Origin of the sequence: Chryseobacterium vietnamense (genome assembly GCF_031454475.1) — a bacterium.
Taxonomy (GTDB): Bacteria; Bacteroidota; Bacteroidia; order Flavobacteriales; family Weeksellaceae; genus Chryseobacterium; species Chryseobacterium vietnamense.
This window is the reverse complement of sequence record NZ_JAVDQX010000001.1, coordinates 461,372-519,042: the sequence shown is the minus strand read 5'-3', so window position 1 is coordinate 519,042 and position 57,671 is coordinate 461,372. Positions and strand designations below refer to the sequence as shown.

Below are 57,671 nucleotides of genomic sequence, written 5' to 3'. Positions count from 1 at the left end.
ATTTCAAAAAACGAAAGGGATATGAGAAATTACTTAATAGAAGATTTACCACAATATTTCGAAGACTATAAAAAGTCTATCAAAAATCCTAAAAAATTCTGGGATAAGGTAGCGGATCAAAACTTCGTGTGGTATCAAAGATGGAGCAAGGTTGTTAAGTACGATATGAATGAAGCTAAAATCACCTGGTTTAAAAATGCAAAACTCAACATTACCAAAAACTGTATCGACAGGCATCTTACCATAAGAGGAGAAAAAACGGCTATTATCTGGGAACCTAACGACCCTAAGGAAGAAGCACAGCATATTTCTTACAACGAATTATACACCCGGGTGAATAAAACTGCCAATGTTTTACGCGATATGGGTATTGAAAAAGGAGACAGAGTCTGCATTTATCTTCCCATGATTCCTGAACTGGCTATAACGATGCTTGCCTGTGCAAAACTGGGGGCCGTTCATTCCGTTATTTTTGCAGGATTCTCAGCTTCAGCAGTCGCTTCAAGAGTCAATGACTGTGAAGCAAAAATGGTGATCACCTCAGACGGAAGTTACAGAGGAAATAAAGTTCTGGATCTGAAAAGCATTGTGGATGATGCGTTGGAAAAAACACCAACGGTTGAAAACGTTCTTGTAGTCAAGAGAACCCACAACGAAATTACAATGAAAGAAGGAAGAGATCACTGGATGGCCGATCTGTATGAGAAAGCTTCTCCTGATTTCGTTACGGTAATTATGGATTCCGAAGATCCGCTTTTCATTTTATACACTTCAGGATCTACAGGAAAACCTAAAGGAATGCTGCATACCTGCGCCGGATATATGGTGTACACCGCGTATACCTTCAAAAATGTATTCAATTATAAGGAAAATGATATTTATTGGTGTACGGCAGATATCGGATGGATTACCGGACATTCTTATATCCTTTACGGGCCTCTATTAAATGGAGCTACCACTGTAATTTTTGAAGGAGTTCCTACTTATCCTGAACCGGACCGCTTCTGGGAAGTGATTGAAAAACATAAGATCACTCAGTTTTACACCGCTCCGACAGCGATCCGTTCTTTAGCGAAAGAAAGTGCGGAATGGGTTGATAAACATGATCTGAGCTCTCTGAAAGTTATCGGATCTGTGGGAGAACCTATCAATGATGAAGCATGGCACTGGTTCAACGATCATGTCGGAAAGAAAAAATGTCCGATTGTAGATACCTGGTGGCAAACGGAAACAGGAGGAATTATGATTTCGCCCCTTCCTTTTGTAACGCCTACAAAACCAACTTATGCTACTCTCCCACTGCCAGGTGTACAGCCTGTTCTGATGGATGATAAACGAAATGAAATTACAGGGAATCAGGTCACCGGAAATCTTTGTATCCGTTTTCCATGGCCGGGAATTGCGAGAACCATCTGGGGAGACCACCAAAGGTATAAAGAAACTTATTTCACAGCTTTCCCTGGAAAATATTTTACAGGAGACGGAGCTTTGAGGGATGAAGTGGGCTATTACAGAATTACCGGGCGTGTAGATGATGTAATTATCGTTTCAGGGCACAACCTTGGGACAGCACCTATTGAAGACAGTATCAACCAGCATCCGGCTGTTGCAGAATCCGCCATTGTAGGTTACCCTCATGACATCAAAGGAAATGCGCTGTATGGCTATGTAATGCTTAAAGAAACCGGAGAAGGACGTGATAAGGAAAATCTGAAAAAAGAGATTAATCAGTTGATTTCAGATCAGATCGGGCCCATTGCCAAGCTGGATAAAATACAGTTCGTTTCCGGACTTCCAAAGACACGTTCAGGAAAGATTATGCGTAGAATCCTGAGAAAAATTGCAGAAGGTGACTTCAGTAATTTCGGAGATATCAGCACACTTTTAAATCCTGAAATTGTAGAGGAGATCAAAAACGAAAGAATTTAAATTTCATCAATTTTTTAACCAATAGAAGCCCCGGAAGTTATTTTCAGGGCTTTTTTTATTAAAAAACCACAAAATAACAAGGAAATTCCTATGAGACAATTACGGATATTATCCAATTGTTAAAATTAAACACCTGTTCAATAATTATTCTTAAACATTACCATTATCTATTGAAAACTGAATGTTAATTAACAAATTATATTGTCTTAAACACAATGATAATCGGAAAATTATTACTAACTTTAGTCATAACTTTAAACCAATTAACTATGTCACATATATTAGCTGGACTATTTGATTATCACAGCGACTACAAAAAACTGGAAAGTGATCTGGAAAATTCAGGATTTGAAAACTCAGATTACATTGTATACCTCAATGATGGTTCTGGTAATTCTCAATACCTGGCAAGCGTTACTGTAAATGATCTTAACCAGATTGATCTTGCACGGAGCGCATTTATTCAGAATGCTGCATTGAAATCATATCTGTTCGAAAATATGAATATCAATGAAACCAATTATGATACGATCAAAAGGTATATTGATGCAAGAAACAGGGCAGAAATTCACAGCAGCCCTGATATCAAAATCAAAACGTCAAGTGACGGTATGAATTCTGAAGTAAAATTCTAATCGATATAAAATCTAATAGCCGAAGATCCGCAGTGTATACTGCGGATCTTTTATGTTTGAAAAAACTAAAAAATTTCGTATTTTCGTCTAATTATAGGCATGTGCACAAATGAGCTACGATTTAGAACAAGAGAATAAAGAGATCCTTGCCAGATATAAGGACCTGATTTCTAACACATACAGAACATTGGATGAGGAAAACAATAAGCTCATCCGAAAGGCATTCGATATTGCGCTGGATGCCCACAAGGATCAAAGGAGAAAATCCGGAGAACCGTACATCTACCACCCTATTGCTGTTGCTAAAATTGTAGCAACAGAGATTGGTTTGGGAGCTACTTCTATTGCCTGTGCACTTTTGCACGATGTAATTGAAGATTCGGACTATACTTACGAAGACCTTAAAAAAATCTTTGGTGAAAAGATTGCCAATATCGTGAATGGACTGACCAAAATTTCCATCATGAACCATCAGAATATTTCTGTGCAGTCTGAAAACTACAGAAAACTGTTATTGACATTATCCGAGGATTTCAGGGTTATTCTGATTAAAATTGCAGACCGTCTTCATAATATGAGGACTCTGGAAAGCATGGCTCCGGATAAGCAGAAAAAAATTGCTTCAGAGACGGTTTATATCTATGCTCCAATGGCTCACCGTCTTGGGTTGTACAATATTAAATCCGAACTTGAAGATCTTTCTTTAAAATATAACAGCCCCGAAGTATATAACGAGATTACGGAGAAATTGGAACTGGCCAAGGAAAGCCGTGAAAGATATATCGAAGAGTTTAAGAAAGAAGTGTCTGAGAGACTTCATGAAGAAGGTTTAAACTTTAAAATCAAAGGCCGTGCAAAAGCCATCTCTTCCATTTACAGAAAGATGCTGAAGCAGGGAGTTTCTTTTGAAGAGGTTTTTGATAATTACGCCATCAGGATTATTTACAAATCGGATGCGAAGAATGAAAAATTCCTGGCCTGGAAAATCTACTCCATCGTTACGGATGTATACCACAGTAACCCTTCCAGAATGCGTGACTGGATTACCCAACCCCGTTCTACAGGATATGAAAGTTTGCATTTAACCGTTTTAGGACCGGACAGAAAATGGATTGAAGTACAGATCCGTTCGGAAAGAATGGATGAAATTGCAGAAAAAGGAGTTGCTGCTCACTATAAGTATAAGGAAGGTTACAAACAAAGCTCTGATGACAGAAATTTTGAAAAATGGGTAACCGAAATCCGCGAAGTACTGGAACAACAGCAGAACCTTTCCACTTCGGAACTTTTAGATAATATTAAGCTTAATTTATATTCCAAAGAAGTATTTGTATTTACTCCGAAAGGCGAAATTAAAATCCTTCCCACTAATGCTACCGCCCTGGATTTTGCTTTCTCTGTTCACTCTGATCTGGGAATGAAATGTTTAGGCGCTAAAATCAATGGAAAACTGGTTCCTATTTCCTATATCCTTCAAAACGGGGATCAGGTAGACATTCTTTCTTCACAGAATCAGAAGCCAAAATCTGACTGGCTGGAATTCGTTGTGACTTCGAAAGCCAAATCCAAGATTAAAAGTTATCTGAACTCTCAGAAAAACCAATTGGTAGAAGAAGGAAAAGAAATTCTGCAGAGAAAACTTCGTCATGCAAAGATCAATTTTAATGATGAAGAAATTAATAAACTTCAGAAGTTCTTTAATTTAAAATCATCGCAGGAGCTCTTCCTTAAATTCCAGAGTAATGAACTGGATGTAAGCAGCCTGAGAAAATATATAGAAAGTAAAAACGTATTCAATAACCTACTTTCAAGATTCAGAAAATCGCCTAATAAAAATCAGCATTTTGAGGATCCAAAAGAGGAAAACCTTGACATGATTGTCTTTGGGAAGGACGAAGAGAAGCTTAACTACACCTATGCAAAATGCTGTACAGTAATTCCGGGGGACAAAATCTTCGGATTCATTACCATTTCAGACGGAATCAAGGTACATAGCGACAACTGCCCCAATGCCATCAATCTGAGAGCACAGTATGATTACCGTGTCATCCCTGCCAAGTGGGTGAATGCAGAAAGTTTCAAAAACAGAGTAAAAATTGAAATTGAAGGGCTTGACAGGATGGGTATGATTAACGATATCACCACTGTCATCAGTGGAAGTATGGGAATGGATATGAAAAGTATGTCTATTGAATCCAACAATGGTGTTTTCACAGGAAATATCAACCTCGAGGTCAAAAATAAAGGTCAGTTGGAAGAGACCTTTAAAAAACTTAAAAATATTAATGGTGTTTCAAGAGTGAGACGGGTACAATCGTAAACATGAATTTATCTCTTTATTTTAAAAAATTTTTCAACAACAGTCAGTCCTCAGGAATTATTCTTATTTTCTGTGTACTCATTTCATTGCTTATTGCCAACTCATCTGCTGCAGAGAACTTTCAGCATTTTTTAGACCAGGAAGTGGGAACTCATCTTTTTGGGTTGGAATATCCTGTCAGCATCTGGATCAATGACGGACTGATGGCTATATTTTTCCTTCTGGTAGGCCTTGAAATAAAACGTGAACTTGTAGAAGGTGAGCTTTCATCCTTTAAAAATGCCTCGCTTCCTATTTTTGCAGCAGTAGGCGGAATGCTTGTTCCTGCTGTAATCTACAGCATTTTCAATACGGGAACGGATTACAGCAATGGCTGGGGAATTCCTATGGCAACAGATATTGCATTTTCTCTGGCTATCATTTCGATGTTAGGTAAAAAGATTCCTAATTCTATCAAGATATTTTTGGCTGCATTAGCTATTGTAGATGATCTGGGAGCAATTTTAGTAATTGCCATTTTCTATACCGAACAAATCCACTGGAGCTATCTGCTGTTATCTTTTGGGGTAACTGCCCTGCTTTTTGTTTTAAACTTCTTAAAAGTTACCAAAACGGTATTTTATATCATTCCGGGATTGTTTTTATGGTATTTCCTTCATCATTCCGGAATTCATGCTACGATAGCAGGTGTTTTACTTGCCTTTTCAATACCTACCAATGCTTCGAATGTAGAAATTTCACCGCTGGAAAAACTGGAGCATCAGCTTCATATTCCGGTAAGTTTTCTGATCATGCCGATATTCGCTTTAACGAATACCAACATCACTTTTTCCAGTGAAATGGTGGCAGGAGTTACAAGTACATTAGGACTGGGAATTATCTGTGGATTGGTATTAGGTAAACTGATCGGGATCAACTTATTTTCATTGATTGCTATCAAATTAAAACTCAGTTCCCTACCTCAAAACAGCAACTGGCTTCAGATGATTGGTGTAGGATTGCTGGCCGGAATCGGGTTTACCATGTCTATTTTTATTGCATTGCTTTCTTTTAAGGGAGAAATTCATATACAGGATGAAGCGAAGTTTGCGATCCTGATTGCGTCCTTCATCGCTGCAATTGCAGGATTTACCATACTTAGTGTAAGCTCAAAAGAAAACCCTGAACTGGAAGAGAATTAATCTGCCTTCCGGTTCTCCAATTTTCTCTTGTGTTCCTCATCACTATCAAAGTCCGGTTCAGTGATCTGAGCATGATATTCTGAAGCTTCTTTCTTTATCTCATCAGACAGCAGCTTTTCTATTCTGACTTTTCGGATCGCCATATTCAGTTCATTTCCGAATAAAAGAAGATATACGTTTACATTCACCCAAACCATCAGTAGAATCATACTGCCAATGGAACCGTAAAGCACATTGTACCGTGCGATATCTTTTACATAAATAGCAAAAATATAAGTTGTCACCACAAAGAGTACTGTGGTCAGAATAGCCCCCGGAACCGCTTGGCGGAATCTTGTAATCTTCACCGTTCCCAACCAGTAAAATAGGGTCAGAAGTATAAAATAAAAAAGCGGAAAAGAAACAAACCCGATAATTTTTGAAAGGTTATCTACCAGCCAGGTTACATCATAAGCCGGAGTAAAAAGCTTCATTACAACCTCTGCATAATACACGCCGAACAGTGTTAAAAAAACGATGGTAATAAAGCCTATCGTGATAAAAAATGAGAGAATAAACTCTTTTACATCGCTTAATTTTTCATCTGTATTTTCATTAAACCCGTTAATCAGGGAAAATGTACCGTTCGTAGCAAAAACAAGAGCCAGAAGAATGGTCAGGTTACTGATTCCTTTCATGTTCGGAATAATATTGCTTACGATATATCCTTTTACATCTCCTTCCATGTTTGAAGGGAAAACATTATGCATCAGTACATCAAAAATATAAAACTGAAGCTCATCATATAGTGGCATATGTGGCAACACAGAAAGCAAAAACAGAATAAACGGAAACAGACTTATCGTAAAGCTCCAGGAAATAGCCGCCGCTTTTCTTCCTATTTTTCCTTTAAAAATCCCGGAGATATAGATCTGAAACATCTGCCAAAGCGATATTCCCAAAACAGGAATATGGATGCTGTCAAAAAAGTCTTGAATCTTTAAAATAAATTTAGGAACCTTTACACTCATCGATCTGTTTGTCTTTATACAAAGGTAGGGGAATTAAATTAAATAGGGAAAAGATAGGTGGCAGATGTTAGGTAGAAGGTGGCAGGTTTTATGGATTAGGAGGGAATTTGGGAGTTTGAGAGTGAGAGGGCTTTAGAGTTTAAGGTTTAAGGTAACCCGCAACTACTATAACTTGCAACCCGAAACCCGAAACCCAAAACAAACAACCTTGAATCCCGAAATTGCACCCAAAAAACCAGCAACAAATTAGCCGCGAAACCCTATCTTTGCACTCTGAAACTTCTTACAATGCGAATCAGCTTACTTTGTATCGGTAAAACGGATGATAAGGAAATTACTTCTTTAATCAATTATTATCTCAACCGTTTACCCAAACACTGGAATTTTGAAATCACAGAAATTCCGGATGTAAAAAATGCCAAAAACCTATCCTCTGATCTTCTTAAAAAGGAAGAAGCCAAATTGTTTTTAAACCATATTGATAAAAACGATCTTGTAATCATTCTCGATGAAAAAGGGAAACAGTTTACCAGCCGGGAATTTTCTCAAAAGATTGATACCTGGATGAATTCTTCTGTAAAGAAAGTACATATTCTGATTGGAGGAGCTTATGGCTTTGCGGAAGAAATATACAGCAGAGCTAATGAAAAAATGTCTTTATCCAAAATGACTTTTACCCATCAGATGATCCGTCTGTTTATTGTGGAACAGCTTTACCGCGCTGATCAGATTCTGCAGGGAAAACCTTATCATAACGATTAAAACAAAAAGGTATTATCTCAAAAGTCAAATAATTGGCTTTTGTCATTCTGACGAATGAAGAATCTCATTGATAAACAGAAGTATGAGATTCTTCATTATATTTCTGAACTGTGTTCGCAGACTTTCAGTCTGTATTCAGAATGACATTTTGAAACAACCTCTTTTTTATTTCAGACTGATCTGCCTCTTCGCTTCACCCACTACAAAAGCAACGGAATTGGCAATATTAAAGCTCCTGATCAGTTTCGACATGGGAATGGTCAGATGATTTTCAAAACGGTCTAAAACCTCTTTACTTAACCCTACACTCTCCTTTCCGAAAACCAACCAGTCTCCGTCCTGAAAATCAGTTTCAAGATATGATTTTTCGGCATGTGAACTCATTAAAAAAACACGGGACTTATCAGGGATCTGCTGTATCCACTCTTCAATATCTGCATATTCAGAAACATCGAGATGTACCCAGTAATCCAGTCCGGAACGTTTCAGATTTTTATCATTAATTACAAATCCAAGCGGATGGATCAGGTGTAATCTGCTTTCGGTTCCTACACATAATCTGCCTATATTTCCTGTGTTATTGGGTATTTCAGGCTCTACAAGAACAATATTCAACATCTTTCTATCTCTTTATTCTTTTTTAGTATGGATGTATTCAAATGATTTGGATAAAATATTTCTTCATTTATTTTTTTGCACATTTAGTATAAGAATCCGTCAGGACTGCTTTTTCATAGCCTAAAGCAACTGCTTTATCCAGATTTTCACAAGCTTCTTTAATTTTGGAGGTGTCCATAAGAATCATAGCTTTGCTCACATAAGACTGGGCAAATTTCGGGTCTATAGAAATTGCTTTGTTGGCGTCTACCAGTGCTTCCTTATATTTTTTCATTTTAAAATAGACATCTGCTCTGCCATTATAAAGCAGTGATTCCGGTTTTTCAGCGAGAAGTTTATTATAATCTTTTAAAGCTCCGTCCAGGTCACCATTATTTTTTTTCAGATTGGCTAATCCTGTCTTTGCAAAAAGATTATCAGGAGCAAAAGTCAGAATCTGGTTAAGGTCCTTAATGGCAAGCTCTTTTTTTCCCTGACTGTCGTAAATTTTGGATCGTGTAAGATAGAGATCCGGAGTTTCGGCATTCACCTGAAGTCCTTTTTCTATATATTCCAAAGCTTTTACCTTATTTCCTTTCTGACTGTAAAGGGATGAAAGGTTGACGTATACAGAAACCGACAAGGGGTTTGCTTTCAGAGCGGAATCGTAGGATTTAAAAGCCTGAGTAGTTTTTCCAAGCCTTCTCTGAGATGTTCCGAGATAATCGTAATATTCCGACTGAAATTTTTGGATCTGTTCTTTTTCTGCCAGTTTTAAATATTGCTCTTCTGCACATTTATAATCAGCTTTGCTAAAACATTCTTCAGCCAGTTTTTTATCCTGGGCATAGAAATTAAGGGAAAAACAGAGGGAAGTTACTACCAGTAAAGTTTTTTTCATGAATTTATAGTTTGTTTGTTGATCACTTTTTTGGCGAGTGCACCAAATATCACTCCCAATAAAGATCCAACAAACGCCCCCACCAAAATATCTATCGGGAAATGCACTCCTAAATATATTCGGCTGTAGGAAACCACTATAGCCCACACAAATATAGCATATGGAAACCATTTAAGCTTATTTTTTAATAAAATACTTAAAAAGGATGCCAAAAAGAATGTATTGGAAGCATGCGCAGAATAAAAACCAAACTGTCCGCCGCATTTCACAATTCTCATGTGATGCTCCAGAGTAGGATCATGACAAGGTCTTAACCTCGCCACACCATATTTGAAGACACTGGCCAACTGATCAGAAACCGTTGCTCCAATAGCCAGAAATATAAGGATAAAAACTAATGATCTTAGTTTATGGTTTTTGTATAAAAAATAAAGAAATATAATATAAAGAGGCACCCAGATCCAGGTACTGGAAATCAGCATCCAAAACTGGTCAAAAGATGAATTCCCCAAATTATTAAGGTAAAGAAATACCTTTTTATCTTCCTGAATGATTTCCTCCATGGTTATCTGCTTACAGGTCCTTCGTAAGTCTCATCATCTGCAGGCTTCGGTTTTTGAGGCTCATTAGAAGCCACTGAAGAAGGTTCCGTCAGAATATCTTTCTGGATATCATTCATCGGGTTGAAATCCTTTGCAGCATCTTTTACCTTCTCAATCTCACGTTTGATTTCAGAAACAGGATTGTCTGTTTCTTTCATGATTTCAGTTTTAATGTCTTCCACTGCTCCACGCATTTTTCTAACGCCTGCACCTAAGTCACGCGCAATCTGGGGCAGCTTATCCGGACCGAATAATACAACGATTGCAATGGCAATGAGTGCCATTTCTCCAATGCTTAATTCCATGGTGTAAAATTACAAAAGATTATTGCATTTATAGACTGTAAACTAAAAATTTAAACAAATTTTAAGATTTTATAATGAAGTTCAAGATTCAAGGTTTAAAGTTTAAAGTTGGCGGCTGCATCTTACGAGTGACGGGTTGCAGGGTTATTTTGTTGCCGCTGCTCATTTTTTAGTTTCGGGGTTTAGTTTTTTTGTTACTGGTTCTTTTTGTTGCTGTTTAACCACAACTTTAAACCTTAAACATTGAACTTTAAACCCTCAAACCCTCCCATTCTCAAACTTAAAATCCTTGCTACCGGACATCTGCGACCTCACACCTCACCTATTAATTAACAAATATTTAATTCAAAATAATGAGAATTACGCAACAATTATGTATATTTATAATACACAACCAAACAAATATCAATTATGAAAAAACTAGTGACTACTTTCAAAGTTTTTGCCGTGTTGTCGGTATTGGCACTGCACAGCTGCCAGAATGAAAACAACGAAATGAACCAGCAGGAAACAATTCAGGCTAAGGTAACTGTAGATGATCTGAAAAAAGAGATCACTCCTTCTTCTTCTCAATCTGTTCCTGAAGCAGTACAAATTCAACTGAATGAATCGGGTAAAAATCTTGAAACTTATCTGAAAAATGATTTACAGATTGTTGGAGTGACTGTATTGGGAAAAATTTCGACCCAACAGGGAGCAGAGCTTTCCAAAAAGCTGATTACAGATAAAAATCAGTTCATTGCTTCCGGAAATATTATGGATCCGTCAACGGTAAAAATCGGAAAAGTTGGAGATTTGTATCATGGCGAGGATCTGACAACTGCACAACAAGGATTAAAAGAAGCCATCACCGAAGAACTAAAACCGGGTACCCAGGTTATGGAAGTAACATGGAATGGCAAAAGCGGAAAATTTACGACATTGTGTTTTTATGGTGATTCAGGAATTATCTGGGACAATATCTTCGGAGGTCTTGTGATGATGGACACCCGTGGACATTCAGAAGCATCTGACGAAGCTTCTAAAGTAGCTTCTAAATGGTATAAACAATGGTGGACAGCTAACTGGCTATGGGGTTCAAAGCGAGGTGAAGCCGGATATCAGATTACGATTTATTATTCCGGGTCTACCGTTTCCAATGCAGATGTAAGCGACTGGGGATATATCAGTTTAGGAAAAGCAAAAAGCGAAAGCAAGATCACAAAAAGAACCGGATCCTACGGTCAGTGTCGTTATGCCCTGGGACTTTGTACCCCTACAGGTTCTTTGAGCTTTAATTCTACTAATTTTTCCGTATCATTCTCCGGATTGGGCAGTAATATTGTAAGTAACGGGACAAAATCACTTTATCCATAATTTTCATAAAAATCAGATTTAATCAAAACGGGAAGCTCGCTGAGCTTCCCGTTTATTGTATTGATAAGTTCTACCAGATTCTGACTTTCGACTTCAATGCATCTATTGCATTCTCTTTAAGTCCAAAGGTATTAATCAGTATTTCATAGAGCTGTACATCGTTTTCTATTGTTATAGATTCTTTTTCACCATCAGCGGAGCGTATATTCAGTATATGATCTGTGTAGGTATAGCGGGCATTCTCATCTACTTTTGAAAGAATCAGTCTGTTCTTAAAATGGGAATCCGGATGGGTAGACAGATACCAGTTGGAAATATCCAGATCAATGGGTTCTACATGCTCAGGAATAAATCGGTACACCGGAAGCCATTGCTCCTTCCACATCCAAAGTGTGTAGGTTTCTTCTTTATGGGAAACTTTAAATATTCCGTTGGGTGTCTGCTGCTGATCTTCTTCGTTTAAAAGTATGGGTGAAGTAAGGGTAGCTGTTCCGAATCCGCAATCTACCACATACTGTTTTCCTTCAAAATCAACAATAAGTAAAAGATGAGTCTGTGCAGCACTACTGTCTTCCTGTCTTCCCCACACTACCCTTCCAAGCTGAAGCTTTACATTGAATCCTACTGTTTTTAAAACTTCACTTAAAAGCAGATTTTGTTCATAGCAATATCCACCTCTGGATTCCATAACCAGTTTTCTGAAAATATCATCTAACTGCAAAGAAGGAACAGTTCCAGTATAAGAATCAATATTCTCAAAGGGAATATATTTGGGATGGAGCTGATGTATTCTTTTCAATGTTTCCATACTCAATTCCGGAGTTCCGGAGAAATGAATCCGTTCAAAATACTTTTCCAGATCTGATGTATTCATAATTTGGTTTTTTCTGTTTCAAAAATGAGTAAAGCGATTTTACTCCTGTAAAATTATTGAAAGATGTAACCTAAAACCGCCTATATCTCATCAATAGAACAAATCTATGGCTTATGAAAATCTTTTTCCGAGGTTAGATCAACTAAATTTTTATTTTTTTTCTGAAAAGCCGAATACGTAATTACCACACTGATCGCCATTAAAATAAAAGCCAAGAAGAAAGGTGCACCGGAAAATTTGAACGGTGCTTCATCATGGGTAAAATAGTAAAACAAATTGGTCATCATAGGAGGACCGATAATGGATGTGGCACTCATTAAACTCGTTAATGCTCCCTGAAGTTCTCCCTGTTCATTGGAAGGTACACTTTTCGTAATGACAGATTGTAAAGCGGGTCCGCAGATTCCTCCTAAACAGTATGGCACCAAAAATACAAACATCATCCAGCCTTCTGAAGCGAAAGCAAACAAGAGCATTCCAACTGCATAGAAAGCCAGTCCGTAATAAATACTTTTTTGCTCACCCAATCTTGGTGTCGTATATCTGATAAGTCCGCCCTGTACAAGACCTACCAGCAAACCTACTACTCCTAATGAGATGCCCACCATTCTTTCTGTCCAGCTGAATTTATACATCGTAAAGAAACTCCAGTTACTCTGTACAGCATGACCTGCAATGTAGATTAATATCAACGAAACAATCAAGCCGGAAATTTCAGGATGCTTACCTAAAAATTTAAATGAACCAATAGGATTGGCACGTTTCCAGTCGAATTCTCTTCTTTTATCTTTATCCAAACTTTCAGGAAGGATAAAGTATCCGTAAAGGAAATTCAGCAAACACAAGCCTGCAGCAGCATAGAAAGGAACTCTCGCTCCATAATGTCCAAGAACTCCGCCCAGAACCGGTCCAATGATAAATCCAAGTCCAAAAGCAGCCCCTATCAAACCAAAATTCTTAGCCCGGTCTTCATCAGTGGAAATATCAGCAATATAAGCACTGGCCGTGGTGACACTTGCTCCTGTAATCCCTGCAATGATCCTTCCCAAAAACAACCACCAGATGGTTGGAGCCAGGGCAAGGAAAATATAATCTACTGCAAATCCGAAAAGGGAAATCAGAATAACGGGTCTTCTTCCGTATTTATCACTAAGATTTCCTACTAAAGGAGAAAATATAAATTGTGTAAATGCATAGGCAAATCCCAGCCAGCCGCCATACTTTGCAGCTTCACTAATATCTGCGTGAATAAGTTCCTCAATTAATTTCGGAACAACGGGAATGATGATCCCCCATCCCGTAATATCGATCAGTAAAGTAATAAATATGAAGCCTATAGCCGCTTTTTTCTTTGAATTTTCCATGATGGTGCAAAATTAATCAAATCTGAAAAATAATGATTCTAAATTATGAATAGTTAATATGAATACTAAAAAAATGTAAAGCCAATAGGATCATAAATAGCTGATCGTGATTTTTTTGACTTTGACCTTAAAAAAAGGCCGTTTCTTTCGAAACGGCCTTTACTAATTTATTGTAGTTTGTATTACTTTGAAGCAAGTTCTTCTTTTGAAGAAGTGGATTTCCCATGTACCTCTTCTTCTTTTCCTGTTTTAAGGAAGTCGTAAGCAATTGCAGACGCAATAAAGATGGATGAGTAAGTACCGAATCCAATACCGATTAACATGGCAAACATGAATCCTCTTAAGTTATCACCTCCGAAGATAAAGATCGCAAGGATCACCAAAATCGTAGTGAATGAGGTGTTAAATGTTCTACCCAATGTACTTGAAATAGAGTCATCAAACAGACCTGCTAATGTTAAAGATTTTTTCTCTCTCAGGTATTCTCTAATTCTGTCGAAGATAATTACGGTATCGTTGATTGAATAACCCAATACTGTAAGGATCGCCGCGATGAAATCCTGATTGATCTCCATGTTGAACGGCATATATTTGTGAAGCAATGAATATGCTCCTAAAATAATTACCGCATCGTGGAATAGAGCAGCAACCGCTCCAAGAGAGAACTGCCATTTTCTAAATCTTACCAGGATATAAATGAAGATCATTGCTAAAGCAGCTAATACAGCATAGATACCGTGAGTCTGGATATCATCAGCAACAGAAGGTCCTACTTTCTCAGAAGAAATAATTCCTGCGTGGTCTTTATCAGCAGATTTGAAATCTTTCAATGTAGTTCCTGCCGGTAAATTTGATTTTAAACCTTCAAATAATTTCTGTTCGATAATCTGGTCAGCCTTTAAAGATTCATCCTCGATAAGATAATCTGTAGAAATCTTTAATTGTTTGTTGTTTCCGAAAGTTTTAGCTTCCACAGAAGAGTTTTTACCATCTTCAGTTTTGAATAGTGCTACTAATTTTTCTTCAACATCTTCAGCTTTTACGTCTTTATCAAATCTTACAACATAGTTTCTACCACCGGTAAAGTCGATACCGTATTTGAAACCGTGCGTTGCGATGGAAATCACACAAATAACTGTAAGAACAGCAGAAACGATGTAAGCATATTTTCTCTTTCCGATGAAATCGATCCAGGTATTTCTGAACAGATTTTTCGTAGCCGGGGTCCAGACAGAAAGTCCTTTTCCTTTATTTAATCTTGAGAAGATCATTACTCTTGAAAGCAATACAGACGTGAATAATGTCATTAAAATACCGATCATCAACGTCAATGCAAAACCTTTAATAGGTCCTGTTCCGAAGAAGAACAATACAACTGCCGTTAGGAAAGTCGTGGTGTGACCATCAATAATCGCATTTAATGCATGTTTGAAACCATCTTTGTAAGCTTCAAGAATACTTTTCCCAGCGAATAATTCTTCTTTAGTTCTTTCATAAATGATAACGTTCGTATCAACCGCTACTGCCATCGTAAGAACGATACCCGCGATACCTGGAAGCGTAAGGGTAAAGTCACCCGAATCCATAATACCGAAAATATAGAATAAGTTGATCACCATTGCAATTACCGCATATACACCAGCCCCACCGTAGTAGAAAATGATATAAACAATGATAATAGCGAATGCAATGATAAACGACATTAAACCAGAATCAATAGCCTCTTGTCCTAAAGATGGACCTACAACGGTAGCCTGAACTACTTTTGCACCTGCAGGCAATTTACCAGCACCTAACACGTCTACCAGTTCTTTAGCTTCTTCCTGAGAGAAGTTACCAGAGATCTGAGTTCTACCGTTAGGGATAGCACCTACAACGTTAGGGGCTGTGTATACTCTGTTATCAAGAGTTACTGCAACCGGTTTTCCAACATTTTTCTCAGTTAATGTTTTCCACTCTTTTGCTCCTTTAGAGTCCATCTGCATATCTACCACTACTCTGCTTAGTTCATCGTAGCTGATATTTGCAGTTTCAACAGCACCGTCTACCGGAGCTTTCTGGTTGATGTTACCTCTGATCGCATACAATACCAAGCTTTCGCTATCTGTAGCTTCAGGTTTGTAACCCCACATGAACTGTGTATATTTAATGTTAGACGGACGTAAAGACTGACCTACTTTGCTGTTTAAGATTTTGTTTACAACTGCAGTATCAGATAGTTTTACGTTAGCAACACCATTTGTTCTTAATTTGTCAAGCTGTAAAAGGCTCATGAAGTTCACATTCTTTGCCACTCCCATAGAATCTCCTTTTGTAGCAACCATAGTTGTCAAAGTCTGGAAATAAGGCGCAATTTCAGGAACCTGCTGTACTTCCCAGAACTGAAGTTTTGCAGAAGTCTGAAGCATTTTCTTCACTTTATCGATGTCCTTCATACCAGGCATTTCCACGGAAATTCTAGCGGTACCAGGTACTCTCTGAACATTTGGCTGGATGGCTCCAAGCTTGTCAATTCTCGTTCTGATTACCTCGAAAGCTGTTCCTACAGATGCATCGATTTTTCTTTTAACAATGCTTTTCACCTGCTCATCAGGAGTGTTGTACTTCACCTCAGTAAGGGTTGTATTTCCGAAAATTTCCGGATCTGCCAACTTAAGGTTTGCCCCTTTAGCTTTGTTAATTACATCGAACTGCTCGAAGAAGTTGTCGATGTAAGGTTTAGTAGAATTCTTCTGTGCTTCATCAGTTTTGTTTAAAGCCTCGATAAGAACAGGATTTGTAGAATAATTGGTTAAATCATTTACAAGATCTCTTTGGTTGATTTCCAAAAGAACGTTGATCCCACCTTTCAAGTCAAGACCAAGTTTCATTTCCTTGTCTTTGGCTTTAGTGTAATAAAGTTTTGTGAATCCTAAATTCAAAGTATCCTTAGAAAGTCTTGCGATTTCTTTTTGATACTTCTCCGGATTGTCTCCTGCAATAGCAGTCGCCTGCTTTTCAATTTTGCTGGTGTACCATGTTGGTAATAGCTCGTTTAAGCAAATCAACCCTAGTACAATAGCGACAATTGTAATAAGTCCTTTTCCTTGCATTTTGTTATAACTACGTTAAATTAAGTCGGCAAATATAATGATTTTCTTGTATTTTATGAATTTTTAACAACAGAAATGGTTTATTTCCAGATATATTGGTGTTGTGATTTCTATTTAAGATTTAACAATTTTTTCATACTATCATAATGAAGTCTTCAAAACTGATTGGTATAAAATTTTCATTTACTTTTCCAACACACTAACTCTCAAAATATTATGAAAAAATTACTTTTTTGCATCAGTATTTTTTCTTCCTTAATTGTTAATTCTCAAAGTATTAATTTGGAAGAATTTGTCACAGGACTTACCAGCCCTGTAGAGATTACGAACGCCAATGACAGCCGTCTTTTTGTTGTTCAACAGGATGGCATCATTAAAATTATTCAACCCAACGGGACAATTAACCCAACTCATTTTCTGAATATCGGATCGAAAATTATTTTTGGCGGCGAAAGAGGTCTTCTTGGCCTTGCATTCCATCCTCAATACTCTGCTAACGGGTATTTTTTTGTGTATTATAATAATCCTGCAGGGAATATTATTGTGGCCAGATACAGCGTAAGTTCAACAAATCTGGATGTAGCTGATCCTGCTTCAGAAAAAATACTGCTGAATATTCCCAAACCATTCGACAATCACAATGGAGGAAGCATTCATTTTGCCCCTGACGGAAAACTCTGGATCATCACCGGAGACGGAGGCAGCGGTGGCGACCCGAATAATAATGCTCAAAACAAAAACTCCTTACTGGGTAAAATGCTGAGAATAGACGTAGACGCTACAGGCCCTTATAATATTCCGCCTGATAATCCTTTTGCAGGAGCCGGAGTGGATGGTGCAGACGAAATATGGGCTTACGGGCTTAGAAATGCCTGGAAATTTTCTTTTGATCTGACGACAGGCAATGCGATGATAGCTGATGTTGGACAGGGAGCAATAGAAGAAATCAATAAAATGCCCATTACGCAGGCTGGTTTAAACTATGGCTGGCGCTGTTATGAAGGTAATAATATATACAATCCGGCAGGATGCGCTGCGCAGTCTACCATGACCTTTCCTGTCGCTGTATACGACCATTCCGGAGGGAAATGTTCCATCACGGGTGGATATGTGTACAGAGGAACTCAGTATCCGTCACTTCAGGGAAAATACTTTTTTGCAGATTATTGTTCTACCCAGATCGGAATTCTGGACAGCAATAATGCCATCACATGGACTACTCCTTATTCAGGAAATAATTTTTCTACTTTCGGAGAAGATTATCAAAAAGGATTATACGTAGCAGCCGTAAACAGTGGAAAAATTTTTAAAATATCCACAGGAACTCTAGGAACCCAGGAAAATACTTTAGGAACAATAAAAATTTATCCAAATCCTGCTTCCAAAGAAGTTTTCATTGATGGGGTTAAAGATAAAAAAACCGCATTGGAAATCATCAGTGCAGAAGGAAGAAAAGTTATGAAAACGGATCAGATCTCTAATGGTAAAGGCATTGATATATCAGGAATTCCTTCGGGAGTGTACTATATCAATCTGAAATCCGGGGAACTGAAATCATATAGTCAGAAATTGATTATCAAATAGTAATAGCTGGTTTTAAACGCATACGAAACGTAAAGGTTTTTAAATTCTGTAAAAAAGGATCGCAAAGGCGCTTCACTAAGCAAAAAACATTGGAAATTTCTTACTATTAAGAAGGATTTAAGCATTAAAGCATAGTTAAGTTAAAATAAAGCATTCTGATTTTTAAGCTTAAAGCGAAGCTCATTTTAATACTCTAAATACCTTAATGCAATCTTAATGTTTCAAAAAAGTTTAAACAAGTTCAAAATAAGTCTACAGGTCAATAAAAAAGCGGTTCAGAACTGAACCGCTTTTATTTATATTGTCATGGAGAAAATCCTTGTTTCAGGTTTATTTCTCATCATTCTAAGGTCAAAAACCATTGCTACATTTCTTGTGAATGCTCTACCAGCTTCTGTGATTTTAACTTCAGTTCCGTTGATTTCAACCAAACCGTCATTTTCCATTTCTTTCAGCATTTCCAGTGCATTATCAAGCTCAGGGAAAGAATTGTTTATATCAAAAGTGGTTTCAAGCTGACACATCAGATTCAGAATATGTCTTCTTACCGTAAGATCCTCATCGCTCAGAACGTGTCCTTTTACTACAGGAATTTTACCTTCTTCAACCATTTTCTGATATTCTTCAACCGTTTTTACATTCTGGGCAAAAGCATACCATGAATCTGATATCGCAGACATACCAAGTCCTACCATCAGCTGGGTATTACTTGAAGTATAGCCCATGAAATTTCTGTGAAGTTTTTTATGAATTAAAGACTGATACAGATCGTCGTGCTCAAGAGAGAAGTGATCCATCCCTACCTCAATATATCCTAAATCCTGAAGAAGTTTTTTACCATCTTCATACAAACGGCGTTTTTCTTCTCCACTCGGAAGATCATTTTCGTCAAATCCTCTCTGTCCTACCCCTTTCACCCATGGAACATGTGCATAAGAATAAAATGCTAGTCTATCCGGCTTCAGCTCCATTGTCTTTCTGATCGTGTGTTCCATTGCTTCCCAATTCTGGTGTGGCAATCCGAAAACCAGATCATGGCTGATTCCTCTATAGCCGATTTCCTTAGCCCATTCTGTAACATTTTTTACATTTTCAAAAGGCTGGATTCTGTTGATCGCTTTCTGTACTTTAGGATCATAATCCTGAACTCCAAAGCTTACTCTTCTGAAACCAAGATCATACAAAGTCTGAAGATGCTCTTTCGTCGTATTATTTGGGTGCCCTTCAAAAGAAAATTCCGGATGTTCTGCAATATCAACCGATGAAAAAATACCCTCCAACAATGTTCTCAAATTCTCAGGAGAGAAAAACGTAGGGGTACCACCACCAAGGTGTAATTCTTTCAGCTTAGGTCTTTCGTTGAAAAGATCAAGATACAGTTTCCATTCTTTTAAAACACTTTCCAGATAAGGAACTTCAACACTGTGCTGTTTCGTAATACGCTTATGGCATGCACAGAATGTACACAATGCCTCACAGAAAGGCAAATGGATATAAATAGAAATCCCCTCCTCTGCATTGCTCTCATGAAAAGATCTTATTACAGTTTCCTTCCAATGTTCCGGTGAAAATGTTGATTCATCCCAATATGGAACGGTAGGATAAGAAGTGTAACGCGGTCCGGGAATATTATACTTATCTATTAAAGAGTTCATTTTGAAAATTAAAATTTTATAAGGGTATGAAATTTAACATAATTAAAATTCCACTCTACAAAATTAACCATTAGTTATGAATTTTAACCTATGAATTATATTAGGTTCTATTTTATAATGAGTCTAAATACTTATGATCAGGCTTTTAATAAATAGTGATAAATTCTATACCTTATATTTAAAATTTTAATTTCATGACTGCAATTTTGTTATTTCCTGCAAGAACCACTCTGTCTGCATCAATCCACTGGCAGACAAAGAAGCCTTTTTCATCAGAGACTTTAGTCCATGTTTTTCCAAAATCTGAGGAATAGCTGATATGTTTGTCTCCTACTGCAATAATTTCTTTTCCTTTTGATCCCGGCTTTATTTTCACACAGGTTGTATATCCTGCGTTCTGACCTGAAGCCTGAATCTGCCAGGTTTTTCCACCATCATTAGTGGTGGCAATATTGTTAACATTGGCATCCTGCTTGGTATAATCTCCCCCAACGGCAATCCCAAACTTATCTTCAAAAAAATCGATAGAATACATTCCCTGTGAAGATTCTCCCTGTACAAATGGTGTATTGAAAATTCCAAACTTTTTATCTTTCAGATTCATTCTTAAGATTCTTGAAGCTTTTCCTCCTGTTGCAATCCACAAATATTTTTTGGATGATGAGATATTGGTATTACTGGCAGCAAAAGCTGCTTCACCCTCATTTAATTTCAAATTATTCTTAAACATACTCCATTTCCCTTCTTTGTACACAGCCAGCTTCAGCATCTGATCTTTATCTGCGTCACTAAAAGTATAAGCCAGCTTATCATTGACAAAATGTAAAGCGTCATAAAAAGCGGTTTTTGCAGTATCTTTAAAAACAACCTCTGATTTCAGCGTTTTCTTATCGATGGCAAAGAAACGTCCCGGACTTTCAATATTGATTGCATAAAAAGTAGTTTTATTCTGCCCTAATGTTCTGAATTGAAGTTTCTCTTCAGATAGCTTGATCTGTTTCTGGTTTTTATAATCTTTAAGATCTACAAACCCGAATTTGGAATCCGTACCACTATACCAAACCTTGTTGTTATACAGTTCAAGAGCTCTGATACTGATCTTATCGTTAAGAATTGTTTCAAGGCTTTCCACCTGCTGGGAAAATGCTGTAAGTCCTATGGACAAAAATAAAATGGAAAAAATCTTTTTCATATGATAGTATTGAGATAAAAAAAACCGCCGAAGCGGTTTAATATGATGATTAATCTTGGTTCTGATATTTTTCAGGATTGTTCAATTTACTGTTTGATTTCCCATAAAGGAAATATACTAAACCACCTAAGAACAACCACACAGCCGAAAGCTCCAATGCATGAGCACTTAAGTTAAATATCAAATAAATATTGATAAATACTCCCAGTGCAACAACAATTTTGTAAGCCGGAACTTTGAAAGGTCTGATCAAATTAGGTTCTTTTTTTCTCATTACCCAAACTGCAATACAAACCAGAGTAAAGGCAAACAGGGTTCCGAAACTTGTCATATCTGCCAATGTTGAAATTGGGGTAAAGGCTGCGATCAATGCTACAACAATTCCTAACAAAAGAATCCCTTTATAAGGTGTTTTTGTTTTTGGATGAAGATCACCGAAGAATTTAGGAATCAATCCGTCTTTTGCCATTCCGATGAAGATTCTGGACTGTCCCATCATCATTACCATTACTACAGAAATTAATCCTACAGTAGCAGCAATGGTTACGATATTACTAGCCCAGTGTTTTCCTGCAATTTCAAAAGCATAAGCAACAGGAGCTTTAATAGCATCAGGGTACTTCCCTTCCGGGTTAAAGTCTGTATAATGCATCATCCCTGTTAATACAAGAGATACACAAATATATAAAGCTGTACAAACCAATAATGAAGCAATAATTGCGAAAGGCACATCTTTCTTAGGATTAATAGCTTCCCCAGCCTGCGTAGAAACAGCATCAAAACCAATATAAGCAAAGAAAATAGCTGCCGCTCCGGAAATAATTCCTTTAATACCATAAGCAGAAACCAGATCACCTTCAGAATTTTTAATCTGAACCTGATCCGGAATAAAAGGCTTCCAGTTTTTAACTCCGTCTACAGCGTTATAAAGATCAGTATTAGAGAAAATAATATATACTCCTGCAATAATTACAAAGATAACAGCAGAAGTTTTCATTAAAACGATCAGGTTATTTGCTCCTGCAGCTTCTTTAGTTCCCTTTACCAATAATGCAGTAATTAAAAGAACAAGAATAAATGCAGGCAGGTTCATGGAAAAACCCTCTCCAGTATAACTTGCCGGATCTGATGTCAGATAGGCAGGCAAATGAATATTAAAAATCTTCAAAAATTTGTTAAAATATCCGGACCAACTCACGGAAACCGCCATACTCGCCATGGCATACTCGAGGATGAGACACCACCCCATGGCCCATGCAAAAATTTCTCCTACCGTTCCATAGGCATAAGCATATGCTGAACCTTCTACAGGAATAATGGAGGCAAACTCTGCATAACATAATGCAGCAAAAACGCAGGCGATCCCTGCAATGATAAAGGAAATTGCAAGTGCTGGCCCTGCATGATAATAGGCTCCTGTTCCGGTAAGAACAAAGATTCCACCACCGATGATAGCACCTACTCCAATTGCTGTTAAACTCCATTTTCCAAGGACTTTTTTCAGCTCACTTTTCTTCATATCTGCCTCATAGGCACTTAGTGGCTTTTTAACCCAAATTTTCGACATGTTTTTTTATTTATTAAGGATTTACGAAAATATAAAAAATTTAGAAACTCTCACGTTAATCGTTAAAATTTCATCATTTATTTTACATTAAAGACTTTAAAAACCTGACCAGCACCTTATTCATAGTATTTCCCCAACATGAAGTTTTCCCGTTCTGATTCTGAACCACAGAACCAGAAGTCAGTCATAATACAAATATGCCGTAGTCTGCATTCTTACAAAAAAAAAGAATGTAGAGATATATCATGATGACTATAGTTTGAAAACGTTGGTAATGTCATTATTATCTTACAACTATTTTACCATCCGAAATAAACAGAAATTCTGAGTAATCATCACTTCCCCATTGAATTTTCACAAGTCAGGAAACTCTACGGGACGTCATTATATTTGATAACCTGTAAGGAACTTCTAAAAAAAAGCAAAATTTCTTTATTTTTGATACCATGAATTTATATGATCTTTTCATAAAGCCTTATGAAGGTTATGATACTTTACAGATTATGCTGGAAACTTCGGGGGCCGTCTTAGGAACTCTGAGTGTGTATTTTTCGATTAAAAAAAATATCTGGGTATACCCCACCGGCATTATTTCTACGCTGATCTATGTTTATATTCTTTTCAATTTCGGTCTGCTTGGAGACTGCCTGATCAACGTTTATTATACCGTAATGAGTATCTATGGATGGATTTTATGGGCCAGAAATTCAAAAGATCATATTCATGTTGATGTCACCTGGGCCCTCACAAAGGAATGGCTCTATGCCAGCTTCCTTTTTATACTGAGTCTGGCACTTGTGACCCTTATTTACTATTACAAACCTTATATTGATAATCAATTTTCGATGGAAGGAACCAGCTTCGGATTGTATCACCTGGACTGGGCAAACTGGATGGATGTTTTCACAACCTCAATATTTTTGGTAGGAATGTGGTTTATGGCCAAACAGCGCATTGAGAGCTGGATTTTCTGGATTATCGGGGATCTTATTTGCATTCCTATGATGATTTTTAAGGGACTTGGAATCACTTCGGTTCAATATTTGGTATTTACTATAATGGCGATCTTAGGATACGTCAGTTGGAAAAAAAGTTTTAAAGAAAAAAAAGTACAATAAAGTCATGAAAAATTTATTTAAAATAGCATTCAGTATTTTTGCTATTACCAGTTTAACTTCTTGTTTAGCATATACCGACGGATACGGAAGCAATGGAAGCTACGGGTATGGAGATCCGTATTATAACAACGGATATTACTATGCTCCATCAGGATATTACGGAAGTGGTGGATATTGGGGTAATGATGGCTATTATTATAGAAACAACGTTAATTATTACTATGATAATGGTATTCCTTATTACTATGATAGCTACAATAACTCCAGAAGAAAAGTATATGTAGAAAGAAGATCTTCCTCTTCTTCGAGACCTGAGAACGGATTCCAGAATACGCGTACAACGAACAGCAACGGTTCATACAATAATAACAGAAACTCCAACAGCAACAGCGGATTCAGAAACCAGAATAATGGTTATCAGAACAATCAGGGAAATCAAAACAACAGTGGTTTCAGAAATTCCAACAGTAACAGTGGATTCAGAAATCAAAACAGCAGCAATCAGAACAACCAGAATAACAGCGGTTTCAGAAATTCTGGAAGCAGCAGGTCAGAATCTTCTGGTGGTGGATTCAGAAATAGCTCAGGCAGCCAAAGCACCAGTTCAAGCAGACAGCAGAGCGGCGGAGGCGGCTTTAGATAAAACGATTATAAATAAGGAAACGAACAGCTAACACTGTTCGTTTTTCATTTAAAATATAGTAATTTTGCTTCTTTATTTAACAAAAAATATGGAATTCTATAAATATCAGGGAACAGGGAATGATTTTGTAATGGTAGACAACCGTGATCTCCAATTTACAAAAGATAAAGATAGTATTGAAAAATTATGTGACAGACGTTTCGGAATAGGTGCTGACGGTCTTATTTTATTGGAAAACGATCCTCAATATGATTTCAAGATGGTGTACTACAATTCAGATGGCGGTGAAAGCACAATGTGTGGAAACGGAGGAAGATGTCTTGTTGCCTTTGCTTTTTTCCTGGACATTTTTGAAGACAAATGCAAATTTATTGCTACAGATGGTGAACATGAAGCTGAAATCCATAACGGAATCATTAAATTAAAAATGATCAACGTGGATACTGTTTCCCATGACGGAAATGATTTTGTTCTGAACACCGGATCTCCCCATTATGTAAAATATGTAGAAAACCTGAAAGATTTTCACGTTTATGATGAAGGATATGGCATCAGAAATTCTGAAAAATATAAAGAAAAAGGAATCAATGTGAACTTTGTAGAAAAAATTTCAGATAATGAAATTTTCGTAAGAACCTATGAACGAGGCGTTGAGGACGAAACTTACAGCTGCGGAACAGGAGTTACAGCTTCTGCTTTAACTTTTCTGCAAAAACATAATCTAACCTCTGTAAAAGTTAAAACTTTAGGCGGAAACCTTAAAGTATATGCTGAAAAAAGCGGTGATGCATTCCAGAATATTTGGCTGGAAGGTCCTGCAAAGCAAGTTTTTAGAGGTAAGACAGATCTTCTTTAAAAACAAAAAACTTTTAATCAACATTGATAAGAATGAAAAAAGCAATTCTCATTGTCATTCTGCTGGTTTTTGTAGTGGCAGGATTTTTTGGTTTGAGATTTTATAATAAATATTTAGGAAACAACGTAGAAAAGGATGGTTACGTTCTGATTCCTCATAGAGCAGGTTTTAAACAGATCCTCGATTCTGTTGCTCCTTATATTAAAGACAGGGAATCTTTTGAAGCTGTAGCTAAGGAAAAAGGCCTTGATACAAATTTTAAAGCAGGGCGTTACCATATCCAGAGTGGAACAGGCAACAAGAACCTAGTCAATATGATCAAAGCAGGTAACCAGACTGCCAATTCCTACCGAATCGGTGATTTTGGAGATATGTACCAGATGATTGGTAAAGTGACTAAAAAAACGGAAATTGATTCATTGCATTTTGTCAATGACCTTGATGCCGTTGCACAAGAAAAAGGTTATAATAATGTTGAAGATTTAAAAAAATATTTTTTCATTGATACGTATAATTTTTTCTGGACAGTGAGTCCTAGAGAATTTTTTACCAAGTTCGAAAATCAATATCATGATTTCTGGACCAGTGAAAGAAAAAACAAAGAACAGCAGTGCGGTCTTACAAGAGATCAGATTTATGCCCTGGCTTCTATTGTTTATAAGGAATCGGGAGGGAAAAAGGACGAAATGAAAACCATTGCAGGATTATATTTAAACCGTTACAGAAAAGGAATGAAACTTCAGTCCGATCCTACGGTAATTTATGCAATCAACAAGCAGACTAATTTTAAAGAACCTATAAAAAGAGTATTATATAAGCATTTGTCTACACCATCACCTTATAATACTTATGCCAATGCAGGTATTCCTCCGGGACCGATCTGTGTAGTGGATAAGAATTCAATAGATGCTGTTTTAAATGCCGAAAACAACAATTATATATTTATGTGTGCTGATCCGGCAAGATTCGGATACCATAAGTTTACTGCAAGTGCTGAAGAACATGCGGTAAATGCCAAGGCTTATCAGGACTGGCTCAACTCAAAAAATATAAAATAGGCTTAGAAAGCACCTAAAAATTTATACAGTTAGAAAAACAATAAACAACCATAATGTTTTGATGATCAACTTGGTATGGAGACTCAAAACATTAAGGGTTATGCTTTACGATCTTATACAAAAAAATAACCTATGAAGAATAAGACAGAAATTGTCAATATTTTCACCAGAAAAGCTTTAGGACTTACACTAGTACTTTCAGCAGCAGCAATGGCTTTTGCACAGGAGAAAGCTGGAGTTTCAGGAATCATTGTCAACAAAAAAAATCAACCGGTTCCTTACGCTTCTGTAACTTTCAGCAATAAGGCCAACAAAACTTTAAGTGATGCTGTACTGACAGATGAAAAAGGGCAATATACCCTTCAGCTTATGCCTGGAGACTATGATATTACAGTAGAAGCCATTGATTACAAAAAAAGTGTAGTCAGCAAAAAGATTGCAACAGCAGGTAATATCGGAGCATTATCTATTGAAGCAGAATCCACCTCTACTGTTGATGGTAAAACAAAGGAAATACAGGGCGTTGTTATTACCGCATCTGCAACCAAAGCATATAAGGTAGAGCTTGATAAGAAAACATATGATCCTTCACAGGATATCGTGAGTAAAGGAGGAAACCTTCAGGATGTTTTAACCAATGTTCCTTCAGTTTCTGTAGATACAGACGGAACGGTATCTATGAGAGGAAATTCCAATGTAAAATTCCTTATCAACGGAAAGCCCTCTTCCCTTCTTGGAATAGATGATGGAGCCAATGCTTTGCAGAGTATTCCAGCGGATCAGATTGAAAGAATTGAGGTAATCACCAACCCTTCTTCTAAATTTGAGGCAAGTGGAACTGCCGGTATTCTGAATATCATTCTTAAAAAGGATAAAAAAATAGGATTCAATGGTAGCGTAACCGGAACTTTAGGCTATCTTCCAAGAACCAATCTTAACGCTAACTTAAACTGGAGAAAAGGTAACTGGACCTGGTTTTTAAATGGCGGCGGTGGTTATCAGAAGAACGAAAGCACCATGAAGAATACGACCACCAGAAAGGATGATATTGGCAGCCTGGCTTCTGATGCATTCCCTTTTACACAGTATTCTCAACAAAATGGTAAAACGACAAGAGAAAGTAACACTTATAATGTGACTGCTGGTTTTACTCATGACTTCAACGATAAGACTTCCATCAATTTCTCAGGAATGATCAGAAGTTTTGATACGGATCAGACAGGTCTTAATTCTTATAATGAAAGACTGTATACGACTCCTACTTCTGGTGTAAGCAATGTTTTAAGGGAAAGAAACAGCTACGGAAATAACACAAACCTGGCAACCCAGTTTGATCTTGGACTTGATCAGAAAATTGGAGATAATGGCCAGTTATTATCCGCATCTGCAAGTTACCAGACGAACAAAACAGACGGAATTAATAAAATTGTTCAAAGAACATTTATTGAAAATATTGTACAGCCAAACGGTAATATCACCAATAATGTAAGTACAGATTCTAAAACGGATACCTTCATTGGAAAAATCGATTATGAACTTCCAATAGGTGAAAAATCTAAATTAGAAGCCGGAGCACGTTATGATTATAACAGAAATACTTATAACTATTTTGTAGATCAAAGTTTGAACGAGCAACCCGCAACTACAAGGTTCGATTTCACAAGTAATACAGTATATTCTGAAAAGATCTTGGGAGTTTATGCACAGTTTAAAAGTAAGATTGGAGAAAAATTTGCGTATCAGTTAGGATTAAGAAGTGAGACTTCAAAAATTGACGTTAATTTTCAAAATTTTGATGTAAACGGAAACCCGGCAAATACTCCGGAAGTTAATAAAAACTATACTAAGTTCTTCCCTTCTGTATTTTTAAGTTATGATCTGGCAAAAAACAATCAGATCCTGTTAAATTATTCAAGAAGAATTAACCGTCCGAGAGCTTTCTCCCTGATCCCTTTTATGTCTTTTGATGATGACAGAAACTACTTCAGAGGAAACCCGAATCTTAATCCAACGTACGAAAACTCTTTTGAACTTGGATATAATCTTTCAAATAAAAAGATCACGTTCAATCCTACTCTGTATTTTAAAAAGTCTGAAGACGAGCAAAACAGATATCAATATGTAGATCAGACCGGAGCTGTAAACACCATTCCTTTTAACGTGGGTACGGAGACCAATTATGGTTTGGATCTGAACGGAACTTACGATCCTTACAGCTGGTGGAAAATAATGCTTTCTGCTGACCTTTACGGATATAAAAATACAGGAAGCTATAACTTATTCCCTGACAATCCAAAAACCTTAAATGATTTTTCAGGTTCAGGGTTCTCATACAGAATACGTTTTAACAATACATTTAAACCGACAAAAAACTTAAGCCTTCAAATTCAAAGTTTCTACAGAGCTGCTGAGAAAACAGCAATGAACAACAGAAAGGCAATGTATGGTATAGATTTTGGCGCGAGCCAGACCATTTGGAAAGGAAACGGAATTATAGGATTCAACATCAGAGACATCTTTAATACCAGAAAAATGAAAAACTTCTCTGATAATGCTCAGTTTACCCGAGAAATGGAAATGCAATGGCAGCCAAGACAATTTGCTTTATCTTTCACGTATAAGTTCAAGCAAGGTGAGAAGATTGATGCCAAACCTAAAATTAAAAAAGATATTAATTCCAATACAAAAGGCGACGAAGAACAAGGCGGCCCGATGTAACATAACAAAAATCCCGAAAGTAACTTTCGGGATTTTTTATTTCTGTTATTTTACAGGTTCTGCTTTTGCGTATTTTTCTTTTTCAGCTTCATAGATTCTTCTTCTCAGATCACTGGTGGAAAACCGATGGTCTCTTTTATTGAAAAATAGCTCAATCCCTTTTTCTTCACAGTATTTTTTACCTGTAAAGTCTTTGTCCATATAATCATCTCCAATGATTCTTACGTCAATCACAAATGATTTAAGAATATCCAAAAGGTCTTCCTCTGTGTAGTAAGGAATAATCTCATCCACAGCATTCACTGCCTTCAGTTGAATATATCGTTCAACAATAGTCTGGCTTGGCTTATTTTTAGTGGGACGGTCGTGGGACGGGTCAATCTGAAGTCCTACGATTAAATAGTCACATACGGTTTTAGCTTCTTCAAGCATTTTGATGTGACCTGCATGTAATAAGTCAAACGACGAAAATGTAATACCTATTCTCTGTGTCTTCATACTAATTTAAAATTAAAGCTTCCATGAATCAATGTTCTTAAAAATCACAACAGATATTCAGGAAGATGTTTTTGTAATTTGTTTTATGATCGTTTAAATGTTCTCTTTATGTAAGCATTTCTGAATGCTAAGTTATGAATTTCTGGTGTTCAGATATTTCTGCCATTCCCAAACCGTTCTTAAAGCCTCTTCCAAAGACGTTTCAGACTTCCAGTTGAGTTCTTTTTCAGCTTTTTCAGGGTTGGCATATGCAATAGTAATATCTCCTTCTCTTCTGTCGCAGATCTGGTAAGGCACTTCTACATTATTCGCTTTCTCAAATGCTTTTACCACTTCCAGTACAGATGAACCTTTTCCTGTTCCCAGATTGTAAGTATCTATGACAGCATCCGATGAAGGATCTTCTATCAGTTTCTTTAATGCTGCAACGTGTGCTTTTGCCAGGTCAACAACATAGATATAATCACGAACGGCCGTTCCGTCCTGTGTAGGATAATCATCGCCCCATATATTCAGTTTCTCACGAACTCCTGAAGCGGTCTGCATTACATAAGGCACTAAATTATTAGGAATCCCGATTGGCAATTCTCCAATCTTTCCGGAAGGGTGTGCCCCGATTGGATTAAAATACCTTAATAGTGATATTTTACTTTGATAGGCTTTTGCAAAATCAATCAGGATCTGTTCTCCCATTTGTTTTGTTTTCCCATAGACACTTTCAGGCGTTTTCAGCGGAGTATTTTCATCTATTGGCATAACATCTGCCTGCCCGTACACGGTACACGATGAGCTGAAAATAAAATTGGAGATCTTTCTCGTTTTAAATTCCTGAAGAATATTAATCAAAGAAAACAGATTATTCTCATAATAATCAACAGGAATGATCTGGCTCTCTCCTACAGCTTTAGAAGCAGCAAAATTGATACAGCCATCAATCTGGTGAGCATCAAAAACCTGAGTAAGAAGTTCTTTTCTTCTTAAATCAAAAGGATAAAAAACAGGTTTCTTACCAGTAATTTCCTCAATATTTTTTAAAATAAACCTTTCCGTATTGGATAAATCATCCACAATAACCACTTCAAAGCCGTTATTAAGAAGTTCTACTACAGTGTGAGAACCAATATATCCAAGGCCTCCGGTAACAAGTATTGTCATTTTTTCTTTATACTTTTACTAATCTTTGTCCTTTCCTATATTTTCTATTTCGTTAACTCCATTATAATTTTTCACTTTAAATACATTAACAATCAGTAAACTCAATATGAGGATAGTTAATAATTTAAAAGTAAAATGTTCTAAAATATTATTTCCATTTAAAAATCCAAGTAGCAAAGGGTAACCTAAAACAAAGATGGATAAAAATAAACTAAGATTTAGAAACAAAACAGCTTTATCATATTTTTCTACAAGATTGACAAAAGCAGATGAGTTAATAACTAACGAAATAGTAATAAGTAATGTTTTAAAAAGATTAAAGTCATTAAATATTTCAAGAACTGAAAATGCTGATATTATAAAAAAAACTAAGCTGATTAAAACTGCTAAGTAGTATACCAGCTTATATTTAAATATCTTTCTTTTCATTAATTATCCCATAAACTCAAGCACTGCATCTGTAATATACTTCAGCTGCTCTTCGTCTAATTCTGTATGCATTGGTAAAGAAATTACCTGATCCAGAAGCTTATCAGTATTCACGAAGTCTGCTGCATTACTTTCCTGAAAGTATGCTTTTTGCTTTCTTAGTGCTACCGGGTAATAGATCATCGCAGGGATTTCTTTCTCCGCTAAAAACTTCTGAAGTTCATTACGTTTTCCGTTCAGAATTCTTAAGGTATACTGGTGGAATACGTGAGTAGAATTCTCAGCTCTTTTCGGAGTCAGAATATTCGGGTTTCCTTCGAAAGCATCATCATAAAAGTCTGCTGCTTTTCTTCTTGCTTCGTTATAAGAATCAAGGTGAGGAAGTTTCTTTCTTAAAACCGCTGCCTGAATACTATCCAAACGTGAGTTTACTCCTACCTCATCGTGGTAATATCTCTCATACATTCCATGGTTTACAATTCCTCTTAAACGGTGAGCCAATTCATCATTGTTGGTGAAAATAGCCCCTCCGTCTCCGTAGCATCCCAGGTTTTTTGACGGGAAGAAAGAAGTGGTTCCCACAGTAGACATTGTTCCTGCCTGTTTTACAGTTCCGTCTGAGAAGGTATATTCTGAACCGATTGCCTGAGCATTGTCTTCAATAACGTATAGATTATGCTCTTCAGCAATTTTTAAAATTTCTTCCATATTGGCACATTGTCCGAAAATATGTACCGGAATAATCGCTTTTGTTTTGGGTGTAATTGCTTTTTTAATCTGTTCTGTAGAGATTGTGAATGTATCATAATCTACATCTACCAATACAGACTTTAATTTAAGCAGGTGAATAACTTCTACTGTTGCAGCAAAAGTAAAATCAGCCGTGATAATTTCGTCTCCTTCTTTCAGGTCCAAAGCCATCAGGGCAATTTGTAATGCATCTGTACCATTGGCACACGGAATCACATGTTTTACTTCTAAATAAGACTCCAATTCATTCTGGAAAGACTTTACTTCAGGACCGTTAATAAATGCCGCAGAATCCATTACATTCAAAACTGCATTGTCTACATCACTCTTTATTTTGTAATACTGACTTTGCAAGTCAACCATCTGAATTTTTTTCATATAATAAATATTTCTGTAAAAATAAGGAATTTAAAATCCTATCAAAAATTTTATTGATTTTGTTTTTATCTTTATACAAATAAATTTCATGAAAAAACTTTTACTCTTTTGTTTCCTAACAGGTTACCTGACCGTTTCCGCACAAACGGAGCTTGTTTTTGTTTACTTCACGGATAAGCCTAATAAAGCTGCTTTTTATGCAAATCCGCTGTCCGAACTCAGTCAGAAATCACTCAACAGGCGTACTGCACTCGGAATCCCGCTTAATGATCAGGATGCTCCTATTGAGCAGTCTTACCTTCAGAATCTTCAAAATTTGGGATTTGTTGTTACGGATTATTCAAAATGGCTTAATGGTGCGGCAGTCAATGCCACTCCTGCGCAAAAAACTTTACTGCAGGCTCAAACTTATGTTTCATCCGTTGAAAGTTTTGCAAGAAACAGCTCTGGTACTACGGTGAAAACAGCACCTGCAAAATGGAAAGATGATGCCAGCATCAATAAAACACTTACCAACTTCAATTATGGTTCTGGGGCAGGACAAATTGATCAGGTTAACATCCGGCCGCTTCATCTGGCAGGCTATACAGGAACGGGAGTTTCCATAGCAGTGATTGATGCAGGATTTCCAACGGTAAATACAGGAACTGCCTTTTCAAGATTGTGGACTAATAATCATATCAAAGCCTCTTATGATTTTGTTACCAAAACCGGAGATATTTATAATACGGCCCTCAGTACTCATGGTTCTGTCGTGTTAGGTGTTATGGGTGGATATCTGCAAGATGTTTTTGTAGGTGCGGCACCTGATGCTGATTTTTATCTTTACCGAAGTGAAAATGCAGCTGTAGAAATCCCCGAAGAAGAACTATACTGGATTGAAGCTGCGGAGGAAGCGGACAGAAAAGGAGTAGAAATCATTACCTCATCATTGGGATACAATATTTTTGACGAAAGCCGTTACAATTATACGTATGCCGATATGGATGGTAATACTTCATTCATTGCCCGCGGAGCTGGCATTGCCGCTGAAAAAGGTATTTTTGTTCTTGCCGCTGCAGGTAATTCCGGACAACAGCCGTGGCACTATCTTTTGACACCATCTGACAATGCAAAAGTGTTCTCTATTGGAAATGTGGATGCTGCCGGAAATGCCTCCCCTTCTTCTTCTTATGGACCCAATGCTCTCAGCGTGGTAAAACCTGACGGAAGTACTCAGGGAACCGGAACTACAACCGTTTATGATAATGCTACTTTAATTGTGAATGGAACTTCCATTGCGACTCCTATTGCTGCCGGAGGTGTAGCGTGTCTTATTCAGGCTTTTCCAACGATGAACAGGGAACAGATGAGAACAAAGCTGAGACAGACTGCTTCACTTTATCCTGCCCATTCGGATCAGATGGGATTTGGGATTCTTAATTTCGGAAGCTTATATAATCTTGTTCTGAATACCTCTGAGACTGTAAAAAAAGAAAAGTTCTCTATATTCCCGAATCCTGTAAAAACCATCCTGAATATAGCATCAGAGTTAGAAGTTCAGTCGTTAGAAATATATGATAATCTGGGAAGACTCATTAGAAAAAGCACCAATCAGAAATCCATAAAAGTAGAGGATTTTGCAAAAGGGACCTATTATCTTAAAATTCAGACGAAGGATAAGGTTTTCTATGAAAAATTCTTAAAGGAATAATTTTTTGTTTCCCGCAGATTATTCGGATTGAGCAGATTTATTTAAAACATAAATATTAGGTGATCTGTGGGAGATCTATTACTATTTTTGGTCGTATTACAACATAAAAATAAGTTTGAGCTAAAGCTCATTGAATGGTTTATAATAAAAAACGGGCTAAAGCCCGTTTCTATTGATATTGGTTATCATTTCGTTATGATCATTCTTATTTTAAAAATTGCTTATGCAGAGTTTCTGCTCGCATTAATATTCCCGAACAGTGAACGTGTTACCAGCTTTTCATAAGCTTCTTTGTTGCCTTCTCCTTTTTGAATCTTCATTAAAGCATATTGCTGAATACTCAACAGCGGAAGTACAATCTTTTCACGGATCTTCACCGATTTTCTGGAAAGCGGATCTTCTTCCTGAAGCATTTTAAATCCTGTCAGTTCCAGCATAATATCTCTTGAAAGCTCATATTCATCGAAAAGAACATTCCAGAATGCACCGAATTTCGGATTGTTTTTGATATAGTAAGTCAATGGGAAATAGGATTTGTTCATACTCATCATGGAGTTCAACACTAAAGTTTTAAAGAAATCCGAACCTTTATACAATTCTCTTACTTCTTCAAACCTGCCCTGCTCTTTCATCTTTTGCATGGCATATCCAAAACCGAAGAATCCTGGTACATTCTGTTTCAATTGCGACCATGATCCTACAAACGGGATTGCTCTCAGATCTTCAAATCTTAGCTCACTTCCGTTTCCTCTTTTTGAAGGACGGCTTCCGATATTCGTTTTTCCGTAATATTCAAGCGTACTCATTTCCTGAAGGTAGGGAACAAACATCGGATGCGCTTTCAGATCTGAATATTTCTTATAGCTGATATCTGCAAGCTCAATAATCAGCGCTCTTTCCTTTTCTGTAAGTTCTTTTTTTGAATTTTTGAATACATCATTTTCAACACCTGCTGTCAGAAGCTGTTCAAAGTTATATTTTGCCTGCTCTTTATTCCCAAAAATACTGGTAATCGTTTGTCCCTGAATGGTTAATTCAATCTTATTATTGGCAATTGTTTTTCCCTGAGAAGCATAGAAATCGTGGGTTTTTCCGCCACCTCTGGCTGGTGGTCCTCCTCTGCCATCAAAGAATACAACTTTAATATTATTCTCTTCCGAAAGTTTTGTCAGTACTTCTTTGGCTTTATAAATTTCCCAGTTGGCTTTTAAATATCCTCCGTCTTTAGTTCCATCCGAGAAGCCAAGCATAATCGTCTGCTGATTTCCTCTTTTTTCCAGGTGCTTTTTATAAACAGGATTATGATACAGCTCATTCATTACATGCTCTGCATTGGCAAGCCCTTCCATGGTTTCAAAAAGTGGAACAATATCCATATTGATGTCTTCATCTTTATAACCACAGATTTTAAAGAACGCATATACGTTCATAACGTCTTTTACAGCATCAGAATTGGAAATAATATAACGGTTCATTCCTCTTAGTCCGTTCAGGTTCTGGATATCCGTAACCTGTGAAACCGTTAACAAAGTATCTTTTACAATATCTTCGAAATCCTCCACATGAACCGTTTCTGAAATCTGAATAAGTTTGTTGAACTTCTGTTCGTAATCAGCCTCTTCATTTCCGTATAGTTTTGCATACACCTCATCAATAACTTTCTGGTGAATTCTGCTGTCCTGACGGATATCCAGTGTCGCAAAGTGAGTGCCGAAGATCATCACACGGTCTCTGAAATTAATCAAAAGATCCAAAAACAAAGAATTATGTTCGTTGATCAGTATTTTTTCTGCTTCATTTGCTTTCTTTAAAATATCTTCTGCTTTAATACTTTTCCCATCAAAAATGGCAGCATACAGTTCTTCACTTAATTGGGTCAACACTTCTGAAACGCCTCTGAAACTCAATCGTCTTCTGATAAATTTCAGATGGCTGTAGTATGATTTCAGAATTGCAGAACGAAGTTCTTCCGCTACTCTTTTCGTTACCTCTGCGGTTACAAAAGGATTTCCGTCTCTGTCTCCACCCGGCCAGAAACCCAGCTGGATAATATCTTCATGAAGGTGGAAATGGCCATTCCCGAAAGTCTTTTTGATCTTGGTAAAAAGTTCACCAATGGTGTCATAATATACATATCTCAGATAGGAAATAATACTCAGCGCTTCATCTATTGGAGTAGGTTTCTCCTTGTTGACGAAAGGAGTTTTCCCCAACTGCTGCAGAAGCATATCAATCTGAGTTACCGAATCACTGGTAATAGCTCCTCTCAAATCCTGAATAATTCTCTGTACCGAACTTGGATAAAACTGAGTAGGGTGTGCTGTAAATACAACCTTAACACTAAAATCTTTTAATTTTTCGCGTACTTTTTCAATTTTATGATCCTGAAAAGAACGTTCGAAAAGATTGGTCACTGTTCCGTTATCACTTTCAGAATGAAGATTGGGAAATGCAGCATCCTCAATACTATCAAACAAAACAACCTGTCTTTCTATATATTGAATGATCTTGAAAAGCAGTTCCAGTTTCTGCTCCTCAGTCTGAAGATCGGTATGGTTTTTAAAAAATTCTTCGACGATATTTTCAGGGGTTTTTCCTGCTTCATAGCCGGTTCTGCTTTCCTCATAAAGAAATGGAAGCAGCATTCCGATATTCGTCATTTTATCATAAGGCAGGCTCATAAATAATGAATTATAGATCTGGAACTTATTTTCCACAATCTGCCTGAATTTTTCTGCGCGTTGGTCGTGTATCATATTAACAAATGTAAGCGATTTTCAAATTAGTTGGATTGACAAATGGCAAAAATAAAGGACAAAAAATATTTTTTTTAAAAAATATTATAAATACTTTTTCCATAGTAAACAAACGATTAACTATGGGATATTTTTACAGGTTTTAAAATTATAGAAATGCGTTTTACTCATTCAGGATTAATATAATTTGATTAACTTTACTGTTAACGCTATCCATAATCCATGAAAAAAATATGTACTTTTTTACTCATAACACTTCTGATCATCTCTTGTGAAAAAGATTGTTATAATGCACCATTACCCGTCATTTTTGAGTTCGTCAATTCCAACAATGAAAATCTTATTACCAACGGGACATTAACTACTTATTCCGTTCAGGATGAAAATAATGTCAGTGTACAATTGTCCAAAACATCGGATAATAGAGTTCTTTTAGAAAATGTAGGAGCTTATAATGGGACAAAAAAGTATAAATTCTTTTCTAATATTAAAGACCTGGACTTTTCCATTCAATCATCAGAATTTAATGGAGGTTGTGATGGCTATCAAATCAATAAGTTAACGTTTACAGGTATAGATATTGATGTACCTGCTGAAAAAGGATATTATAAAATTGTATTGGAATAATTCTCTTTCTTAAATTTGCACCGGAAACCCATTCTTTATGAAAGTAATCATCGCATTTTCCCTGATTCTCTCTAATCTGCTTTACAGCCAGATCAAGGTTCCCGATGATTATAAAAAAATTCCTGATATTCTTGATACCGCAGATTATCTCTACCCTTTCATTGTTCCTGATAAAGAATATGCTTACTGGCGTGTTCTCAGTAATGATATGGATTATGAAAAAGCTGTCATTTATGAAAGCCAGGCTCCTGATTTTATGACCATTAATGAACCTGCTCCCGAAAGAGGTTTTTTCCAGAAATGTATAGGGAATAACTGTTTTTCGTACATTCTGGCGTGTAAAAATGAAAGATCTGTTTATTTTTCCAATGAACAGCAACTGAGAGATTTTATCGGAACGGTTGACAATCTTCCGGAGGCTATTTTATTGGCCAAAACGTATGGTTATTCGGTGGATACGAGTAACCGTTTTACAGGAGCATATAAAATTGAAGACCGCCATATTTCCATGTATCTGATGCAGTCTAAGGGTTGTCCGGCTGTGAAAGAATCTTTTTGGGTTAAAATCAACAGAAAAACCGGAAAGCTGGAGGCAAAAAGTAATGGCGTGTTTGGTAAAGATGAGAACTGTTCTTTTAATTTTTGAAAACACCAGGGCAAAAATGAATTTAAAAATTTGCTGTTTTTAAAACTCGAAAACTTTATCTGCGATAAAATTGATAATCTCATATTTTAAACCATTAAGATTTTTTAAGATGATAAGAGTAGTTAAGGGAAATAGCTGAAGCTATTTTTTAGCGATGTACTTCATTTTTCCATCACAGATGGTCTTAATTATTCTTACTGTCTTCATTAATCTTAATGGTTTAATTTCTTATATATTAATAGCTCCCTGCCCGGATGCTATCAGATAAGCTTCTTTAAGCGTTTCAGAATAGGTTGGATGCGCATAGGAAATACGGAACATATCTTCTGCGGTCACTTCATATTCCTGAGCAATGACACCCTGAGCAATCAAATCTGCGGCTCTGGCACCAATGATATGAACTCCCAGCACTTCTCCATATTTCGGATCTACCAAAACTTTGGCAAAACCATCCATATCCATTGAAGCGCGGGCCCTTGCACTGGCAGAAAACGGGAATTTCCCTACATTGTATGCGATGTTCTTTTGTTTCAGATATTCTTCCGTATACCCTACTGAAGCTACTTCCGGCCAGGTATACACCACGGAAGGAATACGGTTATAATGAATATGATGCTTTTGTCCATTGATTGTTTCGACTACAAAAACACCTTCCTCTTCCGCTTTGTGAGCCAACATTGCGCCACCGATAACATCTCCGATTGCATAGATATTGGATGCTGAAGTCTGGTTGTTTTCATTTACTTTAATAAAGCCTCTTTCATCCAGCTGTATATCTGTATTTTCAAGTCCGAGGCCTTTTACATAAGGACTTCTTCCCACCGCTACCAATACATAATCTGCTTCCAGCCCTCCTTCTGTTCCATTTTTATCCTTAAAAAAAACTTTGCCCTTAGAGTCTGCATTCTCAGTTCTATAAACAGCATGATTAAGACGGATATCAATACCTTCTTTTTTCAGGATTTTCTGAAGGCTTTTTCCCAGCTCATGATCCATTGTGGCAATCAGATGATCAGCATATTCAAGGATAGTCACTTTAGTTCCTATACGGTTGAAAATGGAGGCCATTTCCACCCCTATTACCCCACCGCCGATGATGACCATAGATTCCGGTTTTTCCTCTAAAGACAATGCTTCTGTGGAAGTAATAATTCTTTTTTTATCAATTTCAACTCCGGGAATACTTGACGGTTTTGAACCTGTAGCAATAATATAATATTGAGCTGTGATCTCTTTAATCTCAGATTCATTCACGATTTTTACTGTAGAATTATTGACAAAGCTTGCTGTTCCTTTTAACCTTGTAATTTTATTTTTATTCATTAAAAAATCCAATCCCCCGGTATTTTTTGAAACCACTTCTGCTTTTCTTCCGTACATCTGGGAAAAATCCAGGTCTATAGTACCCAGCCTGATCCCATGTTCACTGAATTGATGCCGTGCTTCTGCGTAATGATGGGTACTGTCTAATAAAGCTTTAGTTGGAATACAGCCCACATTGGTACATGTTCCTCCTAATGTATCGTACTTTTCTATAATTACTGTTTTATAACCTAGCTGAGCGCTTCGTATAGCTGCTACATATCCGCCAGGTCCTGAGCCAATTACGGCAATGTCATAATGATCCATTTGATATATTAATTTTTTATGTTTAAATTTACTTGCAAAATAAAAGCAAATTTAAAACAAACACTTTCAATTTGCAAGTGATATTATTAAATTAACATGAGTAAAAAAAGATCAGGCTGCCCCATCAGCTGTTCACTTGAAATGTGGGGAGACAAATGGTCTCTGCTTATCATAAGAGATCTTATGCTGAAAAAAGAATGTACTTATGGTGAATTCCTCAAGGCAGATGAAAAAATTGCAACCAATATCCTGGCTGCGAGGCTTCAAAACCTTCTGGACCATGGAATCATTGATAAAAAAGACCATCCGGACAGCAAGCTGAAAATTCTTTATTTCCTGACCCGAAAAGGGATTGACCTGATTCCCGTCATTGTTGAAATCAATCTTTGGGGTAATCAGTATCTCACAATTCCTGATGACCGTAAAAAACTGTTGGACGATATTAAAAAAGATAAGGAAGGTTTTATAAAAAGAGCAAAAGCTTATCTTTCTTCTAAAGGATAAGATGCTTTAAAAAGAACAGCTCATGGCGATAGCTTTTATAATATGGAATAATAGCAATTTTAAAATTTCATTAACTCTCTTTTCCTTTTTCATTCCGTAAATTTGGCTTAAAATAAATTTAGAACAATGCTTAATTTCGAGTTTAAAAACCCTACAAAAATACTTTTTGGAAAAGGCGAAATCGCTAAAATCTCCAAAGAAATTCCCAAAGACGCAAGAATTTTAATGATTTACGGTGGCGGAAGCATCAAAAACAATGGTGTTTACGATCAGGTAAAAGAGGCTTTAAAAGAGCATGAATTATATGAATTCGGCGGAGTTCCTGCCAACCCTGAATATGAAGTTTTGATAAATGCCCTAAGCTTTATCAAAGAAAAGAATATTACTTACCTTCTTGCTGTAGGAGGCGGATCTGTAATTGACGGAACGAAATTTCTATCTGCAGCCGCGAATTATGAGGGTGAACCATGGGAGATCCTGAGAAAGTCTGTAAGAACATTTGAAGGACAGGGTATGCCTTTTGGAAGCATTTTAACTTTGCCTGCAACAGGTTCTGAAATGAATTCAGGTTACGTTATTTCCAGAAGAGAAACCAATGAGAAATTATCTTCAGGAGGGCCTGGACTTTTCCCACAGTTCTCTGTACTGGATCCGGAAGTAATCAGATCAATTCCAAAAAATCAAATCGTAAACGGAATTACAGATGCCTATACTCACGTTTTAGAACAATATATGACGGCTCCTTCTTCTGCTGATCTTCAGGAAAGAATTGCAGAAAGTATCCTGATCAGCCTGCAGGAAACCGCTCCTAAAGTATTGGCTGATGATTTCAACTACGATGCTGCAGGAAACTTTATGTGGTGCTGTACAATGGCTTTAAACGGGCTGATCCAGAAAGGGGTGATTACAGACTGGGCAGTACATGCAATGGGACACGAGCTGACAGCTTATTTCGGTATTGACCATGCAAGAACACTGGCAATTATTGCTCCATCACATTACCGCTACAACTTTGAAGATAAAAAAGGAAAACTGGCTCAGTACGCTGAGAGAGTTTGGGGAATCAAAGACGGAAGTGTAGAAGAAAAAGCTGAACTGGCCATTAAAAAGCTGGAGGAATTCTTCCACAGTCTTCATATCAAAACCAGACTTTCCGAGTATACGGAAGACTTTAAAGGAACTGCTGAAAAAGTTGAAAAAGCCTTTACAGACAGAAACTGGTTAGGTCTTGGAGAGTATAAAAAACTGACTCCACAGGATGCTTATAAGATTGTAGAAATGAGTTATTAAGGGATTCTGAGGCGGGTTTCGGGGTACGGGATATAAAGTTTTGCGTTACACTGTTTCGGGATTAGGATAAAAGGGTTTATATTCATTTTCACGTTGAAAATATATAACCCGAAACTCGCATCTCGTATTGCAACCTCTATGAAATTATTTAATTTACAAACATTCGTTTAAAAAATCATTATTTCATTATAGATATTTCAAATTTATTTATATTTTAGCATATTCTTAAATTTGTGAAAATGAAAAAACAGCTACTTTTATTTGCCTTTTCTGCTTTGGCGCTTACTTCTTGTAAAGATGACAATCTTGAAGCTTATGATATGGATATCATGAAAGGAGATTGGAAGGAAGTTAAAAGGGAAGTAATTTCCGGAAAGGATAATAAAACAGTGCTTTATACTGAAACTTTAACCGGATGTGCAACCAAAAATACTCTTTTCTTAAGAACAGATTATTATGTGAGCTATACGGCATATACAGGTGAAGGGGCCAACTGTACTCCAGCTCCGAAAACTGAAGGTAGATATACCTACGATGCCGATTCAAAAATTATTGGAATTAAACTTGGCGACGAAGGATCTGTAAACTACAGAGTAGATATGTTGACAGGCAAAGATCTTAAGCTTGCCCAGCAATCAGGGATCTTTGATATGAATGGAGATAAAATTCCTGATATCCCTTACGTTACCTACAAAAGATAAATCATAAACTCCCGCTAATCGGGAGTTTTTTATTACTTTTATATCTAATTTAAAACTGAATATAATGAAGAAGATTCTATCAGCATTTCTATTGCTGTATTTTGCTATTTCCTTTTCTCAGGAAAAAAAACCGATGTTCTGGCAGGACATCCAGGAGTTCAAGAAGCTGGATCAGAAAAGTCCACCTCAAAAGGATGCTATTTTATTTATCGGAAGTTCCTCATTCACCAAATGGACTGATGTAGCAGATTACTTCCCTGGTAAAACAATTATCAACAGAGGGTTCGGAGGTTCGAGACTTACCGATCTTAATGATTTCGCCAATGACCTTTTAGCTCCTTATCAACCCAAACAGATCATTATTTATTGTGGTGAAAATGATTTTGCCGACAATCACCAGCTAAAAGCAAAAGTAGTTGTAGACCGATTCAAAACTTTTTACAAAAAAATCCGTGAAAGATTTCCTGATATTGAAGTAGATTATATCTCTATCAAATACTCGCCGAGCCGCGAAGTAATCTGGCCGCAGATGAAAATCGCCAACAAAAAGATTGCGGCATTCATGAAAAAAGAACCTAATGCAGAATTTATTGATGTAACTAAGGCCATGGAAGATGCTAATGGAAATGTAAGAAAGGATATTTTTGTGGAAGATATGCTTCATTTTAAACCGGAAGGATATAAAATCTGGGCAAGGATAATCACTCCTTATCTGAAATAAAGATGAAAGAACACCGGGATTTACCTATTTATAAAAAGGCTGAAGAGATCTACAAAACATTGCAGATCATTACAGACCTCTTTCCTGAAGATAATGATTATCTCCAACATCTGAAATCTAATTTATTAGGAGATATCATGATAATTCAGGCTAAAATTTCGGGTGCTGAAGCTGTGAAGCTGTATGATATTAAAATGGAAAATGCAGCTATAATCCGAAAAGCAGCCCGGGAAATTATGGTAAGTGGTAATCACTTGGAATTATTAGGATTTTCTGATGCAAAATATTATAAAATTATCAGAAACCTTATAGAAGACTTTCGTCTTTTATTTATTGATTGGGTCGCCGGGTTTAATCCAAAGCATTATATTGTTGATGAATGGGGACTCTTTAATCCTCCTGGTATATCACCTGATTACGTTCAAAGAGATGATGAACTGGACTTTTTGGATGAAGATGATGAAGATAATTAAAGTCAAAAAAAAACGATTCCTGAAATGGGAATCGTTTTTTTATTTTATTTCTTTCTCTTCGATTTAGATTTTGCTTTCTGCTGAGCTCTGTTGGCTCCAAACTTCTTAGGTGCTTTTCTCTTGGAAGGCCCACCCCAGTTTTCTTTGGTATTTTTAGCTTTTTTCTCATGGAATGCGCCTCCTCCATCATTCAGTTTTACCTGTGCAGGGTTTTTCATAACTACCTGCTCTTCTTCAGCGGCGATCTTTTTAGGATTGATCTTAACTTCCTCAGGGAATTCATTAAATTTCAATTCCTTATCCATCAACAGCTCAATATCAAGAAGCAAAGGTTCTTCTTTTTTCGTTACAAAAACCAAAGCTTTTCCTTCTTTATCAGCTCTACCTGTTCTACCGATTCTGTGGATATACTGCTCCGGAATATCAGGCGTTTCAAAATTGATTACATGTGTAATATTTGAAATATCAAGACCTCTTGCCATTACGTCTGTGGTAATCAGACCTCTGATCTCTTCATTCTCAAACCTCTTCATTGCTTTTAGTCTGTAGTTCTGCGATTTATTCGAGTGAATCACATCAAACTGTTCAGGGAAAAGCTCATCGATTTTAGTAAAGAGCAGGTCGGCATGTCTTTTATTATTATTAAAAATCAATACTTTGGACATATCAGCATTGCTTTTCAGTAAATGTTCAAGCAAATTGATTTTAGTATTAAAGTTTTCAACTTTGTAACCAGTTTGTTCAATTTTTTCAAGTGGTGTTCCTGATTTTGCCAGTGAAATTTCGATTGGATTGGCAAAATAGACATCCAGCATTTCATCTACAGCTTCTGTCATGGTGGCAGAGAAAAGAATGTTCTGTCTCTTCTCTTTCATCATTTCAAAAATGTGAGTAAGCTGTGGTCTGAAACCAAGGTTAAGCATCTCATCGAACTCATCAATGATCAGCTTCTGAACTTCTTTCAGGGAGATCGCATTATCTATGGAAAGGTCCATCACTCTTCCCGGTGTTCCTACCAGAATATCACATCCATCGTTGAATAACAATTTTTGAGTATTGATATTTTTTCCACCGTATATTCCGATTACTCTTGCAGTAATATTTTCTGTCAGTTTTTCAAGGATTTCCGTTACCTGCACCACCAATTCTCTTGTAGGAACAAGTACTAAAACAGTTGGATTTCCTGTTTTACTATATTTCCAGGTTTTCAGAACGGGTAAAAGATAAGCCAATGTTTTTCCGGTTCCGGTCTGTGCAATTCCCATTACATCTCTTCCCGAAAGAATAGGCTTTAAGCTCTTCTCCTGAATTGGAGTAGGTTCAAATAATTCCAAATCCGCTAAAACATCAAGAATTTTAACCGGAAGGTCAAAATCCGCAAAAGTGAGTTTTTCCATTTTGCAAAGATAGGTATTTAATTACAAGTTGAAAATTAGAGGTGGCAGATATTAGGCAGCAGGCTGCAGAGAGTAGCTATCTGATTATAGGGAATCACTACAAAATACACTGATATTTCTAGCAACAAAGAACAACCAGCAACAAATTAATCACTCACTCACCTTTACACTATTGACTTTAATTTTAATATCATCATCTTCCCATTTGCTGGAGGTAACGATAACATATCCTTTCTTTTTCGGATCTTTTTTGATGGGAAACTTATCTTCTTCCCATTGATTACAGTGCGTTGAGATAGAAGGAAATAAAGGTTTCCAGCCCGTTTTACTCAAAGTATACACATAAAACGGATGCCAGCAGCTGGTACACCAGTTCGGGTAAAATCCGATCTCATCTTTCCCGTCATCATTAAGATCTCCTAAATTATACAGACTTCCCTGATTGGCAGGCGTGATCGTTATAGGTTTTATATTTTTATCACTGAAATAAATCGTTGTTTCACACTTCCCTTCACATTCCTCACCACAGTCGCTGACTTTTGTGGAAGCATATTCTTTTGTTCCGTTTCCGTCAAAATCTCCCTGAAGTTTCTCTTCGGTTCCTTGCTGGGCAATACAATTTGAGCTGAATAAGGTAATGGCTGTTATAATAAGTGTTTTCATAGTTTTGTTTTAAATGTGGGAGGTGGGATTCGGGTTACGTGGTTCGAGATTCGAGATTCGTGGTTAGTGGTTCGGATTGTATGTTATCATGCAGAATAGAAAATAATAAAATCTTCAACTTTAATTTTGTACTACTTTCTCGTTACTCTCAGTAAAAGTATGAGAACTAAAATGATTGAAAAGATAAAGCCTAAAACTGCTACCAAAGATAATTCTCCAATTCTTGGCCCTGATTCGGAAGAAAAAACAATGGCTGTAGCAATAATATTTGCTCCTAAAATCATGGCAAGAATCAGATTCACAACACTTGATTTGATGAGCTGATTGGTCTTCTCTATATTTTTGATTTCGCTGGAAACGGTGAATTTATTATCATCCAGTTTTTGAAGAACAGAACGGAGTTCTTTAGGGATTTCATCTACATTATCTGTGAAATTCATCATCCGGTCCATTCCTGTTTTTAAAAGATTCTTAGGACTGATTTTCTTGGTGAAAATCTTTTTGGTGTAAGGATGAAGACTTTTAACAATATCAAGATCAGGATTAATACTCCTTCCCACTCCTTCTATCAGGCTGATTCCTTTAAATAAAAGATAGAAATAATCCGGCATATAAAGCCTGTTGTCCTTTAAAATATCTTTCATCTTGTTGATGATCACCTGCACATTAATATCCTGTAATGATGAACTGTGAACAAAATTCAGAATTTCCTCCACATCGTTTTCAAAACGCCTTTCATCAGGTATTTCATAGCTTGTCGCCATTTTTTTAAGTGAACGGACTATTTTATGGGAGTTTTTGGCGACGAAGCTTACAATAAGATTTTCAAGAATTTCTTTATCATTAGGCTGAATTTTCCCTACTGCACCAAAATCAATGAAAACAATTTTGCCGTCTTTTCTCACTAAAATATTTCCGGCATGAGGATCGGCATGGAAAAAACCATAGTCTAAAATCTGTGATACAAAGAGTCTCAATCCAGCTTCTGAAACTTTTACAGGATCGATATCATTGGCCAACAGAACAGATTTATCGGTTACTTTGATCCCATCAATAAATTCCATACAAAGAATATTGTTGTTGGAAAACTCTTCGTACACTTTAGGAACATATGTTTCCTTATTATTTTTAAAATTCAGACGGAACTGCTGGATATTATTCCTTTCATTGATGAGAGAAACTTCTTCCAGTAAAGATCTTTCGAAGGTAGAAATCGCCTGTTTCAGATTCAGTTTTTCTCCTATTTCGGAATAGGCAGATATGAGCTTTTCAATATCTTTAATCAACAGTAAATCATCTTCAATAACTGACTGTACATTGGGCTTTCTCAATTTTAAAATCACCGGACTGCCATCCAGCAGAACAGCTTTGTAAACCTGTGCAATGGAAGCCGTGGCCAGAGGTTTTCTCTGAATTTCACGGAAATAATCTTTAACGGAAATATTAAATTCACTTTCCAGCGCTTCTTCTACGTCCATATCTACCGTATCCACTTTGTCCTGAAGTTTCTGCAGCTCCTGGATCAATTCCGGTGGCAATAAGTCTTCCCTGTTACTGAATGTCTGACCCAATTTTACAAAGGTTGGTCCAAGCTCTTCGAGAGCAAGTCTTATTCTTTCATAAACGGTTCCTTTTGAAATAATTTCATCGGAATGACCAGAAGCTTCTTCCTGCTTATTTCCATTCATTCTGGCCAAAAGATCTTTGAATCCATATTTACTTAGTACGGAAATCAGTCTTGCGGATCTTTTCAGTTTTCTTTGAGGTTTATCAAACATAGTGTATCAATAGTAGGTGCAATTTACTCCAAAAATTGTTCCTTTATGAAAAGAATGATGACAACATCGCTAATGAATAAAATTAAAAATAACAACACATAATCAGCATTTTAAAGGATAAAATACATCAATATCAATAAAAACACATCATATATTATAAAAATTAATATATTTACAACATACAAATTAAAACAATTCAAAAGTATTAAAACATGAAAAATTTACGCAACAACAAACTTTCAAGAGAACAATTAAAAGGAATTGCAGGAAGCGGAATCATTATCGGAAACTGCTCAAACCAATGCTGCCCTACAGATGGAAGACCGAAATGTCCTGGACTGATCTGCCCTGCTGTAGTATGCCCTCAGTATATGTAAGATCAGATTTTATACAGAATTATACAGTACCCGAAGAAATATTCTTCGGGTATTTTTTTTACCCTGAAAAATGCCTATGTACCTCAATTTCTGGCACATTATTTCCATCTGAAAAGAAAAAATACAAATATTTAATTACAACACTATGTTAAAAAAAATTATTTCAGCTGGTCTTATTTTGTCAGCAGTTCTGTTTACAACACACGTAAAAGCACAGGTAGCATCAGCTAGATCTATTGCAGAGGTAGCCACAAAAGAAATGAGCTATTTAGGGCTTACAGAATCACAGGCAAATAAGGTTACAGAGATCAATAAAATGACAGCAGATGCACTTATTTCTCTTGATAACAAAGCTGGTGACAACAGCAGTTCCCAGAATAATAAAATGATCGCTGACGAATTTGTAAGCATCATTGCCCAACGTCACCAGGCGATGGCGCAGATTCTTACCCCTGAGCAGATGGCAGTGGTAAAGCAAGACAGAGCAGAAAAGATTGCTCTTTTAAGAACATTGATTATGGTTCCTATCCTGGATCTGACTGAAAGACAGGTTGAGCAGGTATACGAGATCAACTTCAAAGGAGTACAGAAGGTTCAGAAAGATTTTGGAAAGCGTCTTAACAAGAAAAATGCAGGTCCTGAGGATGCTGACAGCAATAAGGCAAAAAAGGTTATTATCAGTGATTTTAAAACACTGGATAAAGATTTTAAAAAGATCTTAAGTCCCGAACAGTATGAGGTGTATAAAAACAACCAGGATATCATCAGAGAATCGGCTAAAAAAGGATAGTTCAGTTCGTTTGAATACTTATAAAAGCGGGGCGGCTCCAATGGAGCCGCCCCGCTTTTATTTTATTTAAGGTACGTTTCGTAAAGATCTTTTCTTCTGTCTTTCATTACCTGTACCGAACCGTTATGATGGAGGTCTTTCAACAGGTTCAGATCTACATCTACAATCAGGGTCATTTCTGTATTGGGAGTAGCCTCTCCTTTCACAGCATTGGATGGGAAGGCAAAATCGGAAGGGGTAAATACAGCAGCCTGTCCGAACTGGATATCCATATTGTTGACCTTCGGAAGGTTTCCTACACAGCCGGCAATAGCAACGTAGCATTCATTTTCAATGGCTCTTGCAGCGGCACAGTGGCGTACTCTCATGTAGGCATTCTGAGTGTCTGTAAGATAAGGAACAAACAGGATTTTCATTCCCTGATCAGCCAAAATTCTTGGTAATTCAGGAAATTCTACGTCATAGCAGATGACAAGACCTATTTTTCCGCAGTCGGTATCAAAAACTTTGATTTCATTTCCGCCTTTCATTCCATAATACCTCTTTTCGTTCGGAGTAATGTGAATTTTTCTGTATTCATCCATACGGCCGTCACGGTGAAGAAGATAACTTACATTATACAAATCATTATTGTCATTATCGAAAACGGGCATACTCCCGGAAATGATATTCACATTATAACTGATCGCCAATTCAGAAATTTTATTTTTAATCTGTTCCGTAAGTTTAGCCAATTCTATCATACTATCTCTTTCAGAAAGATTGTTGAAAGGAGCAAGCAAAGGAGTGTTAAAAAGCTCCGGGAAAAGAACAAAGTCTGATTTGTAATCTCCCATCACATTCACAAAAAACTCCACCTGCTCATAAAAGGCTTCGATATCTTTAAAATGCCTCATCTGCCATTGCACCAATCCGAGACGGATAATGCTGTCCTGCATGGTATTCGGTTTTCTGCTATAATAGATGTTGTTCCATTGTAAAAGAACTGCATTTTCTCTGGATGCTTCATCTTCCGGAAGATATTTTTTCAGGATTCTTATCGGAAGAAAATTATTGGAAAGCTGGAAAGACAGTACCGGATCATAAATCTCTTTATCCCTTACTTTTCTGATATATTCTCTTGGAGAAAATTCGTGGCTGTATTTGTGATAATTCGGGATTCTACCGCCCAGAACAATGGATTTCAGATTTAAGTGTTCACAAAGTTCTTTTCGGGCATCATACAATCTTCTTCCCAAACGGAGTTCACGAAATTCAGGATCTACAAAAACTTCAATTCCATACAGGACATTTCCTGTGGAAGTATGTGTATTGAATGTATAATTTCCTGTAATATCGCTGTAGGTATGATCATCTCCAAACTCATCATAATTGACGATGATGGAAAGCGCTACAGCAGCCAATTTACCGTCTACTGTAATACAAATCTGTCCATTAGGGAACATTTTTGTAAGCTTATCAATACTTTTTTTGGACCAAATGGACTCCGACATTTGCGGGTAGGCCCTTTTCATCGTTTCCGCCAGTTCATCATAATCCTGAAGAGTCAGGTTTCTTGTTTCTATTTGCATCTGATGTAATTTTACTTAAATTTAGGGAAAATATTTTACTTAAATCCTTATACAAAGTACTTCCCAAACTATTTATACAAAATTTAACAGTGGATATCACCGAAACTTTACAGGCAGCAGTTTACTCAAATAATTACTGGAAACATTCTGATTTCAGCTCTGTTATGGAGGCACTTATACCCCATTATAACATTGATATAGAAATGGATACAGAAAAAATAACTATCCTGCGCCTTGAAAATAAAATCATCGCATATATCTGTTTAAATTATCCCCTGATTTTTATCGAAAGTCAATATGCTTTACAAGTAAAAAATATCCTTCATACATTTCATGATATAGAATACATTATTGTTGATACTCTCTCTAATCCATATCTATATGTAAATCCTGATATTTACAACGTTTATTTTGACTTTATGGAAAATTTGAATGCTTTTTCTGCTGAAGATTTTTATTTTTACAATGTCAATTAAAAATCATTTTCGTCCGATTAAATGAAAGATAATTAGCAGACCGATCCTCCGGAGCTTTATTTTTATAGGAACTTCTTTTTTCTACTAACAGCAGATCCCGACGGGATCAAATCCAGCTCCAATGGGAGCTAACTGTTAATAGGACATATTTGTTTTAAAATTATAGCTCCGGAGGAGCGACCTGTTAATTTATGCTGTAAATATTGATATTTCAATGTATTTATACTTTTTATCGAACAGTAATGATTATTATTAAATTTTAAAAGCTGATGAAACCATACGCAGTAACTTTACTCATAAGTATCACCATTATTTTTATTCTAAGAATTTTTTATTCAGACTCAATGATCAATGCTTCACACAATATAAACATATTTTCAATATCTGAAATAAGTCCTCAGGAAACCAAAAGATTAGTTTATTTCTATTTAATAGGAGCGGGATTATTAAATTATCTAATTTTCCATAAGCATATCCTCTTTAAACTGTTATATTGCTTGTTAATTGTTATCAATATTATCCTGATCGTCTTTTCATTAAAACAGTTTTAACAAAAAAATCCCACCCAAAACGGGCAGGATTTATATTTTAAGTTCAACTCAAAGATTATTCCCACTCAATGGTTGCAGGTGGTTTGCTTGAAATATCGTAAGCTACTCTGTTGATTCCTCTTACTTCGTTGATGATTCTGCTTGAAACAGTATCCAAGAACTCGTAAGGAAGTCTGCTCCATGTTGCTGTCATAAAGTCGATGGTGTTGGCAGAACGAACTACAGCTGTGTATTCGTAAGTTCTTTCATCTCCCATTACTCCTACAGATTTTACCGGAAGAAGTACTACGAAAGCCTGAGATACTTTTTCGTAAAGATCATTTTTGTATAATTCTTCAATGAAAATATCGTCAGCTTCCTGAAGAATTCTTACTTTCTCAGCATCCACAGCTCCCAATACTCTGATTCCTAATCCAGGACCTGGGAAAGGGTGTCTGTATACCAGGTGGTGAGGAATTCCCAATTCTTCTCCTACTCTTCTTACTTCGTCTTTGAAAAGCTCTCTTAGTGGCTCTAGCAACTCGAATTCCATATCTTCAGGAAGTCCTCCAACGTTGTGGTGAGACTTGATTACTGCAGATGGTCCGTTGACAGACTGGCTCTCGATAACGTCAGGATAAATAGTCCCTTGAGCAAGAAATTTAGCCCCTTCAATTTTGTGAGATTCTTCGTCAAATACGTGAATAAATTCGTTTCCGATGATTTTTCTCTTCGCTTCAGGATCGTCTACTCCAGCTAGTTTTGAAAGGAATCTTTCCTGAGCATCCACCATTTTAATGTTCATATGGAAATGCTCTCCATACTGATCCATTACTTTTTTGCCTTCATCCTTTCTCAATAATCCCGTATCTACGAAGATACAAGTCAACTGATCACCGATTGCTTTGTGGATCAAAACAGCAGCTACAGAAGAGTCTACTCCTCCTGAAAGCCCAAGGATCACTTTATTGTCTCCTACTTTCTCACGGATTTCCTCAACTGTTTTCTCGATATAGTTGGTCAGTTTCCAGTTTTTCTCTGAGTTGCAGATTCCGAAAACGAAATTTTCAAGCATTTTCCCTCCTTCTTCTGTATGAGAAACTTCCGGGTGGAACTGAACACAGAAGATCTTTTTGTCTTCGTTGGAGATAGAAGCAATAACGCCTGATTTTGCATTTAATTCAAAACCTGCAGGCAATTCTCCTACTTCGTCAAAGTGGCTCATCCAAACTACAGAGTTCTGAGTCACTCCTTTTAATAAAGAGCTTTCTTTAACGATCTCTAAGTTGGCCTTACCATATTCTCCTTTTTCTCCTTTGTTTACTTTACCTCCTAAAAGGTGAGCTGTCATCTGCATTCCATAGCAGATCCCCAGTACAGGAACTCCCTGTTCGTATAATTCTTTTTCAACCAGGTGGGCATTTTCCGCATTTACAGAACTTGGTCCACCGGAAAGGATGATTCCTTTTGGCTGTTTTGCTAAAATATCTTGTAATGGTGTATTGTAAGGTAAGATTTCAGAGTACACGCCCATCTCACGGATTCTTCTTCCGATAAGCTGGTTGTACTGGGATCCGAAATCTAAAATAATAATACCGTTGTTCATTTTGATAATTGATAAATGATGATTGATAATGATAGTGCTAATGGCTTCTTGCTAATGGCTTTTGGCTTGGAGATTATCTCCCAATACACATTCCGCCGACTAATTTCTAACCTCTAGCTTCTACCTTCTAATTATTAACTGTTTTACAAAAAAAGACTTGGAATGACTCCAAATCTTTTTTCGTGATTTTTATTAAAACTTTCCGATGTCTTCTCTGTAGAAGCCGTAATCGAAATGTACGTGAGCTGCATCTTCGTAAACTTTTTTGCGGGCATCTTCGTAGGTAGCGCCTGTAGCCACAATGTTCAGTACTCTACCGCCATTGGAAACCACTTTATCACCTTTGGTGACAGCTCCTGCATATAACAGTTTACTATGTTTCAGTTTGTCTTCTCCTGTAATTTCGAAACCTATTTCGATATTTCTCGGATAACCTCCTGAACACATAACAAGGCAAACTGCTTTTTCGTCTTTAAACTTAAGCTCAATGTCTTTTCCTTCCATACAGTCCTGGATCACATCTAAAAGATTGTTTTCCATTAACGCCATCAATACCTGAGTTTCAGGATCACCGAATCTCATGTTGTATTCCAGAAGGTAAGCTCCGTTTTTCGTTACCATCAATCCGAAGAAGATGATTCCTTTAAATCCGAAACCTTCAGCTTTAAGACCTTTAACAGTAGGTTCTAAGATATTTTTCTCAAAATCTGCATAGTGTTCCTGAGTAAATTCCGGGCTTGGTGCTACTGAACCCATACCTCCTGTATTAGGTCCTGTATCTCCGTTTCCAGCTTTTTTATAGTCTTTTGCTGCTACACATGGGAATAATTTTTCTCCGTTAGAGAAAGCAATGATAGAAGCTTCAAAACCTTGTAAATATTCTTCAATAACTAAACGGATACCAGCATCACCATAGATTCTTCTGATCATGAAGTCATGGATGGTAGCTTCAGCTTCTTCAAGGTTGTCACAAATAACAACACCTTTTCCACCTGCTAAACCGCTAGCCTTGATTACCAAAGGATATTGCTGTGTCTGCACATATTCTTTAGCATCGTTGTATGAATCAAATACGACAGCCTTAGCTGTTTTGATATCATAGGTCTGCATAAATTTCTTAGAGAAAGCTTTACTTCCTTCCAGGCTTGCTACTTTTTGATTAGGCCCGAAAACTTTAAGATCATGCTTTTTAAATTCGTCCTTGATACCTGCTACAAGAGGGGCTTCAGGACCTACGATCGTAAGATCAACTTTTTCTTTAATAGCGAAATCTCTAAGTTCTTTGATTTCTGATAAATGAACATTTTTCCCTATTACATCGGTAGTAGCATTCCCGTTGGCAAAAAACATTTTAGAAATTCTTGAGTCATTCTGAAGCTTTGCCGCTAAAGCAGATTCTCTACCGCCTTCACCTATGATTAATATTCTCATACTTTATTTATTATCTAGTCTTATTTTACAAATATATAATTTTGAATGCTAAAAATACAATCCCCAATTATTTTTTAATTCTATTTTAATTAGTGGAAAAAGTGTCTCACCCCTGTAAACATCATCGGGATCTTGTGCTCGTTTGCAGCCTCAATACTATCCTGATCTTTTACACTTCCACCAGGCTGAATAATCGCCTTGATACCTTCCTGAGCGCAGAAATCTACCACATCACGGAAAGGGAAAAACGCATCTGAAGCCAATACCAAATCTCCTGAGAATTTTTCTTTAGCTCTCTCGATAGCCTGCTGAGTAGCCCAGATTCTGTTTACCTGTCCGCCACCGATACCGAATGCCTGAACTCCGTTGGAAACTACAATCGCGTTAGACTTCACATATTTTACCACTCTCTGAGAGAAAAGTAATGCTTTTTTCTGTTCTTCAGTAGGCTGTACTTCAGTTACCACTTTGATATCATCTGAGAAGTGAAGGTCATTATCCTGAACAAGGATTCCTCCGTCTACTTTCACCCAGGTCTGTTTGTCTGAAACAGGGTTTACGATTTTGATGATTCTCAGGTTTTTCTTTTTTCTTAAAACTTCAAGGGCTTCCTCATCAAATTCAGGAGCCATTACAATTTCAAGGAAAGTTTTGTTTAATTCTTCCGCTGTTGCTGCATCAATTTTATAGTTCATTGCAACAATTCCGCCAAAGATAGAAACCGGGTCACATTCAAATGTTTTCTGATAAGTCTCCAATGCTGAAGTTCCGATCGCAACTCCACAAGGGGTAGAGTGTTTTACGGCACAACAAGCCATTTCTTCTTTGAACTCAGTAACTACTTTCCAGCAAAGGTCCATATCACGAAGATTGTTGAAAGAAAGTTCCTTACCTCCAAGCTGTTCGAAGTCTTTCATAGCTCCATTCTCGAAAGTAGAAACGTAGTAAGCTGCTGTCTGATGAGGGTTTTCTCCATATCTTAGGTCAGCAACTTTTTTGTAAGAAGCATTTAAGTATGTAGGATATTCTTCATCTAAAAGCATTCTTGAAATCGCTGCATCATATGCAGAAGTAAGGTTGAATACTTTTCCTGCCAGTTTTTTACGGGTTTCGATATAAGTATCACCGTTCTGTTCCATTTCAATTTTCACGGCTGCATAATCTTCAACATCAGTGATTACTGTAACAGAATCAAAGTTTTTAGCTGCAGAACGAAGCATTGAAGGGCCTCCGATATCGATAAACTCTACTTTCTCATGCAAAGAAATGTCTTTGTTTACATTTTCAAAGAAAGGATAAAGGTTTACGATCACCATGTCAATCAGACCAATTCCGTGTTCCTGAACGGTTTTCATGTGCTCTTCGTTGGTACGAACAGCCAGCAGCCCACCGTGAACTTTCGGGTGTAGAGTTTTCACTCTTCCATCCAACATTTCAGGGAAATTGGTTACCTCATCAATCTGAATAGGATTTAAACCAGCGTCTTTCAAATGTTTGAACGTTCCTCCTGTGGAGATCAACTCATAATTCTGAGCTTCCAAAAACTGCGCGAATTCTACTAATCCACTTTTGTCAGAAACACTGATTAAAACTCTCTTTTTACTCATTTTACTTTCAATTTTTTACTTTTTACAGCTATTTCAAACTGTGTTCGGGTCTTTCACCTCCGAACTTACTTTTATTTTACTTAGATTTCTTTGATATCACGTCAAAAATTCTTGATTTCTGACACCCTTCCAAAGGAAAGGAATTAGTTTCCCAGAACCTTATTGATGGCCAGCGGGAAAATTTCATATTCAATCTGGTGAACTTTCTGAGCCAGGGTTTCAGGAGTATCATCAGCGGTTACTTCAAAAGATTTCTGAAGAATAGCTTCTCCCTCGTCAATGCCCGGTGTCACAAAATGTACAGTCGCCCCACTCTCTACTTCTTTAGCTTCAATAACTGCATTGTGAACGTTCATTCCCCACATTCCTTTTCCTCCGAATTTCGGAAGCAAGGCCGGGTGAATATTGATTATTTTACCATTCCACTTTTCGCAGAATTCAGATTTTAAGATGGATAAAAATCCTGCCAATACAATAAGGTCTGTATTTTCAGGGATTACTTTAGCCAATTCACTGCTGAAATTCTTTCCTCTTGGAATGAGTATGTTTTCTATATTATGATTCTTGGCTCTTTCCAATCCGAAACATTCTCTGTCTGCTACCACCAAAGTTACTTTTGCATTCCGGATTTCTCCTGAGTCAATAGTATCAATAATTCTCTGCAGATTGGTTCCTGAACCGGATACGAGTACAACGATATTCTTCATATTTCTAATTAGCCCCGATTGCAGCGGCATCCTTTTTTTGAATGGCTTTGTAAAAAAGCACCGGCAAAAAAAGATATAGCGGAAAGCGGGATTAAGCTTCTAAAACTTTAAATTGATTTTCTCTGCTCCTTCAGTAATTTCTCCGATTTCGTAAGCATCATCTAAAAGATGCAATACTTTTTCAGCATGTTCAGCATCTACAACGATTACCATTCCTACACCCATATTGAATGTTCCGTGCATTTCTTCACGTGTCACTCCGCCTCTTTTTTCAAGTTCAAGCATCACACTAGGAATTCTGATTTTTTGTTCATCGATAGAAGCACAAAGTCCTTCAGGAATAATTCTAGGAACGTTTTCGTAAAGACCACCTCCTGTGATGTGAGCAATTCCTTCTACTTTCACTTCTTCCAATACTTTATGGATATCCTTATAGTATAGTCTCGTAGGAACTAAAAGTGTTTCATATAAGGGTTTTCCTTCAAATTCTTCTTCAAAGTTCGGAAATACTTTTCTTACTAAAGAGAATCCGTTTGAGTGGAATCCTGAGCTTGGTAATGCAATAATTTTGTTTCCAGCTTTTATCTTAGAACCGTCAATGATCTGGTCTTTTTCTACGATTCCTACACAGAATCCTGCAACATCATAATCTCCCGGCTGGTACATTCCCGGCATTTCAGCAGTTTCTCCGCCAATCAAAGCACAGTTGTTATCCTTACAAGCGGCAACCATTCCTAAAACGATTTCTGCAGCGATTTCGGAATCAAGCTTTCCACAAGCCAGATAATCTAAAAAGAATAACGGTTTTGCTCCGTGGCAAAGGATATCGTTAGCACACATTGCGAAACAATCTACCCCAATAGAATCGTATTTTTTGGTATCTAACGCTACTTTCAGCTTTGTTCCCACTCCATCTGTTCCTGATACAAGAACCGGATTTTTGTATCCACCGATTTCATAGAAAGCACCAAAACTTCCCAAGTGGTTCAGTACATTGGAATTGTGGGTTTCACCGACCGCTTTTTTGATCTTGTCAACCGTTTTGTATCCTTCTTCTTTGTCTACTCCTGCTGATTTGTAAGTGTTGCTCATGTCTGCTTAGATTTTTAGATTCAGATTTCAGATTTCATACTATTTATGATCTAGTAACGGTTTCCGGAATCTTATTA

49 protein-coding genes are annotated in these 57,671 nt (G+C 36.9%); 23 read left to right on the top strand and 26 right to left on the bottom strand.

What is annotated here, in order from left to right; all coding sequences use genetic code 11:
* Window positions 1-21: 21 nt before the first annotated feature.
* From acs to nhaA, 4 genes are all read left to right on the top strand, one after another.
* Window positions 22-1,929: an acetate--CoA ligase gene (gene acs / locus J2786_RS02270; RefSeq protein WP_047431901.1), complete on the top strand. Its 1,908-nt coding sequence runs from the start codon at window positions 22-24 to the stop codon at window positions 1,927-1,929.
* Between the two features lie 269 nt (window positions 1,930-2,198).
* On the top strand, window positions 2,199-2,564 hold the full coding sequence (locus J2786_RS02265; RefSeq protein ID WP_047431902.1) for a hypothetical protein: 366 nt from the start codon (window positions 2,199-2,201) through the stop codon (window positions 2,562-2,564).
* A gap of 109 nt (window positions 2,565-2,673) precedes the next feature.
* A complete protein-coding gene (locus J2786_RS02260) occupies window positions 2,674-4,884 on the top strand; it encodes a RelA/SpoT family protein (RefSeq protein ID WP_047431903.1) in 2,211 nt (736 codons plus the stop codon).
* 2 nt (window positions 4,885-4,886) lie between these two features.
* On the top strand, window positions 4,887-6,065 hold the full coding sequence (nhaA, locus tag J2786_RS02255; protein ID WP_047431906.1) for a Na+/H+ antiporter NhaA: 1,179 nt from the start codon (window positions 4,887-4,889) through the stop codon (window positions 6,063-6,065).
* Here nhaA and J2786_RS02250 read toward each other — a convergent pair.
* Window positions 6,062-7,075, bottom strand: coding sequence for a YihY/virulence factor BrkB family protein (locus J2786_RS02250; protein WP_047431908.1), 1,014 nt, complete (start codon window positions 7,073-7,075; stop codon window positions 6,062-6,064). The genes nhaA and J2786_RS02250 overlap by 4 nt on opposite strands.
* 288 nt (window positions 7,076-7,363) lie before the next feature.
* Between J2786_RS02250 and J2786_RS02245 the strand changes: the two genes are divergently transcribed.
* The gene (locus tag J2786_RS02245; protein WP_047431911.1) at window positions 7,364-7,837 is read left to right on the top strand and encodes a 23S rRNA (pseudouridine(1915)-N(3))-methyltransferase RlmH; all 474 of its coding nucleotides are present in this window, start codon (window positions 7,364-7,366) and stop codon (window positions 7,835-7,837) included.
* A gap of 165 nt (window positions 7,838-8,002) precedes the next feature.
* Here J2786_RS02245 and J2786_RS02240 read toward each other — a convergent pair whose 3' ends face one another.
* The 4 genes from J2786_RS02240 to J2786_RS02225 form a co-directional block, all read right to left on the bottom strand.
* Window positions 8,003-8,455, bottom strand: coding sequence for a tRNA (cytidine(34)-2'-O)-methyltransferase (locus J2786_RS02240; RefSeq protein ID WP_047431914.1), 453 nt, complete (start codon window positions 8,453-8,455; stop codon window positions 8,003-8,005).
* A gap of 67 nt (window positions 8,456-8,522) precedes the next feature.
* Window positions 8,523-9,335, bottom strand: coding sequence for a tetratricopeptide repeat protein (locus J2786_RS02235; protein ID WP_047431916.1), 813 nt, complete (start codon window positions 9,333-9,335; stop codon window positions 8,523-8,525).
* Entirely contained in the window at window positions 9,332-9,898 is a 567-nt protein-coding gene (locus J2786_RS02230; RefSeq protein WP_047431919.1) for a phosphatase PAP2 family protein, read from the bottom strand. The genes J2786_RS02235 and J2786_RS02230 overlap by 4 nt, the downstream gene beginning before the upstream one ends.
* 2 nt (window positions 9,899-9,900) lie before the next feature.
* Window positions 9,901-10,242: a Sec-independent protein translocase subunit TatA/TatB gene (locus J2786_RS02225; RefSeq protein WP_047431922.1), complete on the bottom strand. Its 342-nt coding sequence runs from the start codon at window positions 10,240-10,242 to the stop codon at window positions 9,901-9,903.
* 411 nt (window positions 10,243-10,653) lie between these two features.
* On the opposite strand from J2786_RS02225, the gene J2786_RS02220 reads away from it, so the two are divergent.
* A complete protein-coding gene (locus tag J2786_RS02220) occupies window positions 10,654-11,598 on the top strand; it encodes a hypothetical protein (RefSeq protein WP_047431925.1) in 945 nt (314 codons plus the stop codon).
* 70 nt (window positions 11,599-11,668) lie between these two features.
* On the opposite strand, the gene J2786_RS02215 is transcribed toward J2786_RS02220, so the two are convergent.
* The 3 genes from J2786_RS02215 to J2786_RS02205 all read right to left on the bottom strand — a co-directional run bounded on the left by J2786_RS02215 (window position 11,669) and on the right by J2786_RS02205 (window position 16,928).
* Entirely contained in the window at window positions 11,669-12,472 is an 804-nt protein-coding gene (locus J2786_RS02215; protein WP_052186992.1) for an arylamine N-acetyltransferase family protein, read from the bottom strand.
* A 104-nt stretch (window positions 12,473-12,576) separates the two neighbouring features.
* Window positions 12,577-13,836, bottom strand: coding sequence for a TCR/Tet family MFS transporter (locus tag J2786_RS02210; RefSeq protein WP_047431931.1), 1,260 nt, complete (start codon window positions 13,834-13,836; stop codon window positions 12,577-12,579).
* A 182-nt stretch (window positions 13,837-14,018) separates the two neighbouring features.
* The gene (locus J2786_RS02205; RefSeq protein WP_047431935.1) at window positions 14,019-16,928 is read right to left on the bottom strand and encodes a protein translocase subunit SecDF; all 2,910 of its coding nucleotides are present in this window, start codon (window positions 16,926-16,928) and stop codon (window positions 14,019-14,021) included.
* 216 nt (window positions 16,929-17,144) lie between these two features.
* On the opposite strand from J2786_RS02205, the gene J2786_RS02200 reads away from it, so the two are divergent.
* On the top strand, window positions 17,145-18,512 hold the full coding sequence (locus tag J2786_RS02200) for a PQQ-dependent sugar dehydrogenase (RefSeq protein WP_047431937.1): 1,368 nt from the start codon (window positions 17,145-17,147) through the stop codon (window positions 18,510-18,512).
* 296 nt (window positions 18,513-18,808) lie between these two features.
* On the opposite strand, the gene hemN is transcribed toward J2786_RS02200, so the two are convergent.
* From hemN to J2786_RS02185, 3 genes are all read right to left on the bottom strand, one after another.
* Window positions 18,809-20,167, bottom strand: a complete 1,359-nt coding sequence (gene hemN / locus J2786_RS02195; protein WP_047431939.1) for an oxygen-independent coproporphyrinogen III oxidase — start codon at window positions 20,165-20,167, stop codon at window positions 18,809-18,811.
* Window positions 20,168-20,345: 178 nt separating this feature from the next.
* Window positions 20,346-21,359 carry a WD40/YVTN/BNR-like repeat-containing protein gene (locus J2786_RS02190; RefSeq protein ID WP_047431943.1) on the bottom strand — a complete coding sequence of 338 codons (1,014 nt, stop codon included), beginning with the start codon at window positions 21,357-21,359 and terminating at the stop codon, window positions 20,346-20,348.
* Between the two features lie 49 nt (window positions 21,360-21,408).
* Window positions 21,409-22,926, bottom strand: a complete 1,518-nt coding sequence (locus tag J2786_RS02185; protein WP_047431945.1) for an amino acid permease — start codon at window positions 22,924-22,926, stop codon at window positions 21,409-21,411.
* Between the two features lie 446 nt (window positions 22,927-23,372).
* Between J2786_RS02185 and pnuC the strand changes: the two genes are divergently transcribed.
* From pnuC to J2786_RS02160, 5 genes are all read left to right on the top strand, one after another.
* On the top strand, window positions 23,373-24,044 hold the full coding sequence (gene pnuC, locus J2786_RS02180; protein WP_047431948.1) for a nicotinamide riboside transporter PnuC: 672 nt from the start codon (window positions 23,373-23,375) through the stop codon (window positions 24,042-24,044).
* A 4-nt stretch (window positions 24,045-24,048) separates the two neighbouring features.
* Entirely contained in the window at window positions 24,049-24,687 is a 639-nt protein-coding gene (locus J2786_RS02175; protein WP_047431951.1) for a hypothetical protein, read from the top strand.
* An 88-nt stretch (window positions 24,688-24,775) separates the two neighbouring features.
* Complete coding sequence (dapF, locus tag J2786_RS02170; RefSeq protein ID WP_047431954.1) at window positions 24,776-25,543, top strand: diaminopimelate epimerase; 768 nt, start codon at window positions 24,776-24,778, stop codon at window positions 25,541-25,543.
* 32 nt (window positions 25,544-25,575) lie between these two features.
* Window positions 25,576-26,601 (top strand): endolytic transglycosylase MltG, encoded by a 1,026-nt coding sequence (mltG, locus tag J2786_RS02165; RefSeq protein ID WP_310023763.1) that lies wholly within the window; start codon window positions 25,576-25,578, stop codon window positions 26,599-26,601.
* Between the two features lie 132 nt (window positions 26,602-26,733).
* Window positions 26,734-29,319, top strand: a complete 2,586-nt coding sequence (locus J2786_RS02160) for a TonB-dependent receptor domain-containing protein (protein WP_047431959.1) — start codon at window positions 26,734-26,736, stop codon at window positions 29,317-29,319.
* Window positions 29,320-29,364: 45 nt separating this feature from the next.
* Here J2786_RS02160 and J2786_RS02155 read toward each other — a convergent pair whose 3' ends face one another.
* From J2786_RS02155 to J2786_RS02140, 4 genes are all read right to left on the bottom strand, one after another.
* A complete protein-coding gene (locus J2786_RS02155) occupies window positions 29,365-29,817 on the bottom strand; it encodes an adenylyltransferase/cytidyltransferase family protein (protein ID WP_047431962.1) in 453 nt (150 codons plus the stop codon).
* A 132-nt stretch (window positions 29,818-29,949) separates the two neighbouring features.
* Window positions 29,950-30,972, bottom strand: coding sequence for a UDP-glucose 4-epimerase GalE (gene galE, locus J2786_RS02150; protein ID WP_047431966.1), 1,023 nt, complete (start codon window positions 30,970-30,972; stop codon window positions 29,950-29,952).
* Window positions 30,973-30,990: 18 nt separating this feature from the next.
* Window positions 30,991-31,401: a hypothetical protein gene (locus J2786_RS02145; protein ID WP_047431967.1), complete on the bottom strand. Its 411-nt coding sequence runs from the start codon at window positions 31,399-31,401 to the stop codon at window positions 30,991-30,993.
* A 3-nt stretch (window positions 31,402-31,404) separates the two neighbouring features.
* Complete coding sequence (locus tag J2786_RS02140) at window positions 31,405-32,529, bottom strand: DegT/DnrJ/EryC1/StrS family aminotransferase (protein ID WP_047431970.1); 1,125 nt, start codon at window positions 32,527-32,529, stop codon at window positions 31,405-31,407.
* A gap of 88 nt (window positions 32,530-32,617) precedes the next feature.
* On the opposite strand from J2786_RS02140, the gene J2786_RS02135 reads away from it, so the two are divergent.
* Entirely contained in the window at window positions 32,618-34,222 is a 1,605-nt protein-coding gene (locus J2786_RS02135) for a S8/S53 family peptidase (RefSeq protein ID WP_047431973.1), read from the top strand.
* A 221-nt stretch (window positions 34,223-34,443) separates the two neighbouring features.
* On the opposite strand, the gene J2786_RS02130 is transcribed toward J2786_RS02135, so the two are convergent.
* Entirely contained in the window at window positions 34,444-36,978 is a 2,535-nt protein-coding gene (locus J2786_RS02130; protein ID WP_047431975.1) for a phosphoenolpyruvate carboxylase, read from the bottom strand.
* 222 nt (window positions 36,979-37,200) lie between these two features.
* On the opposite strand from J2786_RS02130, the gene J2786_RS02125 reads away from it, so the two are divergent.
* Window positions 37,201-37,605 carry a hypothetical protein gene (locus J2786_RS02125; protein ID WP_310023758.1) on the top strand — a complete coding sequence of 135 codons (405 nt, stop codon included), beginning with the start codon at window positions 37,201-37,203 and terminating at the stop codon, window positions 37,603-37,605.
* A 37-nt stretch (window positions 37,606-37,642) separates the two neighbouring features.
* Window positions 37,643-38,251, top strand: coding sequence for a hypothetical protein (locus J2786_RS02120; protein ID WP_047431980.1), 609 nt, complete (start codon window positions 37,643-37,645; stop codon window positions 38,249-38,251).
* A 228-nt stretch (window positions 38,252-38,479) separates the two neighbouring features.
* Here the strand turns inward: J2786_RS02120 and lpdA are convergent, their stop codons facing one another.
* Window positions 38,480-39,880, bottom strand: a complete 1,401-nt coding sequence (gene lpdA, locus J2786_RS02115; RefSeq protein ID WP_047431982.1) for a dihydrolipoyl dehydrogenase — start codon at window positions 39,878-39,880, stop codon at window positions 38,480-38,482.
* Between the two features lie 96 nt (window positions 39,881-39,976).
* On the opposite strand from lpdA, the gene J2786_RS02110 reads away from it, so the two are divergent.
* The 5 genes from J2786_RS02110 to J2786_RS02090 all read left to right on the top strand — a co-directional run bounded on the left by J2786_RS02110 (window position 39,977) and on the right by J2786_RS02090 (window position 43,569).
* Window positions 39,977-40,384: a winged helix-turn-helix transcriptional regulator gene (locus tag J2786_RS02110; protein ID WP_047431984.1), complete on the top strand. Its 408-nt coding sequence runs from the start codon at window positions 39,977-39,979 to the stop codon at window positions 40,382-40,384.
* 126 nt (window positions 40,385-40,510) lie between these two features.
* Complete coding sequence (locus J2786_RS02105) at window positions 40,511-41,674, top strand: iron-containing alcohol dehydrogenase (RefSeq protein WP_047431986.1); 1,164 nt, start codon at window positions 40,511-40,513, stop codon at window positions 41,672-41,674.
* Between the two features lie 239 nt (window positions 41,675-41,913).
* Complete coding sequence (locus J2786_RS02100) at window positions 41,914-42,375, top strand: lipocalin-like domain-containing protein (protein WP_047431989.1); 462 nt, start codon at window positions 41,914-41,916, stop codon at window positions 42,373-42,375.
* Window positions 42,376-42,439: 64 nt separating this feature from the next.
* On the top strand, window positions 42,440-43,096 hold the full coding sequence (locus tag J2786_RS02095; RefSeq protein ID WP_047431992.1) for a GDSL-type esterase/lipase family protein: 657 nt from the start codon (window positions 42,440-42,442) through the stop codon (window positions 43,094-43,096).
* Between the two features lie 2 nt (window positions 43,097-43,098).
* The gene (locus tag J2786_RS02090) at window positions 43,099-43,569 is read left to right on the top strand and encodes a hypothetical protein (protein WP_047431995.1); all 471 of its coding nucleotides are present in this window, start codon (window positions 43,099-43,101) and stop codon (window positions 43,567-43,569) included.
* Window positions 43,570-43,613: 44 nt separating this feature from the next.
* Here J2786_RS02090 and J2786_RS02085 read toward each other — a convergent pair whose 3' ends face one another.
* The 3 genes from J2786_RS02085 to J2786_RS02075 form a co-directional block, all read right to left on the bottom strand.
* Window positions 43,614-44,966 carry a DEAD/DEAH box helicase gene (locus tag J2786_RS02085; RefSeq protein ID WP_047431998.1) on the bottom strand — a complete coding sequence of 451 codons (1,353 nt, stop codon included), beginning with the start codon at window positions 44,964-44,966 and terminating at the stop codon, window positions 43,614-43,616.
* A gap of 150 nt (window positions 44,967-45,116) precedes the next feature.
* Window positions 45,117-45,629, bottom strand: coding sequence for a hypothetical protein (locus tag J2786_RS02080; protein WP_052186993.1), 513 nt, complete (start codon window positions 45,627-45,629; stop codon window positions 45,117-45,119).
* A 131-nt stretch (window positions 45,630-45,760) separates the two neighbouring features.
* Window positions 45,761-47,407: an ABC1 kinase family protein gene (locus J2786_RS02075; RefSeq protein WP_047432000.1), complete on the bottom strand. Its 1,647-nt coding sequence runs from the start codon at window positions 47,405-47,407 to the stop codon at window positions 45,761-45,763.
* Window positions 47,408-47,619: 212 nt separating this feature from the next.
* Between J2786_RS02075 and J2786_RS02070 the strand changes: the two genes are divergently transcribed.
* Window positions 47,620-47,784 carry a hypothetical protein gene (locus J2786_RS02070; protein ID WP_167497813.1) on the top strand — a complete coding sequence of 55 codons (165 nt, stop codon included), beginning with the start codon at window positions 47,620-47,622 and terminating at the stop codon, window positions 47,782-47,784.
* 145 nt (window positions 47,785-47,929) lie between these two features.
* Window positions 47,930-48,574 carry a DUF4890 domain-containing protein gene (locus J2786_RS02065; RefSeq protein WP_047432003.1) on the top strand — a complete coding sequence of 215 codons (645 nt, stop codon included), beginning with the start codon at window positions 47,930-47,932 and terminating at the stop codon, window positions 48,572-48,574.
* Between the two features lie 62 nt (window positions 48,575-48,636).
* On the opposite strand, the gene J2786_RS02060 is transcribed toward J2786_RS02065, so the two are convergent.
* Complete coding sequence (locus J2786_RS02060) at window positions 48,637-50,145, bottom strand: bifunctional GNAT family N-acetyltransferase/carbon-nitrogen hydrolase family protein (protein WP_047432006.1); 1,509 nt, start codon at window positions 50,143-50,145, stop codon at window positions 48,637-48,639.
* Window positions 50,146-50,234: 89 nt separating this feature from the next.
* Here J2786_RS02060 and J2786_RS02055 point away from each other — a divergent pair, with 89 nt between their 5' ends.
* On the top strand, window positions 50,235-50,621 hold the full coding sequence (locus J2786_RS02055; RefSeq protein ID WP_047432009.1) for a hypothetical protein: 387 nt from the start codon (window positions 50,235-50,237) through the stop codon (window positions 50,619-50,621).
* Window positions 50,622-51,227: 606 nt separating this feature from the next.
* Here the strand turns inward: J2786_RS02055 and guaA are convergent.
* From guaA to purM, 5 genes are all read right to left on the bottom strand, one after another.
* Window positions 51,228-52,757 (bottom strand): glutamine-hydrolyzing GMP synthase, encoded by a 1,530-nt coding sequence (gene guaA, locus J2786_RS02050; protein ID WP_047432013.1) that lies wholly within the window; start codon window positions 52,755-52,757, stop codon window positions 51,228-51,230.
* 192 nt (window positions 52,758-52,949) lie between these two features.
* Complete coding sequence (gene purD / locus J2786_RS02045) at window positions 52,950-54,188, bottom strand: phosphoribosylamine--glycine ligase (RefSeq protein ID WP_047432016.1); 1,239 nt, start codon at window positions 54,186-54,188, stop codon at window positions 52,950-52,952.
* Between the two features lie 89 nt (window positions 54,189-54,277).
* Window positions 54,278-55,795 carry a bifunctional phosphoribosylaminoimidazolecarboxamide formyltransferase/IMP cyclohydrolase gene (purH, locus tag J2786_RS02040; RefSeq protein ID WP_047432019.1) on the bottom strand — a complete coding sequence of 506 codons (1,518 nt, stop codon included), beginning with the start codon at window positions 55,793-55,795 and terminating at the stop codon, window positions 54,278-54,280.
* Between the two features lie 143 nt (window positions 55,796-55,938).
* Window positions 55,939-56,502 (bottom strand): phosphoribosylglycinamide formyltransferase, encoded by a 564-nt coding sequence (gene purN, locus J2786_RS02035; protein ID WP_047433336.1) that lies wholly within the window; start codon window positions 56,500-56,502, stop codon window positions 55,939-55,941.
* A gap of 99 nt (window positions 56,503-56,601) precedes the next feature.
* Complete coding sequence (gene purM, locus J2786_RS02030; protein ID WP_047432021.1) at window positions 56,602-57,594, bottom strand: phosphoribosylformylglycinamidine cyclo-ligase; 993 nt, start codon at window positions 57,592-57,594, stop codon at window positions 56,602-56,604.
* Window positions 57,595-57,671 lie beyond the last annotated feature (77 nt).

Bases quoted from the DNA above. Each gene is read 5' to 3' on its own strand.
- J2786_RS02105 (WP_047431986.1), top strand. From the start codon at position 40,511: ATGCTTAATTTCGAGTTTAAAAACCCTACAAAAATACTTTTTGGAAAA.
- J2786_RS02230 (WP_047431919.1), bottom strand. From the start codon at position 9,898: ATGGAGGAAATCATTCAGGAAGATAAAAAGGTATTTCTTTACCTTAAT.
- dapF (WP_047431954.1), top strand. From the start codon at position 24,776: ATGGAATTCTATAAATATCAGGGAACAGGGAATGATTTTGTAATGGTA.
- J2786_RS02210 (WP_047431931.1), bottom strand. From the start codon at position 13,836: ATGGAAAATTCAAAGAAAAAAGCGGCTATAGGCTTCATATTTATTACT.
- J2786_RS02060 (WP_047432006.1), bottom strand. From the start codon at position 50,145: ATGCAAATAGAAACAAGAAACCTGACTCTTCAGGATTATGATGAACTG.
- J2786_RS02075 (WP_047432000.1), bottom strand. From the start codon at position 47,407: ATGTTTGATAAACCTCAAAGAAAACTGAAAAGATCCGCAAGACTGATT.
- J2786_RS02245 (WP_047431911.1), top strand. From the start codon at position 7,364: ATGCGAATCAGCTTACTTTGTATCGGTAAAACGGATGATAAGGAAATT.
- J2786_RS02095 (WP_047431992.1), top strand. From the start codon at position 42,440: ATGAAGAAGATTCTATCAGCATTTCTATTGCTGTATTTTGCTATTTCC.
- J2786_RS02080 (WP_052186993.1), bottom strand. From the start codon at position 45,629: ATGAAAACACTTATTATAACAGCCATTACCTTATTCAGCTCAAATTGT.
- J2786_RS02175 (WP_047431951.1), top strand. From the start codon at position 24,049: ATGAAAAATTTATTTAAAATAGCATTCAGTATTTTTGCTATTACCAGT.
- acs (WP_047431901.1), top strand. From the start codon at position 22: ATGAGAAATTACTTAATAGAAGATTTACCACAATATTTCGAAGACTAT.
- guaA (WP_047432013.1), bottom strand. From the start codon at position 52,757: ATGAACAACGGTATTATTATTTTAGATTTCGGATCCCAGTACAACCAG.
- J2786_RS02190 (WP_047431943.1), bottom strand. From the start codon at position 21,359: ATGAAAAAGATTTTTTCCATTTTATTTTTGTCCATAGGACTTACAGCA.
- J2786_RS02265 (WP_047431902.1), top strand. From the start codon at position 2,199: ATGTCACATATATTAGCTGGACTATTTGATTATCACAGCGACTACAAA.
- J2786_RS02110 (WP_047431984.1), top strand. From the start codon at position 39,977: ATGAGTAAAAAAAGATCAGGCTGCCCCATCAGCTGTTCACTTGAAATG.
- purD (WP_047432016.1), bottom strand. From the start codon at position 54,188: ATGAGAATATTAATCATAGGTGAAGGCGGTAGAGAATCTGCTTTAGCG.
- J2786_RS02130 (WP_047431975.1), bottom strand. From the start codon at position 36,978: ATGATACACGACCAACGCGCAGAAAAATTCAGGCAGATTGTGGAAAAT.
- J2786_RS02200 (WP_047431937.1), top strand. From the start codon at position 17,145: ATGAAAAAATTACTTTTTTGCATCAGTATTTTTTCTTCCTTAATTGTT.
- J2786_RS02090 (WP_047431995.1), top strand. From the start codon at position 43,099: ATGAAAGAACACCGGGATTTACCTATTTATAAAAAGGCTGAAGAGATC.
- purH (WP_047432019.1), bottom strand. From the start codon at position 55,795: ATGAGTAAAAAGAGAGTTTTAATCAGTGTTTCTGACAAAAGTGGATTA.
- J2786_RS02100 (WP_047431989.1), top strand. From the start codon at position 41,914: ATGAAAAAACAGCTACTTTTATTTGCCTTTTCTGCTTTGGCGCTTACT.
- J2786_RS02135 (WP_047431973.1), top strand. From the start codon at position 32,618: ATGAAAAAACTTTTACTCTTTTGTTTCCTAACAGGTTACCTGACCGTT.
- pnuC (WP_047431948.1), top strand. From the start codon at position 23,373: ATGAATTTATATGATCTTTTCATAAAGCCTTATGAAGGTTATGATACT.
- J2786_RS02225 (WP_047431922.1), bottom strand. From the start codon at position 10,242: ATGGAATTAAGCATTGGAGAAATGGCACTCATTGCCATTGCAATCGTT.
- J2786_RS02215 (WP_052186992.1), bottom strand. From the start codon at position 12,472: ATGAATACATCAGATCTGGAAAAGTATTTTGAACGGATTCATTTCTCC.
- lpdA (WP_047431982.1), bottom strand. From the start codon at position 39,880: ATGGATCATTATGACATTGCCGTAATTGGCTCAGGACCTGGCGGATAT.
- J2786_RS02185 (WP_047431945.1), bottom strand. From the start codon at position 22,926: ATGTCGAAAATTTGGGTTAAAAAGCCACTAAGTGCCTATGAGGCAGAT.
- J2786_RS02125 (WP_310023758.1), top strand. From the start codon at position 37,201: ATGAAAAAAATATGTACTTTTTTACTCATAACACTTCTGATCATCTCT.
- J2786_RS02065 (WP_047432003.1), top strand. From the start codon at position 47,930: ATGTTAAAAAAAATTATTTCAGCTGGTCTTATTTTGTCAGCAGTTCTG.
- purN (WP_047433336.1), bottom strand. From the start codon at position 56,502: ATGAAGAATATCGTTGTACTCGTATCCGGTTCAGGAACCAATCTGCAG.
- J2786_RS02155 (WP_047431962.1), bottom strand. From the start codon at position 29,817: ATGAAGACACAGAGAATAGGTATTACATTTTCGTCGTTTGACTTATTA.
- J2786_RS02120 (WP_047431980.1), top strand. From the start codon at position 37,643: ATGAAAGTAATCATCGCATTTTCCCTGATTCTCTCTAATCTGCTTTAC.
- J2786_RS02140 (WP_047431970.1), bottom strand. From the start codon at position 32,529: ATGAAAAAAATTCAGATGGTTGACTTGCAAAGTCAGTATTACAAAATA.
- J2786_RS02085 (WP_047431998.1), bottom strand. From the start codon at position 44,966: ATGGAAAAACTCACTTTTGCGGATTTTGACCTTCCGGTTAAAATTCTT.
- purM (WP_047432021.1), bottom strand. From the start codon at position 57,594: ATGAGCAACACTTACAAATCAGCAGGAGTAGACAAAGAAGAAGGATAC.
- J2786_RS02070 (WP_167497813.1), top strand. From the start codon at position 47,620: ATGAAAAATTTACGCAACAACAAACTTTCAAGAGAACAATTAAAAGGA.
- J2786_RS02250 (WP_047431908.1), bottom strand. From the start codon at position 7,075: ATGAGTGTAAAGGTTCCTAAATTTATTTTAAAGATTCAAGACTTTTTT.
- mltG (WP_310023763.1), top strand. From the start codon at position 25,576: ATGAAAAAAGCAATTCTCATTGTCATTCTGCTGGTTTTTGTAGTGGCA.
- galE (WP_047431966.1), bottom strand. From the start codon at position 30,972: ATGACAATACTTGTTACCGGAGGCCTTGGATATATTGGTTCTCACACT.
- J2786_RS02260 (WP_047431903.1), top strand. From the start codon at position 2,674: ATGAGCTACGATTTAGAACAAGAGAATAAAGAGATCCTTGCCAGATAT.
- J2786_RS02240 (WP_047431914.1), bottom strand. From the start codon at position 8,455: ATGTTGAATATTGTTCTTGTAGAGCCTGAAATACCCAATAACACAGGA.
- J2786_RS02220 (WP_047431925.1), top strand. From the start codon at position 10,654: ATGAAAAAACTAGTGACTACTTTCAAAGTTTTTGCCGTGTTGTCGGTA.
- J2786_RS02160 (WP_047431959.1), top strand. From the start codon at position 26,734: ATGAAGAATAAGACAGAAATTGTCAATATTTTCACCAGAAAAGCTTTA.
- J2786_RS02145 (WP_047431967.1), bottom strand. From the start codon at position 31,401: ATGAAAAGAAAGATATTTAAATATAAGCTGGTATACTACTTAGCAGTT.
- J2786_RS02205 (WP_047431935.1), bottom strand. From the start codon at position 16,928: ATGCAAGGAAAAGGACTTATTACAATTGTCGCTATTGTACTAGGGTTG.
- hemN (WP_047431939.1), bottom strand. From the start codon at position 20,167: ATGAACTCTTTAATAGATAAGTATAATATTCCCGGACCGCGTTACACT.
- J2786_RS02235 (WP_047431916.1), bottom strand. From the start codon at position 9,335: ATGAAAAAAACTTTACTGGTAGTAACTTCCCTCTGTTTTTCCCTTAAT.
- nhaA (WP_047431906.1), top strand. From the start codon at position 4,887: ATGAATTTATCTCTTTATTTTAAAAAATTTTTCAACAACAGTCAGTCC.